This is a genomic window from Aliivibrio fischeri (genome assembly GCF_009727955.1).
Classification (GTDB): domain Bacteria; phylum Pseudomonadota; class Gammaproteobacteria; order Enterobacterales; family Vibrionaceae; genus Aliivibrio; species Aliivibrio fischeri_A.
Window position 1 is genome coordinate 1 of record NZ_WOBR01000004.1, and the last position, 57,671, is coordinate 57,671.

General features: G+C 39.5%; 58 protein-coding genes (1 of these 58 running past the window's edge). 51 read left to right on the forward strand and 7 right to left on the reverse strand.

Annotated elements, in window-relative coordinates; all coding sequences use genetic code 11:
• Positions 1-332 precede the first annotated feature (332 nt).
• The gene (gene gltX, locus GNP81_RS03470; protein ID WP_146866786.1) at positions 333-1,757 is read left to right on the forward strand and encodes a glutamate--tRNA ligase; all 1,425 of its coding nucleotides are present in this window, start codon (positions 333-335) and stop codon (positions 1,755-1,757) included.
• 112 nt (positions 1,758-1,869) lie between these two features.
• On the opposite strand, the gene GNP81_RS03475 is transcribed toward gltX, so the two are convergent.
• The 3 genes from GNP81_RS03475 to GNP81_RS03485 all read right to left on the reverse strand — a co-directional run bounded on the left by GNP81_RS03475 (position 1,870) and on the right by GNP81_RS03485 (position 4,857).
• Positions 1,870-2,043 carry a hypothetical protein gene (locus GNP81_RS03475; protein WP_065624096.1) on the reverse strand — a complete coding sequence of 58 codons (174 nt, stop codon included), beginning with the start codon at positions 2,041-2,043 and terminating at the stop codon, positions 1,870-1,872.
• Between the two features lie 83 nt (positions 2,044-2,126).
• Positions 2,127-3,503, reverse strand: coding sequence for a tetratricopeptide repeat protein (locus tag GNP81_RS03480; protein WP_236798236.1), 1,377 nt, complete (start codon positions 3,501-3,503; stop codon positions 2,127-2,129).
• Between the two features lie 217 nt (positions 3,504-3,720).
• On the reverse strand, positions 3,721-4,857 hold the full coding sequence (locus tag GNP81_RS03485) for a flagellar assembly protein FlgT (RefSeq protein WP_155670676.1): 1,137 nt from the start codon (positions 4,855-4,857) through the stop codon (positions 3,721-3,723).
• 171 nt (positions 4,858-5,028) lie between these two features.
• Between GNP81_RS03485 and GNP81_RS03490 the strand changes: the two genes are divergently transcribed.
• Positions 5,029-5,664, forward strand: coding sequence for a FlgO family outer membrane protein (locus tag GNP81_RS03490; RefSeq protein ID WP_005420414.1), 636 nt, complete (start codon positions 5,029-5,031; stop codon positions 5,662-5,664).
• Positions 5,665-5,675: 11 nt separating this feature from the next.
• Positions 5,676-6,107 (forward strand): LPP20 family lipoprotein, encoded by a 432-nt coding sequence (locus GNP81_RS03495; protein WP_005420413.1) that lies wholly within the window; start codon positions 5,676-5,678, stop codon positions 6,105-6,107.
• 320 nt (positions 6,108-6,427) lie between these two features.
• Here GNP81_RS03495 and GNP81_RS03500 read toward each other — a convergent pair whose 3' ends face one another.
• The 3 genes from GNP81_RS03500 to flgA form a co-directional block, all read right to left on the reverse strand.
• Complete coding sequence (locus tag GNP81_RS03500) at positions 6,428-6,856, reverse strand: flagella synthesis protein FlgN (RefSeq protein ID WP_005420411.1); 429 nt, start codon at positions 6,854-6,856, stop codon at positions 6,428-6,430.
• A 46-nt stretch (positions 6,857-6,902) separates the two neighbouring features.
• Positions 6,903-7,214 carry a flagellar biosynthesis anti-sigma factor FlgM gene (gene flgM / locus GNP81_RS03505; RefSeq protein WP_005420410.1) on the reverse strand — a complete coding sequence of 104 codons (312 nt, stop codon included), beginning with the start codon at positions 7,212-7,214 and terminating at the stop codon, positions 6,903-6,905.
• Positions 7,215-7,429: 215 nt separating this feature from the next.
• Positions 7,430-8,176: a flagellar basal body P-ring formation chaperone FlgA gene (flgA, locus tag GNP81_RS03510; RefSeq protein ID WP_196587342.1), complete on the reverse strand. Its 747-nt coding sequence runs from the start codon at positions 8,174-8,176 to the stop codon at positions 7,430-7,432.
• A 77-nt stretch (positions 8,177-8,253) separates the two neighbouring features.
• On the opposite strand from flgA, the gene GNP81_RS03515 reads away from it, so the two are divergent.
• The 41 genes from GNP81_RS03515 to flhB all read left to right on the forward strand — a co-directional run bounded on the left by GNP81_RS03515 (position 8,254) and on the right by flhB (position 49,961).
• Positions 8,254-9,174 (forward strand): chemotaxis protein CheV, encoded by a 921-nt coding sequence (locus GNP81_RS03515; protein ID WP_155670675.1) that lies wholly within the window; start codon positions 8,254-8,256, stop codon positions 9,172-9,174.
• An 83-nt stretch (positions 9,175-9,257) separates the two neighbouring features.
• Positions 9,258-10,085, forward strand: coding sequence for a CheR family methyltransferase (locus GNP81_RS03520; RefSeq protein WP_005420407.1), 828 nt, complete (start codon positions 9,258-9,260; stop codon positions 10,083-10,085).
• A 195-nt stretch (positions 10,086-10,280) separates the two neighbouring features.
• Positions 10,281-10,676 (forward strand): flagellar basal body rod protein FlgB, encoded by a 396-nt coding sequence (flgB, locus tag GNP81_RS03525; RefSeq protein WP_005420406.1) that lies wholly within the window; start codon positions 10,281-10,283, stop codon positions 10,674-10,676.
• A gap of 2 nt (positions 10,677-10,678) precedes the next feature.
• Positions 10,679-11,095 (forward strand): flagellar basal body rod protein FlgC, encoded by a 417-nt coding sequence (gene flgC / locus GNP81_RS03530; RefSeq protein WP_005420405.1) that lies wholly within the window; start codon positions 10,679-10,681, stop codon positions 11,093-11,095.
• Positions 11,096-11,110: 15 nt separating this feature from the next.
• Complete coding sequence (gene flgD / locus GNP81_RS03535; protein ID WP_005420404.1) at positions 11,111-11,821, forward strand: flagellar hook assembly protein FlgD; 711 nt, start codon at positions 11,111-11,113, stop codon at positions 11,819-11,821.
• Between the two features lie 160 nt (positions 11,822-11,981).
• Positions 11,982-13,280 carry a flagellar hook protein FlgE gene (gene flgE, locus GNP81_RS03540; protein ID WP_155673572.1) on the forward strand — a complete coding sequence of 433 codons (1,299 nt, stop codon included), beginning with the start codon at positions 11,982-11,984 and terminating at the stop codon, positions 13,278-13,280.
• 213 nt (positions 13,281-13,493) lie between these two features.
• A complete protein-coding gene (locus GNP81_RS03545) occupies positions 13,494-14,243 on the forward strand; it encodes a flagellar basal body rod protein FlgF (protein WP_005420397.1) in 750 nt (249 codons plus the stop codon).
• 54 nt (positions 14,244-14,297) lie between these two features.
• Positions 14,298-15,086, forward strand: coding sequence for a flagellar basal-body rod protein FlgG (gene flgG / locus GNP81_RS03550; protein ID WP_005420395.1), 789 nt, complete (start codon positions 14,298-14,300; stop codon positions 15,084-15,086).
• Between the two features lie 12 nt (positions 15,087-15,098).
• Positions 15,099-15,890, forward strand: coding sequence for a flagellar basal body L-ring protein FlgH (flgH, locus tag GNP81_RS03555; protein ID WP_011262373.1), 792 nt, complete (start codon positions 15,099-15,101; stop codon positions 15,888-15,890).
• A gap of 2 nt (positions 15,891-15,892) precedes the next feature.
• Positions 15,893-17,014 (forward strand): flagellar basal body P-ring protein FlgI, encoded by a 1,122-nt coding sequence (locus GNP81_RS03560; RefSeq protein WP_011262372.1) that lies wholly within the window; start codon positions 15,893-15,895, stop codon positions 17,012-17,014.
• 107 nt (positions 17,015-17,121) lie between these two features.
• Positions 17,122-18,126, forward strand: coding sequence for a flagellar assembly peptidoglycan hydrolase FlgJ (flgJ, locus tag GNP81_RS03565; protein ID WP_005420389.1), 1,005 nt, complete (start codon positions 17,122-17,124; stop codon positions 18,124-18,126).
• A 269-nt stretch (positions 18,127-18,395) separates the two neighbouring features.
• Positions 18,396-20,276, forward strand: a complete 1,881-nt coding sequence (flgK, locus tag GNP81_RS03570) for a flagellar hook-associated protein FlgK (RefSeq protein WP_005420386.1) — start codon at positions 18,396-18,398, stop codon at positions 20,274-20,276.
• 17 nt (positions 20,277-20,293) lie between these two features.
• Positions 20,294-21,487 carry a flagellar hook-associated protein FlgL gene (gene flgL, locus GNP81_RS03575; RefSeq protein WP_012533878.1) on the forward strand — a complete coding sequence of 398 codons (1,194 nt, stop codon included), beginning with the start codon at positions 20,294-20,296 and terminating at the stop codon, positions 21,485-21,487.
• A gap of 607 nt (positions 21,488-22,094) precedes the next feature.
• Positions 22,095-23,234 (forward strand): flagellin, encoded by a 1,140-nt coding sequence (locus tag GNP81_RS03580; RefSeq protein WP_005420381.1) that lies wholly within the window; start codon positions 22,095-22,097, stop codon positions 23,232-23,234.
• Between the two features lie 252 nt (positions 23,235-23,486).
• The gene (locus tag GNP81_RS03585; RefSeq protein ID WP_155673573.1) at positions 23,487-23,864 is read left to right on the forward strand and encodes a hypothetical protein; all 378 of its coding nucleotides are present in this window, start codon (positions 23,487-23,489) and stop codon (positions 23,862-23,864) included.
• A gap of 57 nt (positions 23,865-23,921) precedes the next feature.
• A complete protein-coding gene (locus GNP81_RS03590) occupies positions 23,922-25,055 on the forward strand; it encodes a flagellin (RefSeq protein ID WP_155673574.1) in 1,134 nt (377 codons plus the stop codon).
• A gap of 398 nt (positions 25,056-25,453) precedes the next feature.
• Positions 25,454-26,587 carry a flagellin gene (locus GNP81_RS03595; protein WP_005420375.1) on the forward strand — a complete coding sequence of 378 codons (1,134 nt, stop codon included), beginning with the start codon at positions 25,454-25,456 and terminating at the stop codon, positions 26,585-26,587.
• A gap of 395 nt (positions 26,588-26,982) precedes the next feature.
• Complete coding sequence (locus GNP81_RS03600) at positions 26,983-28,110, forward strand: flagellin (RefSeq protein WP_011262367.1); 1,128 nt, start codon at positions 26,983-26,985, stop codon at positions 28,108-28,110.
• Between the two features lie 244 nt (positions 28,111-28,354).
• A complete protein-coding gene (locus tag GNP81_RS03605) occupies positions 28,355-29,491 on the forward strand; it encodes a flagellin (RefSeq protein WP_005420373.1) in 1,137 nt (378 codons plus the stop codon).
• Positions 29,492-29,614: 123 nt separating this feature from the next.
• Positions 29,615-30,034 (forward strand): flagellar protein FlaG, encoded by a 420-nt coding sequence (gene flaG, locus GNP81_RS03610; protein ID WP_155673575.1) that lies wholly within the window; start codon positions 29,615-29,617, stop codon positions 30,032-30,034.
• A 24-nt stretch (positions 30,035-30,058) separates the two neighbouring features.
• Entirely contained in the window at positions 30,059-32,029 is a 1,971-nt protein-coding gene (gene fliD / locus GNP81_RS03615; protein WP_011262365.1) for a flagellar filament capping protein FliD, read from the forward strand.
• 31 nt (positions 32,030-32,060) lie between these two features.
• Positions 32,061-32,351: a hypothetical protein gene (locus tag GNP81_RS03620; RefSeq protein ID WP_155670667.1), complete on the forward strand. Its 291-nt coding sequence runs from the start codon at positions 32,061-32,063 to the stop codon at positions 32,349-32,351.
• Between the two features lie 15 nt (positions 32,352-32,366).
• Complete coding sequence (gene fliS / locus GNP81_RS03625) at positions 32,367-32,777, forward strand: flagellar export chaperone FliS (RefSeq protein WP_005420369.1); 411 nt, start codon at positions 32,367-32,369, stop codon at positions 32,775-32,777.
• A gap of 188 nt (positions 32,778-32,965) precedes the next feature.
• The gene (locus GNP81_RS03630; RefSeq protein WP_011262363.1) at positions 32,966-34,447 is read left to right on the forward strand and encodes a sigma-54 interaction domain-containing protein; all 1,482 of its coding nucleotides are present in this window, start codon (positions 32,966-32,968) and stop codon (positions 34,445-34,447) included.
• A gap of 158 nt (positions 34,448-34,605) precedes the next feature.
• Positions 34,606-35,667 (forward strand): sensor histidine kinase, encoded by a 1,062-nt coding sequence (locus tag GNP81_RS03635; protein WP_155673576.1) that lies wholly within the window; start codon positions 34,606-34,608, stop codon positions 35,665-35,667.
• A gap of 3 nt (positions 35,668-35,670) precedes the next feature.
• The gene (locus GNP81_RS03640) at positions 35,671-37,104 is read left to right on the forward strand and encodes a sigma-54-dependent transcriptional regulator (protein WP_012533820.1); all 1,434 of its coding nucleotides are present in this window, start codon (positions 35,671-35,673) and stop codon (positions 37,102-37,104) included.
• A gap of 100 nt (positions 37,105-37,204) precedes the next feature.
• Positions 37,205-37,516 (forward strand): flagellar hook-basal body complex protein FliE, encoded by a 312-nt coding sequence (gene fliE, locus GNP81_RS03645; RefSeq protein WP_005420363.1) that lies wholly within the window; start codon positions 37,205-37,207, stop codon positions 37,514-37,516.
• A gap of 17 nt (positions 37,517-37,533) precedes the next feature.
• Positions 37,534-39,267 carry a flagellar basal-body MS-ring/collar protein FliF gene (gene fliF / locus GNP81_RS03650; protein ID WP_336495433.1) on the forward strand — a complete coding sequence of 578 codons (1,734 nt, stop codon included), beginning with the start codon at positions 37,534-37,536 and terminating at the stop codon, positions 39,265-39,267.
• Positions 39,260-40,312: a flagellar motor switch protein FliG gene (fliG, locus tag GNP81_RS03655; protein ID WP_005420359.1), complete on the forward strand. Its 1,053-nt coding sequence runs from the start codon at positions 39,260-39,262 to the stop codon at positions 40,310-40,312. Before fliF ends, fliG begins: the two co-directional genes overlap by 8 nt.
• A gap of 104 nt (positions 40,313-40,416) precedes the next feature.
• Positions 40,417-41,214: a flagellar assembly protein FliH gene (gene fliH, locus GNP81_RS03660; RefSeq protein ID WP_017020039.1), complete on the forward strand. Its 798-nt coding sequence runs from the start codon at positions 40,417-40,419 to the stop codon at positions 41,212-41,214.
• Positions 41,214-42,533, forward strand: a complete 1,320-nt coding sequence (fliI, locus tag GNP81_RS03665; protein WP_155673577.1) for a flagellar protein export ATPase FliI — start codon at positions 41,214-41,216, stop codon at positions 42,531-42,533. The genes fliH and fliI overlap by 1 nt, the downstream gene beginning before the upstream one ends.
• A gap of 10 nt (positions 42,534-42,543) precedes the next feature.
• Entirely contained in the window at positions 42,544-42,987 is a 444-nt protein-coding gene (gene fliJ / locus GNP81_RS03670) for a flagellar export protein FliJ (RefSeq protein ID WP_005420354.1), read from the forward strand.
• Between the two features lie 180 nt (positions 42,988-43,167).
• The gene (locus GNP81_RS03675) at positions 43,168-44,418 is read left to right on the forward strand and encodes a flagellar hook-length control protein FliK (protein WP_155673578.1); all 1,251 of its coding nucleotides are present in this window, start codon (positions 43,168-43,170) and stop codon (positions 44,416-44,418) included.
• A 63-nt stretch (positions 44,419-44,481) separates the two neighbouring features.
• Positions 44,482-44,967: a flagellar basal body-associated protein FliL gene (fliL, locus tag GNP81_RS03680; RefSeq protein WP_005420348.1), complete on the forward strand. Its 486-nt coding sequence runs from the start codon at positions 44,482-44,484 to the stop codon at positions 44,965-44,967.
• Between the two features lie 7 nt (positions 44,968-44,974).
• On the forward strand, positions 44,975-46,009 hold the full coding sequence (gene fliM / locus GNP81_RS03685) for a flagellar motor switch protein FliM (protein ID WP_005420346.1): 1,035 nt from the start codon (positions 44,975-44,977) through the stop codon (positions 46,007-46,009).
• Positions 46,010-46,031: 22 nt separating this feature from the next.
• Complete coding sequence (fliN, locus tag GNP81_RS03690; RefSeq protein ID WP_005420344.1) at positions 46,032-46,421, forward strand: flagellar motor switch protein FliN; 390 nt, start codon at positions 46,032-46,034, stop codon at positions 46,419-46,421.
• 23 nt (positions 46,422-46,444) lie between these two features.
• The gene (gene fliO, locus GNP81_RS03695) at positions 46,445-46,831 is read left to right on the forward strand and encodes a flagellar biosynthetic protein FliO (protein WP_005420341.1); all 387 of its coding nucleotides are present in this window, start codon (positions 46,445-46,447) and stop codon (positions 46,829-46,831) included.
• Positions 46,818-47,687 (forward strand): flagellar type III secretion system pore protein FliP, encoded by an 870-nt coding sequence (gene fliP, locus GNP81_RS03700; protein WP_155670659.1) that lies wholly within the window; start codon positions 46,818-46,820, stop codon positions 47,685-47,687. The genes fliO and fliP overlap by 14 nt, the downstream gene beginning before the upstream one ends.
• A gap of 9 nt (positions 47,688-47,696) precedes the next feature.
• Positions 47,697-47,966: a flagellar biosynthesis protein FliQ gene (gene fliQ, locus GNP81_RS03705; protein ID WP_005420339.1), complete on the forward strand. Its 270-nt coding sequence runs from the start codon at positions 47,697-47,699 to the stop codon at positions 47,964-47,966.
• 36 nt (positions 47,967-48,002) lie between these two features.
• Positions 48,003-48,785: a flagellar biosynthetic protein FliR gene (fliR, locus tag GNP81_RS03710; RefSeq protein ID WP_005420338.1), complete on the forward strand. Its 783-nt coding sequence runs from the start codon at positions 48,003-48,005 to the stop codon at positions 48,783-48,785.
• A gap of 45 nt (positions 48,786-48,830) precedes the next feature.
• On the forward strand, positions 48,831-49,961 hold the full coding sequence (gene flhB, locus GNP81_RS03715) for a flagellar biosynthesis protein FlhB (protein ID WP_005420337.1): 1,131 nt from the start codon (positions 48,831-48,833) through the stop codon (positions 49,959-49,961).
• 13 nt (positions 49,962-49,974) lie between these two features.
• Here flhB and GNP81_RS03720 read toward each other — a convergent pair whose 3' ends face one another.
• The gene (locus GNP81_RS03720; RefSeq protein ID WP_155670653.1) at positions 49,975-50,652 is read right to left on the reverse strand and encodes a flagellar brake protein; all 678 of its coding nucleotides are present in this window, start codon (positions 50,650-50,652) and stop codon (positions 49,975-49,977) included.
• Positions 50,653-50,913: 261 nt separating this feature from the next.
• On the opposite strand from GNP81_RS03720, the gene flhA reads away from it, so the two are divergent.
• The 7 genes in view from flhA to GNP81_RS03755 are tightly spaced (at most 48 nt apart) and all read left to right on the forward strand, a layout consistent with a single transcriptional unit that may run on beyond the window.
• Positions 50,914-53,007, forward strand: a complete 2,094-nt coding sequence (gene flhA, locus GNP81_RS03725; RefSeq protein ID WP_012533024.1) for a flagellar biosynthesis protein FlhA — start codon at positions 50,914-50,916, stop codon at positions 53,005-53,007.
• A gap of 33 nt (positions 53,008-53,040) precedes the next feature.
• Entirely contained in the window at positions 53,041-54,516 is a 1,476-nt protein-coding gene (gene flhF / locus GNP81_RS03730) for a flagellar biosynthesis GTPase FlhF (RefSeq protein WP_155670651.1), read from the forward strand.
• Complete coding sequence (locus GNP81_RS03735) at positions 54,513-55,403, forward strand: MinD/ParA family protein (protein ID WP_005420320.1); 891 nt, start codon at positions 54,513-54,515, stop codon at positions 55,401-55,403. The genes flhF and GNP81_RS03735 overlap by 4 nt, the downstream gene beginning before the upstream one ends.
• Positions 55,396-56,127: an RNA polymerase sigma factor FliA gene (locus GNP81_RS03740; protein ID WP_005420318.1), complete on the forward strand. Its 732-nt coding sequence runs from the start codon at positions 55,396-55,398 to the stop codon at positions 56,125-56,127. Before GNP81_RS03735 ends, GNP81_RS03740 begins: the two co-directional genes overlap by 8 nt.
• A gap of 48 nt (positions 56,128-56,175) precedes the next feature.
• A complete protein-coding gene (gene cheY / locus GNP81_RS03745) occupies positions 56,176-56,544 on the forward strand; it encodes a chemotaxis response regulator CheY (protein ID WP_011262352.1) in 369 nt (122 codons plus the stop codon).
• A gap of 31 nt (positions 56,545-56,575) precedes the next feature.
• A complete protein-coding gene (locus GNP81_RS03750; RefSeq protein WP_155670649.1) occupies positions 56,576-57,292 on the forward strand; it encodes a protein phosphatase CheZ in 717 nt (238 codons plus the stop codon).
• Positions 57,293-57,301: 9 nt separating this feature from the next.
• Positions 57,302-57,671 carry the 5' end (the start) of a chemotaxis protein CheA gene (locus GNP81_RS03755; protein WP_155673579.1) on the forward strand. Its footprint extends 1,832 nt past the window's final position, so 370 of the gene's 2,202 nt are visible here — the first part of the coding sequence; its start codon is at positions 57,302-57,304; its stop codon lies beyond the right edge, outside the window.

Genomic DNA, 57,671 nt, shown 5'->3' on the forward strand with positions numbered 1-57,671 from the left:
TGCAGAACAAGAGCAATTTACTGAGTGGGCGTTTGCAAATAGAAAATCAATCAGTACACAATTAAAATCTGATTCTAAATCAGTAGAAATGTTGAGCTACTGGTATGAAAAAGCCTCTACTGAAGATAGAGCTCAAATCTTAACTTGGTTGTTAAATAAATAATTTTTGAATTTTAAAAGTGGTTGAGCGATTCGCTTAACCACTTTTTCTATTTTTTAAATTAGACACAGTCCCTCTTTCCCATTGTAGAATTACCTTATAGTGCTAAAATAGCGCACAAATTATGTGGTGCTGACAGATTCAGCTCAACCTCTTCAAAAAGGTAATAACAATGACGGTTAAAACTCGTTTTGCTCCAAGCCCAACAGGCTATCTTCACGTTGGTGGTGCTCGTACAGCACTTTACTCATGGCTTTTTGCTAAAAACCAAGGTGGCGAATTTGTTCTACGTATCGAAGATACGGATCTAGAGCGTAACTCTCAAGAAGCGGTAGACGCTATCATTGAAGGTATGCACTGGATGGGTATGGAATGGGATGAAGGTCCATATTACCAATCTAAGCGTTTTGACCGTTACAATGAAGTTGTTGACCAACTGCTTGCTGAAGATAAAGCATACAAATGTTATGCATCAAAAGAACTGCTAGATGAAATTCGTGCAGAGCAAGAAGCAAACAAAGAAATGGCTCGTTACGATGCAAACCATCCTAAAATTGTTGCTGCGAATGCGGCAGCAAAAGAAGGTGATGCATGTGTAATTCGCTTCCGTAACCCTAAAGAAGGTTCGGTAGTATTTGATGACCAGATCCGTGGCCGTATTGAAATCTCAAACAGCCAACTGGATGACTTAATCATTCGTCGTACTGATGGTGCTCCAACATACAACTTCGTAGTAGTGGTTGATGACTGGGATATGGGTATTACTCAAGTTATTCGTGGTGAAGACCATATCAATAACACGCCTCGTCAAATCAATATCTATGAAGCATTAGGTGCTCCAGTACCAATGTTTGCACACTGTGCAATGATCCTTGGCGATGATGGTGCAAAACTGTCTAAGCGTCATGGTGCGGTATCAGTAATGCAATACCGTGATGAAGGTTACCTTCCAAATGCACTGAACAACTACTTAGTACGTCTAGGTTGGTCTCATGGTGACCAAGAGATCTTCTCTCAAGAAGAGATGATTAACTTATTTAGTTTAAATGCAGTAAGTAAATCAGCATCAGCATTCAACACTGATAAATTGTTATGGTTAAACAACCACTACATTAAATCATCAGAGCCTGAGTATGTTGCAAAATACCTACAATGGCACCTAGATCAAAAAGAAATTTCTTTAGAAAATGGTCCAGCAATTACTGATGTGATTAAACTGGTTGGTGAGCGCTGTAATACACTGATTGAATTAGCGGAGCAATCTCGCTACTTCTACCAAGATTTCGAAGAGTTCGAAGCTGGTGCAGCGAAGAAACACTTACGTGGTGTAGCTAAAGGTCCGCTAGAGCTTGCTTTAGCTAAAGTGGAAGCGCTAGAAGAGTGGACTACTGAAAATCTTCACAATGTGATTGAAGAAGTGTGTGCTGAGTTAGAGATCGGCATGGGCAAAATTGGTATGCCTCTACGTGTTGCAGTAACTGGCGGTGGTCAATCACCATCTGTAGATGCTGTTATGCAATTAGTTGGTAAAGAGCGTGTTGTTGCTCGTATCAAGATGGCATTAGCATTTATCGCAGAGCGTGAAGCTAACGCATAATTCTGTTTTTATATTTTAGATAAAAACCGCTGTTATTCAGCGGTTTTTTTATGCTTGGAGCTTTTACTTTTTTTAGTAACTACATAGTCATTACTACTGGTTGATGCCTTCTTTAATCAGCTTTAACAGTACCGCCGTTACCTTTACATAATAGTAAATAAGTTTCTGACACTGTTCCATCTGGCAGCTCACAGGATACTTTTGGACCAACTTCAGTTGCGCCGCCATATGCAAGTACATTAAATGAAGATATAGATAAAAGAATAGCTAACAATGTGTACTTCATCGCTTAGACCTCAATAATATGATTGATTTTTCCTTACGATTTTTAGGTGCCGCATATCCATTGCTATATTTAAATATAGAGCATTAATTGAAATTATGCTTAGGATTCAATTTTAAACGTAATACTAAATAAACGATTAAAACTAAAATAATAATCATAATTTGAAAGAGCAATTTATGCTGTTTCTCTGTATTTATCGCTGATAATTGCTGATGCTTTTCTTTTAAATTATGTAACTTTTCTTTTTCTTTCTCTATGAGAAGATTACGTAACTCTAATGTGATATCTCTATTGTTATCATTTAGAGCATGAATTTTTTTTATGACATTTTCATATAGCTTGCGAGTAATAAGAGCTGCTTTTATATCACCAGTAAATTCTTCTATATCTAACTTTATGAGATATGAATTTGCTAATGCTTGTTGGTTCTGGGATTGTTGAGATTTATCAATAGCAATTGATATGTAGTCTAATGCTTTATTTGAGTTTTCATGTTTTAAATAAGCACTGCTAAGTAGCTGATAAGTATTGATAAGTAAGTCGGAATTTGAATTGTTGTCTAATTGTTTTAATGCGAGTAGTAGATATTCAATAGCTTCATCATAATAACTTTGTTTATTTAGAACTGCTGCTAATGTTAAGTATGCTCGACTAAGAGTTTGCGCATTAGCTGTATTGTCATTAAGTTGTGCTATAGCGAAATTTGCACACGATTTCGCGTGAACGTATTGCGATGATTTTAAATATATCTGTGCGAGAACAATATGTGATTGTGCAATTTTTTGGCTAATTTTACGCTTCTCTCTTATTTTTAGTGCTTTTTTCGCATATTTCTCTGCTTCTTTTAATTGTCCCATCTGTAGTAATAACGAGCTAATATTATTATAAATAGTATCGTTTAATTCATAACTTTTGCTTAGAGATAAGGCTTTTTCATTGGCTTTTAATGCGGATTTAAAATCACTTACGCCTTGGTAGCTTAAAGCTAATAAGCGGTACGCCCATTTGATATCGATATAATGATCTTTTGTTTTTTCTAAATGCTTTATTGCCGATTGGCAATAAAATTCAGCGAGGTAATAATTGCCTAAAGCTAAGTTTGAACGACATTGTTTAATAGATAACAAGCTATTTAAATCTAAGTCATTTAAATTTTTTGATTTTAACTGAGCTTTTTTAATTTGCTGAAGAGCTTGTTTATAATCTCCATTATCTTCCAAGTCCATAGATAATAAGATCAATGATTCAATGTGATCATAAATATTGGTTGTATTATTTTTTAGCGGGGAGGTATATTCGTTACCACGGCGAGTAACAAAGCCATGGATTCTTGTTGCAGTAAAGATACGTTCAGCACTTGGTGGTAGTGATGAATACACATTGTTTAGCATTGAGAGTGCTTTGTTTGGATTCTCAATACGGTTTAAATGATATTCTTCTTGCCAAGATTCTGAGGACATGACTGAAGTTGCAGACGAATTAAAGCTTATCAGTAAGAAAAAACAACCGATAATAAAGTGAAAATAACCTAGCATTGCATTCTGATTTGAAAATTGAATTTGAATTATTGACTAAGAATACAATAACTAAGGAAGTAAAACGTTGGTAAGAGTCATAAAATAATGAGAAACAACACACTAGGCACTGTTTCTCATTACTTAAAGGTTGAAAATTGGTTTATTCAGCGATGTTTTTATGCATAACATCGCCAATTTGAATGCTATTAATTAACTGTGGTTGATCAATAACAAGATCCGCATTTTGTTCATACACTCGATCTACGGTTAACGTAATACTTGTCTTCGTCACTTTATTACGTGGTAAACCATTTTGATCAATAAAAGAACCTGTATGCCAAAGATCTAATTTATCGCCTTTCTTAACACCGTGAATACGACCAAGATCCATTGTGATACGGTTATTATTGATATTTACAACCTGTGGAAGTGTCATTTTACAAGCAAATTGATTTTCAAGATCAAGCATGATGTCACGGTTAACTCTTAACACCATTTCGCCATAAGCTGAAGTCCAAAAACGTGCGCTCTGTGTATCTACTTCACTGGTTTTAGGAAAGTTCCATAACGCAACTTCACGGTAGTTGTTGTTGTAAATTGTTTGACCTGTCTTACCATCTAGTACCGCAACTTCGATAGCAAATTGACGGTTAATGGTATCTTTCTTTAGTAAATTTTGTTCAATCGTGGCACTTAAATCTGTAATGCTTCCTGAGAATATGTACTGCGCACCATGATCTTCCGCTATCATTTTAGCGACTTCTGGTTGACGTTTATCAATACGAATATGAGAAGTACCTACTGATACAAAGCTTTGTGACTCTTTATCTAATTGACGTGAAAATATCGTACTTAAGTCTTCACCTAAATGATATACCTTACCCATTACTGCTTGTTGTGGTGAATCAATAGTGATTTCACTCGTCATAAATGTCTTTTTATATTGCCCTATATGGCAACTGTTTGCCGAAGGATAGATATCAATACGAGCGGTAATATAAATTTTGTCGTTTTTCTTCTTTTCTTTAACCACTTCGATACTGCGAATTTCACTACCGCTAAATTGATAACGTTTATTATCATTCTCTAAAAAGATCTTAAGATCCTTTAGGCGGCTAATATCGGCCCCAGAAAACAGCATTGCTTGATAAGCGGCATCTTCTAGTGCATTAGCTCTTGCCGCATCTTTACTGGTTAAGACACTTGCTGAACCTGTTACCTCAAACCACTCAGCATGCGCTGGTGTAATGTAACTCATTGTTAATATAGAGGTAATTAAATAAATTATTTTTTTCATTACTGTTATCTGCCAAGTGGGTATGGAATTTGCTAACTAATATTTGTTGATTGATAAAAGTACTTACAAATTGCGTTTCCTTAACTATAGCAAGTTTTGTTCCTAGTTTAAGTTTGACGCTTAAATTGAAGAATTAGTAAGTATATTAAAACATTATCTGGAGATAATAGAATGAGAGCATTGGTTGTAATTTTACTGTCTATGGTGATGAGTGCATGTGCATATTCACCTATTTATAATGGTAAAGAACCATATAACGGTAGCCCATTTATGTTGGCTGATACCCCACGCCATACAATGGATTACTTCATTGAAAGCTTAACTGAACAGTTAGTAACATCAAATACGACGTTATCTGCTCGTTCACCAATTGCCATTACTTCTTTTGTAGATCTACAACAAATGGATCAAACAAACTGGTTAGGTAATTCGGTGACAGAAAGCTTTATTTTCCAACTTCAACGTCGTGGCTTTAAAGTTATTGACTATAAAACAACGGGTAATATCAGAGTAACTCAGCAAGGGGACTTTGCGTTTAGTCGTGATTGGAAAGAATTGGTTCAAGAGCAGCAAGTTGATTACGTACTAACAGGTACAATGCTTCGCCAAGATGGTGGTGTGTTAATTAATGCTCGTGTTATTGGTATGCAAACTCGTGTTGTTGTTGCATCGGCACAAGGTTTCCTACCAGCGGATCGAATTGGCCGTGATTTAGACACACTAAATACAATGCGTATGGAAGATGGTGTGATTATTCGTTCTGATGTTCAAAAAGCAGAACGTAACACAATTATCCTTCGTCCATAGGAGAAGCGAATATGAAACATTGGTTTTTATTAGCCCTATTAGTATTAGTTGGATGTCAGCCAATCGGAGTTATGCGCGAAAGCGATAACCTTACCGCTGTTGGATACGCAAGTATTAGTGAGCAAGCAGGTAAGAACATCGATGAAAAACGCATTAGAGCAATGCGAGCATCTAAAGTTGATGCTTATCGTGAGCTTGCTGAACAGGTTTATGGTATGCGTATCAGTGGTAAAGTTGAGATGAATGACCAGCAGCTTGGTGAAGAAAGTACGAGTGCTGGTGTAGATGGTATTATTCGTGGCGCAGAAGTAGTTAGAACTTATCCTGTTGGAGATAGCTACGTTACTGAATTAAAGCTTAACTTGAAAAAGATGGAACGTATGAAAAACCAAGGTCAGGTTTACGATGTACCATCGACACAAAGAAAAACAACGTTATTCTAATTGATGCTTTTAGATAGGATTAGTTAGAAGCTCTCATTCGACATAATGCTATTGCCCTCGGTACTTGGTGCCGAGGGCTTTTTTGTTTTTGTAAGATAGGGAGAGTAAGAGTAGGGGCGAGGTTTTAGGGACGAGTTAGGGAAGTAAGAGTAGGGGCTAGGTTTTAGGGACGGGTAAGAGAAGTAAGAGCGAGAGCGAGAGCTAGGTTTAGGGATGAGTAAGGGAAGTAAGAGTAGGAGTTCGGTGTGAAAAGACAGAAAAAAACCGTGTTAGGAATACAACACGGTTGGATAAGAAATCGATGATCGTGAGAAGGCTACTTAAGCTTTTACGTTAGTGCCTAATGTCGTCACATTACGTGTTTGGCCTTCAGCAGTATACGTCATGCCATTTTTGCCTCGGCTTTGCTGCATGAGATTGTTTAGCTTGTTGAAGCTAAGTTGAGCACGTTGCAGTGCTTCACCATTGACTTCATTTTCTTGCTTACAATCATGAATAATCGATTTAATTTCCGATACTTTTTCATTAAGTGCATTATCTTCAGACAGCAGTTGACGTTCCGCATGACTTCCTAATAGCTGATCATACTGACGTAATTGATTAAGTAAGCCTAGTTTATCATGGGCAATACTTTCCATTTCCGTCGGCTTTCTACTTGCGATAGCGACTTTCTCTCGACTTAATACCGTAGAAAGAGAGAGCGCAACGCTGCGTTGTAGATCAAGCAGTTCAGTAAGTGTCTGAGCCATATGTTCCTAATGTAAATAAAACAGTGAGAGTCTTAACCAGCCTAGGTTATAGGCCGGCTAATTCGTCTTCAAATTTAATCATATTGTCTGCTAAACGTTCAGGGTCAACTGTGTATGATCCATTTGCAATAGCAGCTTTGATTGCAGCAACTTTATCTTCATTAAAAGAAGGTTCTGTTGCTAATTGTTGGTGCATTTGGCCAATTTCTTTACCTTGATTGCTTAAAGAAACCGCATCTGATTTTGCAGACAATGCAGGTGCTTGAGTTTCTGGGGCTTTATCACCAGAATCTACACGAGCCTGATTGCGTAAAGACGCCATTGCCTGGCTAGCACGTAATTGGTCAATACTTGTCATATATTCAAGCCTTTTAGCCGGTTAATACATTCTTCTAATCTATCTATCGGCTGTCAAAAAAATAACTTTAGTAAATAATGAAAATTTTTGACGCTTTTTTCATTATTTTAAACTGTAGTAAAACTAAGCATAAATGATGCCATGATCAATTTATCGGCAATCGAGTAAGATAGTTTAGTAAAAAATAAAAATTTTATTCGATATTAATTAATATCTTAAAAACGGATGCTTATTTCACCGACTGAGGTGACAATCCCATTTACTATTCGATTGGATTTATCATTTTTAACGTTAACTTTATCACCAAGAGCTCCGTCACCAAGTGCGGTTCCTTTTGTGATAATACTTAATTCACCTTTTACTGCTTTAATTATAACACTGTCGTTGCGACATACCATGCAGATGTCGTTTTTTTCTACAGTTTCACCGGCTCTAACACTACGCTTAATACGAGCTCCTACGAGATCATCAATATTAATGTAGCCGCCACGTTGGTAAGTTCGACTGTTAACCATGGTTAATGTTAAATCACTGCTTGAAATAGTGTGCCCTCTTGATAATGAAGCGATAGCGGTGACCAAAGGCATCATTAATTCTGCTTTTACAGGGACATATACTTTCCAATCATCAGGCTGACATTCAACTAGGATCGATGTATTGCCACTTGAATTAAGGCGGCCAGGCAAAGAGGCAATTAATGGTACAGGGCAGTCTGTTGCTTGTATTCTGTTATCAATACGGGCAGCTTCAATATATAAAGTACCATTTTGAGGCACTTCAATTTGGGATTGTAGAAAACTTTCTGCTGCGTGTTTGATTGCGTTTAATTGTTCATCTGTGGCAGCATACACATTCGAGCTAAAGAAACTTATAAATAGGCCGATAACGCTTATAAGTCGATAAAAAGTGGTTCTGTAATCACGTTTTTTTATTATCATCATATTTTCAATATAAAATGCCATGTTGTATATCGTGTTCTTCATAGGGTTATGTTAGGCTCGCGGTTTAATTACATAGTGGCACAAGATGGAGTCATATAATGACAGGTATACTGGATTCGGTGAATCAGCGCACACAACTTGTAGGGCAGAACCGTTTAGAACTGCTTACTTTTCGTCTTATGGGACGTCAACGTTATGGTATTAACGTTTTTAAAGTAAAAGAAGTATTACAGTGTCCGAAGTTGACTTCAATGCCAAATTTAAATCCTTTAGTAAAAGGTATCGCGCATATTCGTGGTCAAACTATCTCTGTTATTGATTTAAGTCTTGCTACTGGCGGCCGTCCAACCACTGAAATTGATAAATGTTTTATTATTATTTCTGAATTTAACCGTACAATTCAAGGTTTCTTAGTAAAATCGGTAGAGCGTATTGTTAATATGCACTGGGAGGCAATTTTGCCACCGCCACAAGGTACCGGTCGTGCAAACTACCTAACAGCAGTAACAAATATTGATGAAGAGCTAGTTGAGATTTTGGATGTTGAAAAAATCTTAGCTGAAATTGCACCTATCGATGAAACAATGAACGAAGAACTGGTTGAAGAGATGACAACGATGAGCCAAGAAGTTGTTCGTAAAGTACTTATTGCTGATGACTCGAGTGTTGCTCGTAAACAAGTACAACGTGCTGTTGAATCTATTGGTTTTGAAACCATTATGGTAAAAGATGGCAAAGAAGCGCTGAACAAGCTAGTTGAAATGGCAAATGCTGGTAGCGTATACGAGCAAATTGGTTTAGTTATTTCTGATGTTGAAATGCCAGAGATGGATGGTTACACATTAACTGCTGAAATTCGTCGTGAGCCAGCACTAAAAGATCTGCACGTTATATTGCATACTTCACTAAGTGGCGTATTCAACCAAGCAATGGTAGAACGTGTTGGTGCAAACCAATTCATTGCTAAATTTAATCCTGATGAGTTAGGTGCGGCCGTGAAGAAGGCTGTTGAAAAATAAACAGCATAAAGTAATAAGCTAAATCCTATTGTCGTAGTAATATAAAACGGCAATTCATTTTTTATTTGGAAGTTAAACCGTTAATGACAACTATAACTATCAACGAACAAGAGTATCGTGACTTCAGCCGTTTTCTAGAATCTCAATGTGGTATTGTCCTAGGGGACAGTAAGCAATATTTAGTTAGAAGCCGACTGAGTCCTTTAGTTGCTAAGTTTTCATTAGCTTCATTATCCGATCTATTACAACAAGTGATTTCAGGGCGTAATCGAGAGCTGCGTGTTGCCGCTGTTGATGCAATGACAACTAATGAAACATTGTGGTTTAGAGATGGTTATCCGTTTACTGTATTAGCAGACAAATTGTTGCCAGAGTTAGCGGCAAACCGTCGCCCATTAAAAATTTGGTCGGCGGCAAGCTCATCAGGTCAAGAACCTTATTCAATGGGTATGATCATTTCTGAAATCCAAGCACGTAAACCTGGTTTTCTTCCTAATATCAGCATTACAGCAACCGATATTTCACCATCAATGCTTGAAACCTGTAAAGCAGGTGTTTATGACAACTTAGCGTTAAGTCGTGGTTTATCTCCTGAACGTCGCCGTGCTTTCTTTGAAGATGCGGGTGATGGCAAGATGAAAATCAACGATAAAATTAAACGTATGGTGAATTTCCGTCCACAAAACCTTATGGACAGTTATAGCTTATTAGGTAAGTTTGACATTATTTTTTGTCGTAACGTATTGATTTATTTCTCACCTGAAATGAAATCTCAAGTGTTAAATCAAATGGCGGCAAGTCTTAACCCTGGTGGTTATTTATTGTTAGGTGCATCGGAATCGTTAACTGGACTAACAGATAAATTTGAGATGGTGCGTTGTAATCCAGGCATTATTTATAAATTAAAATAATCATGGCTGAATGATTATTGAACAAAAAGCGACTTAGGTCGCTTTTTTTGTGCCTGTAATCTATAGTTGGCTCAGATATTGCTAAATAAATATCGGTAGTATCGTCAATCTGCTCTGTGAATTGAAAAAGTTGGCATACAGGTTGCAATATAGAAATTATATATACTGCTAGTCAGTTCTTGTGGAGGGTTTGAAATGGCAATTTCTTTTGATAAAGCATTGGGTATTCATCAGTATACGGTTGGAGTTCGCTCTGAACGTGCTGAAATGTTAGCGACAAACATCGCTCAAGCGAATACTCCTGGCTATAAAGCAAAAGGAATGGATTTTCAAAAAGCATTACAGTCGGCAACATCGAAAGCAAGTATGGGCTTAAGCCGTACTGATGGTCGGCACATTAATGCCTCAACACGAATGGCTGGGGAAATTCAATACCGTCTTCCTACTCAACCTGATACAGGTGATGGCAATACGGTAGATGTGGATTTGGAGCGTAACTTGTTTATGCAAAACCAACTTCGTCATCAAGCATCATTAGACTTTTTAGGTAGCAAGTTCAAAAACCTAACCAAAGCAATTAAAGGGGAATAGAGATGAGCTTATTTAATGTTTTTAACGTTACAGGTTCTGCAATGAGTGCAGAGTCAGTTCGTCTTAACACCACTTCAAGTAATATGGCAAACGCAGACAGTGTAAGTAGCTCAGCTGCTGAAACTTATAAAGCACGCCAGGCTGTTTTTGGTGCGGAATTGAGCAAAGCAAAATACAAACAAGATCATACAGTTCCTGTAAAAGTTCTTGGTATTGTTGAAAGCCAAAAGCCTCTACGTGCAGAATATAACCCAGACCATCCTATGGCAAATGACGATGGTTATATCTTTAAGCCAAACGTTAATGTGATGGAAGAAATGGCAAACATGATTTCTGCTTCTCGTTCATACCAAACGAATGTTCAAGTTGCAGATGCGAGTAAACAAATGTTGCAGAGTACTCTGCGAATGGGTCAATAAGGATAGGAGGTAGCTATGACTGGAATCAATAACGTTGGTCAAAACGGCTTGTCCTACATCGACCAGTTAAAGAGTCTTCAAGAGGCGAACAAAACTGAAAAAACAACGGGCGGCAAAAATGAACTGAAGCAAGAAGACTTCCTTTCATTGCTAACCAAGCAGTTGTCTCAACAAGACCCATTTAAACCGGTTGAAAACGACCAGATGATTGCGCAAATGGCTTCATTTGCAACTGTCGATGGTATTGGCAAGATGAATACACAGTTTGATAGCTTGAATTCATCAATGACATCTAACCAAGCATTACAAGCGTCTTCGCTTGTTGGTCGTGATGTTCTAGTACCTGGCGCTAAAGGCTTAAAAGAAGCAGATAAAGGTATGGCGGCAATGGTTAAATTGCCTCAAGCAATTAATAACCTAATGGTTCGTGTTGAAAACGAACAAGGTCAATTAATTCGTACTTTAGATGTGGGCGCTAAACCTGCTGGCGACACTCGAGTAGAGTGGGACGGCAAAGATGATAAAGGCAATGCAATGCCTGCTGGTCGCTACAATATTAAAGCTGCTGGCGTGCTTGATGGAGAAAACAAAGAGTTTGGTGTATCTACATACGCAAACGTAAATAGTGTTCTTCTGGGCAAAGGTGATGGCAATGTTCTGCTAAATCTTGCTGGTTTTGCTTCACCTATTAAACTGGCAGAAGTGCTAGAAGTAGGTAAGGCATAAAAGGGCGAATATTCAGTGCAGCAACTTATCGCTGCCTGAATACTCCCATTTTCATCATTTAATTATTCATAAAGCTATGCCAATTCCATTAACACTCTTCCTTAACTTTGATCGTTAATGGAATTGGAAAACATATGCGTAGCTAGATAGGAGATATCAAATGTCATACGTAGCATTAAGTGGTCTAGCCGCTGCTCAAAAAGACTTAAATACAACATCGAATAACTTAGCCAATGCGAATACATATGGCTTTAAAGAATCTCGTGCAGAGTTTGGTGATGTGTATTCATCATCACTATTCTCGAATGCAAAAACCACAACAGGTGGTGGTGCACAAACAACTAAAGTGGCACAACAGTTCCACGAAGGTTCAAGTATTTACACCAATAACCCAATGGATTTACGTATTTCGGGTCAAGGTTTCTTCGCTGTGGCAAAAGATCGCCTACAACCAGCGACAAATGAATTAAGCCGTAATGGTGCATTCCACCTAGATAATGAAAACTACGTAACGACATCAAACGATGAATTCCTATTAGGTTATGAAGTTGACCCTGAATCTGGCAACGTATCGTCTTATGAGCCAAAAGCACTTAAGATCCCAGATCAATTTGGTAAGCCAAAACCAACTGAAAATGTTGAAATTGGTATGAACTTACCAGCAACTGAAGTACCAAAAGATCCTGCTCTTTTTGATATGAATGATCCTGACACTTATAACAAGTCAACTTCGGTTACGACGTATGACTCTTTAGGTCAGCCATATAAAATGACGACGTACTATGTTAAAGATGCAACACAGCCAAACCGTTGGAATGTGTTCTACTCTTCAACGGATACTGATGGTGAAAAACCAGTAAACATCAACGGTGGTGATTCAACGAATGCCGCGGGTCAAATTGGTCACTCTATTATCTTTAATAATGATGGTACAACTCAAAGCATTAATGCGGGTCAATCGGTTGCAACAACAACCTTAGGTGAGAATGGTTTAAACTTAAATGGTGCTGATCCTTCTCAGACATTAACCATGAAGTTTGATAACCCAACACAATTCTCAGCACCGTTTGAAATGCGTCGCTTTAGTGAAGATGGTGCAACAACAGGTTACTTATCAAAAGTTGATATTGATAAGAGCGGTAACATTGTAGGTTCATACTCAAACGGTAAAGATGTAACGCTTGGTCGTGTAGCTATGGTTCGTGTTACTAACCAGCAAGGTCTTGCACAAAATGGTGGTACTCAGTGGTCTACAACACAAGCATCTGGTGCGGCTATTTGGGGTGAAGCAAACCAAGGTTCATTTGGTGATATTCAAAGTGGTACTTTGGAGCAATCAAATATCGATATGACACAAGAATTGGTTGATTTGATTTCTGCACAACGTAACTTCCAAGCGAACTCACGTTCATTGGATGTACATAACCAGTTGCAACAAAATATTTTACAAATTCGATAATAATTTCATTATTTAATTCTTAAAATTGCCGTCTCATGTGACGGCAATTTTTTACCCAGAACTCTTGCCTCTTACTTCCTTTCTTTTTCCTCTTTAAATATCTCACAGTAATTAAATAACGCCCTTATTAATCTAATATATTGAAATTTATACAAAATAAAAGTTGGCACACTGATTGCTATTATAACTTCAGATAGATTATTGGAGTTCATTATGGATCGCGCATTATTTTTAGCCATGAGTGGCGCAAAGCAAAACATGCAAGCTATGCAATTGCGTTCAAACAACCTTGCAAACGTAAGTACAACGGGTTTCCGTGCTGATTTAGAGCAAGCTCGTTCAATGCAAGCGTACGGTGAAGGTTTACCTACTCGTGTATTTAATATGACAGAGCGTCCGGGAAGCAGCTTTTCTCAAGGTTCAGTGATCACAACAGGTCGTGATCTTGATTTAACTATTGAAGGTGATGGCTGGATTTCAGTAATGGATAACACGGGCCGTGAAGGTTTAACTCGTGCTGGTAATCTAAAAATTGATGAAACGGGTTTACTAATGAATGGCAGCGGTCATTTAGTATTAGGTGAGAACGATGCACCTATTACGCTACCGCTACCGATTGCAAAAATTCAAATTGCTAAAGACGGCACTATCTCCGTTCTTGAACAAGGTGCACCAGCAGAAGCGATGGCTGAAGTTGATCGTATCAAATTAGTGAAAACCGATAATCGTGACTTATTTAAAGATACCAATGGCTTATTTCGTTCAAAGAACCCAGGTGCAACATTTGATGCTGATGCAAATATCACATTATTAAGTGGTGCGCTAGAAGGAAGTAACGTTAACGCCGTTGGTGAAATGACAAATTTAATTGATTTGCAGCGTCAGTTTGAAATGCAAGTCAAGATGATGAGTACAGCTGAAGAGATGGATAAAGCTTCAGACTCATTATTACGTATGGGTTAATTGAATAATTAACTTGATTAACTTAATACATTAAAGATTTTAGAGGAATACACAATGAATCCAGCATTATGGGTAAGTAAAACAGGTTTAGACGCACAACAAACAAACATTGCGACTATCTCAAACAACTTGGCTAACGCCTCAACGGTTGGTTTTAAAAAGAGCCGTGCCGTATTTGAAGATCTGTTTTACCAAAACGTAAACCAAGCCGGTGCACAATCAACTCAGAATACTGAATTACCAACTGGTTTAATGCTAGGTTCTGGTTCTAAAGTGGTAGCAACTCAAAAAGTATTTACTAACGGTAACGCTCAAACCACGTCAAACGGCATGGATATGATGATTGAAGGTAAAGGCTTTTTCCAAGTAACCATGCCTGATGGCAACATTGGTTATACACGTAATGGTCAATTTACTCTTAATGATGAAGGCGCGATTGTAACCACTGGTGCAGGCTACCGTTTAGAGCCTGAAATTGTTGTTCCTGAAGATGCGATTAACGTAACTGTTGGTACTGATGGTGAAGTATCTGTTCGTCTACGTGGTCAGCAAGATAACCAAGTTATTGGTCAAATTAATACTGTTGATTTCATTAACCCTGGCGGTTTAGAGCCTGTAGGTCAAAACTTATACTTGCCTACAGGTGCAAGTGGTGACCCACAAGAAGGTACACCAGGTTTAGAAGGTTTCGGTGCCGTTCGTCAATCAATGCTTGAAGCATCAAACGTAAACGTAACTGAAGAATTGGTAAATATGATCGAAGCGCAACGTGTTTACGAAATGAACTCTAAAGTTATTTCTGCTGTTGATAAGATGGCAAGCTTTGTTAACCAACAACTGTAATTGGTGATTAGGATGAAACGTCTTCTTTGTTTACTGCTATTAACAACATTAACTGGTTGTGAAACGCTGTTAATTAAAAATCCGAGCGCACAAGAGAGCGAGGTGACTTCTGCTACAACAAATGTTGATGCAGTTGAAGGTGATAAAGCCAAAGAAGAAGACTCAGGTATCATCGATACACTACGTGGTCGTAATGATCCTATTGCAGGGGATCCTGCGTGGGCGCCGATTCATCCTAAAGAAAAACCAGAGCATTATGCGGCTGCTACCGGTTCTCTATTTAATGTTGACCACGCACAAGACATGTACGATGACACTAAGCCTCGTGGGTTAGGTGATATCGTAACCGTTATGCTAGCTGAAAATACAAAAGCGGCAAAAAGTGCAGATGCTGAGTTATCTAAATCAAATGATTCAAGCATGGACCCATTGCAAGTCGGTGGACAAGAGCTGCAAATGGGTGGCCAATATAACTTTTCTTATGAGTTATCAAATGACAACAACTTCACCGGTAACACATCGGCTAACCAAAGTAATAGCTTAAGTGGTTCAATTACTGTGGAAGTAATCGAAGTATTATCAAATGGTAACTTACTGATCCGTGGAGAGAAATGGTTAACGCTAAATACGGGTGATGAATACATTCGACTAAGCGGCACCATTCGCCCAGATGATATTAATTTTGATAACACGATTGATTCGACACGAATCTCAAATGCTCGTATTCAATATTCAGGTACGGGTGATCAACAAGATATGCAAGAACCTGGATTCTTGGCACGATTCTTTAATGTAGCACTATAATAATGACGAATCGTTGGAGTTTTGACGTGAATAAAAATCTAGTTACTGTACTTTTTACTTGGTTATGCCTAAGTATATCTACAGCACACGCTGCTCGTATTAAAGACGTAGCAGAAGTTGCTGGGGTTCGTAGTAACCAATTAATTGGCTATGGTCTAGTTTCTGGTTTACCAGGTACTGGTGAGTCAACCCCGTTTACCGATCAAAGTTTCAATGCCATGCTGCAAAACTTTGGTATTCAATTACCACCGGGTACAAAACCAAAGACTAAAAACGTAGCGGCAGTAATGGTAACTGCAACCTTGCCACCGTTTTCTAAACAAGGCCAAGTGGTTGATGTAACAGTTTCATCAGTAGGTTCAGCAAAAAGCTTACGTGGTGGTACGTTATTACAAACTTTCTTAAAAGGTCTAGATGGTAAAACGTACGCGATTGCACAAGGTAACTTAATTGTAAGTGGTTTTAGTGCAACTGGTGCCGATGGTTCTAAAATTGTAGGTAATAACCCAACTGTTGGTCGTATCTCTGGTGGTGCGATGGTTGAACGTGAAGTTCCATCTCCATTTGGTCGTGGTGACTTTATTACCTTTAACCTTTTAGAATCAGATTTTACTACAGCGCAGCGTATGGCTGATGCGGTAAATAATTTCTTAGGTCCAAACATGGCTTCAGCTGTGGATGCAACGTCAGTACGAGTTCGTGCTCCTCGTGATATTAGTCAACGTGTTGCTTTCTTATCTGCAGTAGAGAATGTGGATTTTGACCCAGCAGATGGTTCTGCAAAAATCATTGTTAACTCTCGTACTGGTACTATTGTTGTTGGTAAACACGTGAAGTTAAAACCAGCTGCGGTAACCCATGGTGGTATGACGGTTGCAATTAAAGAGAATTTACAGGTTAGCCAGCCGGGTCCATTTAGTGATGGGCAAACGGTAGTCACACCAGACTCTGATATCGAAGTGACTGAAGAGCAAGGTAAAATGTTTAAATTTGAACCGGGCTTAACATTAGATGATTTAGTAAGAGCTGTGAATGAAGTAGGTGCTGCACCATCAGATTTAATGGCTATTTTACAAGCATTAAAACAAGCTGGTGCAATTGAAGGTCAATTGATCATTATCTAATCGCTGCTTGCTTTATAAAGACAATAAACGCACCTCTAGTAGGTGCGTTTTTTTTGGCATCAAATTTGCTGTAGTTATATTAGTGTTAGTTAATGCAAAGTGTGAAGATGAATAATTCGGTAAATATGACAGATGTGGGATTTATCCACGACGTAGGCGGTCTTGATAAATTACGTAAAAGTGCCGTTAGTGGCGATCAAGATAGTCAAGATAAAGCATTGCGTGCAGCAGCAGAGCAGTTTGAATCAATCTTCACACAAATGCTTTTTAAATCAATGCGTAATGCAAATGACTCTTTTAAATCAGATATGATGAGCAGTGATAATCAGCAGTTCTTCGAACAAATGCGTGATGATCAAATGGCCACAGAGTTATCGAAAAAAGGCTCATTAGGTTTAGCTGATATGATTGTTGCTCAATTAGGCGCATCAATGAACCAAGCCGCACCTGTACAAAGCGGCAATAACTTAGAGCAAGATGCAAGAATGGCAATGCGTAAAGCGGCAACCGATGAAACATTGCGCCTGCCAGCTGATTATTCGTATCCTCACGCATCTCAAGCAAAACAAGAATCTCAAACAGAAGCGCCAGAGATTGCACAAATTGATAAAATGTTAGCAGCGAGAAAAGTTCAACCTGCTGATAAATTTGAAACACCTCAAGATTTTGTTAACACCATGAAACCGTACGCAGAAAAAGCAGCAAAAGCATTAGGTGTTGATTCTAATCTTCTTATTGCACAAGCGGCACTAGAAACCGGTTGGGGTAAAAAGGTCATTAAGAACTCGGTAGATTCAAGTCATAACTTATTTAATATTAAAGCAGATAGAAGTTGGCAAGGAGATAAGATCTCTAAGAATACGCTTGAGTATCACGATAACATTGCAGTGACAGAAAATGCAGCGTTCCGTTCATACGATAACTACGAAGAGAGTTTCAGTGATTTTGTTCGCTTCTTAAATCAAAACCCACGTTATGAACGAGCACTACAACAAACGGATAGCTCAGAAAGTTTCATTAAAGGTATTCATAGTGCGGGTTATGCTACGGATCCAAATTATTCAAATAAAGTAATGAGTGTAATGAGAAAAGTAGAAAGCTTATTAAAGTAATACGCACGCATTAAATACAAACACTAACATTAAATCCTGTCTCTTGAAAAAGCGGCAGGATTTTTTGTTTTTGGTTGCCGCATAAAATGAAAAGAGGCAAAGAAGAGGCAAGAAAAATGTATTCGATCAGGAATGTTATTAAAGTAAATATCAATAGTGCGAATTAAGTCGTTGAAAATTATATAAATAAAAGTTGGCATGCTGATTGCTATATTAGATTCGTTAGGAAATATTATCGCATCATTTTATAGAGTTTTTTTGGAGGCAACATGGGACTTGATCTGCTAAATCTAGGTACACAAGGTGTGCTTACGGCGCAGCGTCAACTGAATACGACCAGTCACAATATTAACAACGTTAATACTGAAGGCTTTAGTCGTCAATCGGTTGTTCAAGATACTAATATGCCTCATTGGGTGTCAGGTGCAAACTTCGGCGCAGGCGTGCATGTAGCCGCTGTGCGACGTTCGTTTGATCAGTTCGCTACAAATGAACTGAACCTTTCGACAACCAACTTAAACTACTCTATGGATACAGAAGCGAATCTTGATGTATTAACGAATATGATGTCATCAATTGGTGCTAAGCGTATTCCTGAAAACATCAATGATTGGTTTGATGCAGTAAAAACACTTGCCGACAGCCCTAACGAAATCGGTGCGCGTAAGGTAGTACTTGAAAAATCACGCCTTGTTTCACAAAGCTTAAATGATTTTTACGAAAATGTGCGTCAGCAAAATGCAGATGTAAATAAAAAGATGGATCTAACCGTAGAGCGTATGAATGCCATTGCTCTTGAGTTAAAAGACATTAACAAAATGATGGTTAAGACCCCAGGTCCGCACAATGACCTAATGGACCGTCATGAAAAGTTAATTAAAGAGCTATCTCAATACACAAAAGTAACGATCACTAAGCGTGACAACGAGAATTCATTCAATGTATTAATTGGTGGTGGACATATGCTTGTGTCTGGCACAAATGCAAGTGAATTGAAAATGATCGCAGGTACTCCAGACCCATTACAGCGTCGACTAGCAATGGTTGAAGGTAAAGGCATGAAAGCGATTCAGCATGACAGCATTGGCGGTAAATTATCGGCACTGTTCGAATTACGTGATAGCACTATCCCAACAATCATGGATGAATTAGGCCGTGTAGCAGTAGGCTTCAGCAGTGAAGTTAACCGTTTACAAAGCCAAGCGATTGATTTGCGTGGCCAGATCGGTGCAAACATTTTCTCTGATGTGAATTCAGAACAAGCAGCACGTAGCCGTGCCATTGTACAAGGTGGTTCTTCTGCTGAAGTAGGCGTATTTATTGATGATATCAGCTTACTAAAAGCAGGCGATTACGCACTAAAATACGATGGTAGCCAATATACAGTGACCCGACCAACAGGTGAAGTACAACGCTTAGACCCAACCGGTAACCCATCGACCTTTTTCTTAGACGGTATGCGAGTTGAAATTCGTGAACCACTAAGTGCCGGTGAGCGTGTATTACTTCGCCCAACTCGTATTGCGGCTGGTGAAATTAAGCTTGAGATGAATGAAGCAGAGAAAATTGCCGCACAAAGCTATGCAAGTTCTGCAACATTTGCAACTGGTAATGCAAAATTTAAAGTTCTGCAATCAGGTGCATTAAAAGAATTCCAAGTAGTTATCTCTCCTGCAGCAAATCAGTTTGCTGTATTAGATATGAAAGGAAAAATGTTACTTGAACCTCAAACATACCCACCAAAAGGCCCAGTAACTGTTGGTGGAACTACGTTTGAATTAACAGGTGGTGCTGCAGCAAATGATAAATTTGCAGCGAACCTAGTTCCATCTGAAGGTGATAACGGTAACTTGTTGCTAATGCAAGGCTTACAGACACGTAAAGTAATGGACGAAGGCCGTTCTACGGTGATTGACCTATACGAAAACGTAAATACTGAAATCGGCCTGAAAAAAGCAACAGCGTCTCGTTTATCTGAAGTATCTCGTGTAGAGAATGAAGCAGCTCAAAGTCGTGTTGCTTCAGTTTCTGGTGTGAACTTAGATGAAGAAGCGGCAAACATGATGAAGTTCCAACAAGCGTACATGGCATCTTCACGCATCATGAAAGCAGCGGATGAAACGTTCAACTCAATTTTACAATTGTCGTAATTAAGGAGCTGTAGAGTATGTTAAATCGTATTTCAAGCTTTCATAATTACCAAGCGGTGCAAAATGATATTTCGCGCCAAGAGGCGAAAGTGCATCACACTAGTGCACAATTAGCATCAGGTAAAAAGCTATTAACAGCAGGAGACGACCCCGTTGCTGCGTTATATGCCCAAAACCTAACTCAAAAGAAAGAAGAGTTACGCCAATATACAGATACTATTACATTGGCACGTAACCGTTTAGAGCGTCATGAAGTTGCGATTGCGAATGCTGAGCAATTTGCTGATGATGCAAAACGTAGCGTAATGGAAATGATCAATGGTTCATTAGCACCAGAAGATCGTTACGCTCACGCGCAAGATTTAAAAGGTATCGCAAGTAACTTCTTGAATCTGACTAACATGTTAGATGAATCAGGAAACTACTTATTTTCTGGTACGAAACCGAAAACACAGCCATTTTTTAAATCTAATGATGGTACCGTTGCTTATGCGGGTGATGAATATCAACGTAAGTTAAAGGTATCAGGTTCAATTGAAGTTGCGGTAAATGACGCTGGTAGCAAACTGTTCACTGAAATTAAAAATCCATTTGGTGATTATGATCCTCAGTATGCTTTGCAAGAAGGGTCTGAATTGTTGTTATCACAAGCAACGAATACAAATTATACCGATCCTGCTACGTACGAAGTAAGCTTCAGTGCTTCGGCAAATGGCCAATATAATTACCAATTATCAAAAGATGGTAGTGTGGTTAAAAATGCTCAATTTGATCCATCAGAAGGGATTAAATATGAAGGTGTTGATATTCAGATCCGTGGCCAGTTAAAGTCAGGTGATGTGATCACTCTAGAGCCAAAGAAAACCATTAGCATTTTTGATTCATTTAAAAAAGCATCTGAATTAGCGTTAAATGATGTTGCTGACGCATCAACAACAGCAGAGCTTCAACAAGTAACTGATGAATTTCATGCTGCATTTATTCACTTAAGCCAAGCACGAGCAGAAGTGGGTACAAGACAAAATACCTTAGATCAACAAGAACAGCAGCATCAAGATTTTGATTTAACCTTGTCGAAATCATTAAGTTCAATTGAAGATTTAGATTACGCACAAGCAGTAATTGAATTTAATGAAAATACACGAGCACTCCAAGCGTCTCAACAAGCGTTTGGTAAAGTAAAAGACATTACTTTATTTAATTACGTGTAAATACCACCATTAAATAAAATAAAGAGCCTAGCAGTAATGTTAGGCTTTTTTATTTCTATAACTAATTGAATTATCAATACATTGCATGGGAAATGCCTTGCCGCTCCGTTTGCTTTTTTGCCGCTTTTTAGTCGTAGGTAAATAGTCGTTTATTTATTGAGGCAAAGAGAAAAAAAGCGGCAAGCCCTATTGTTCATTAAGCGGCAAAAATATTTTTTATTCTTATTTTTTCTATAAAAAGCGGAAAAATAAAGAATATGGTTATTTTGTAAGTTGTTGTTATTTAGTGTTTTTAATTTATTTTTGCTTATATAAAAGCATTTATTTAAAAAACTGGCACACCTTATGCTAATTAATAACTATGACTGAGAAGCTCACAGTTTGCCAATGGTAAATAGTGGCATAGCAGTTGCAGAGTAGAGTTGAAGGCTTTGCTTTTGTATGTCAGTCATTAATGTGCATGTTTTTCTCATCTTGGCATGAGATTTGATATGTAAATTACATGACACTGAATAACTATTGGCTAATTGTGGCTGATATAAATTTAAATATTTCTGAATAGAGCAGAAATGAGTTTTCGTGAAAGCGAAGCCAAAGGAGAGCAACGATGGCTGTAAATGTAAATACTAACGTATCTGCGATGACTGCGCAGCGTTACCTAAACAACGCAACAAATGACCTAAACAACTCAATGGAGCGTTTATCGTCAGGTACTAAAATCAACAGCGCAAAAGATGACGCTGCTGGTCTACAAATTTCTAACCGCTTAACAGCTCAGACTCGTGGTCTTGATGTTGCTATGCGTAACGCGAACGATGGTATTTCTATCGCTCAAACAGCTGAAGGTGCGATGAATGAATCGACTAACATCCTTCAACGTATGCGTGACTTATCACTACAAGCGGCAAACGGTTCTAACTCAGACCAAGATCGTGCTTCTATCCAAGAAGAAGTTCACGCACTATCTGATGAACTAAACCGTATCGCAGAGACAACATCATTCGGTGGTCGTCGTCTACTTAATGGTCAATTCGGTGAGTCAGCATTCCAAATCGGTGCTAACGCTGGTGAAGCAATCCTAATCAAGTTACCGTCAGTTCGTGCTGATGATGACAGCATGGGTGGTCAACGTTTCGTTTCTGAAAACGGCAAGAGTGCATCTTGGAACGTAGAACCTGGTAAGAATGACATGAAACTAGAATTCACGACTAAAAAAGGTGAAGCAGTTTCTATCGATATCAGTGCTAAAGCTGGTGACGACATCGAAGAATTAGCAACATACATCAACGGTCAATCAGACAAGATCTCAGCATCTGTAGGTGATGAAGGTAAACTTCAACTGTTTGTTGCTGAACCATCAATCGAAGGTGAGTTATCAATCACTGGTAACCTTGCAACTGAACTTGGCCTAGAAAGCGGTCTTGGTTCTAAAGCGACAGTTGATAAACTAGACGTAACGTCTGTAGGTGATGCACAAGTGTCTATCGGTGTTATCGATTCAGCTCTTGCTTACATCGACCGTGAGCGTGCTGATTTAGGTGCTAAACAAAACCGTTTAGGTCACAGCATCAACAACTTGTCAAACATTCAAGAGAATGTATCTGCTTCTAACAGCCGAATCAAAGATACTGATTTTGCTAAAGAAACAACAAACATGACAAAAGCACAAATCCTTCAGCAGTCTAGTACTTCTATTCTTGCTCAAGCGAAACAGTTACCAAACGCTGCACTAACTTTACTGCAGTAATTGAGTAACTAACAACAGTCATATGAATGAACAAGAGGTGCTCTCATCTCTCATCAACCTCTTGTTCACTTGATTGTTGTGCAAGCTTTAGGTAACTGGTTTTTTGTGTTCTTCTCACAGATCTCCTCATAAAAAACCAGCCTAGCTTTATGCCCCTTAATTGGGGCTACCCTTCCAAAAATACTCTTTTTAATCCAGAAAATCTGATTTCGGTCGATGACTTACTGTCTATTCTATAAGTAAGGTCATGTCATGAATTCATTCTTACGTTTTTTATTGTTTATTTTCTTTTCAACTTCAGTACACAGTGTGCCGTTTACTCTTACTCAATTATCGAGCATGAGAGAACATTCAATGATTGCCGCTAATAATTGCATCGATCCTGTATTACAGCACTACTTTGAAGATGAAGGGATAACACCTGAAAATAGCCACATTAAAGGTTATGGGGCATGTTTTAATGCCAATAAACATAAAGTGAAACGCCAGCCTAAGAAGCATTTAAAAGACTATTTAGGTACTGAGTGTTCAGATCCTGCATTTATTAAGTTATTGAAAGATGAAGGTATAAATCCTAATGAATATGATATTCAAAGTAGTGACCGTTGTGGGCATCAAAATATCAGTTAAGCTTTCAGTATTTATGCCGTTATAACTATTAAGATGAAAATAAATTAAGAGATTGTTATGTCTGTAACGGTAAACACCAATGTGTCTGCAATGACGGCACAGCGATATTTAAATCAAGCAACAGAACACTTAAACCAATCAATGGAACGCCTTTCGTCAGGTAAAAGAATTAATAGTGCGAAAGATGATGCGGCTGGTTTGCAAATATCAAATCGTTTGAAATCTCAAATGAGTGGTTTGGATGTGGCGGTTCGTAATGCGAATGACGGTATTTCAATTGCACAAACAGCAGAAGGTGCAATGAATGAAAGTACTAATATTTTGCAACGTATGCGCGATTTAGCACTACAGTCTTCTAATGGTTCTAATACGTTACAGGACAGACAAGCAATTCAAGAAGAAGCGGATGCACTTAACGATGAATTAAATCGTATTGCAGAAACCACTTCTTTTGGTGGCCGACGTTTGTTGAATGGTCAGTTTGGTACATCGACCTTTCAGATTGGTGCCAATGCGGGTGAAGCGGTTCAACTTACTTTAGGTAGTATGCGTTCAGATACACTAGCGATGGGTGGGTTTCATTACACATCTCAAAACCAATTAAACAAAGGTTGGACAGTACCAGAAGGTGGTCAAACGCTTACCATGTCATTTAATGATGAAAATGGTAAAACTCAAGAAATCACGATTGAAGCGAAAGCGGGTGATGATATTGAGGAATTGGCAACGTATATCAATGGGCAGAACGATACTGTTCAAGCTTCTGTTGATGAGAATGGCCAATTACAGTTATTTACCGCAGGTGATTTAGTCTCAAGTGCGGTGACATTTGGAGGATCACTCTCTGCTGAATTAGCCATTGGTGGTGCTGTATTTGATACTGTTAATGATTTAGACCTAACGAGTGTTGGTGGCTCACAACGTGCTATTGCAACTTTAGATGCAGCAATGGGGTTTGTTGATAAAGAACGAGCAACGTTAGGCGCTTTCCAAAACCGCTTTGACCATGCTATCAATAACTTGAATAATATTCATGAAAATGTTGCTGCGTCAAACAGTCGTATTGAAGACACAGATTTTGCTAAAGAAACGGTTGAGATGATGAAAGCTCAAATCTTACAGCAAGTAAGCTCAACGGTACTAGCACAAGCAAAACAAGCACCAGATATTGCTTTAAAACTGCTTGGTTAACTTATACCAATCGACATAACTATTTTTTAAACCAGCAATCATTGCTGGTTTTTTTTCGTCTAAAGAAAATAAAGTAGCTAAAGCGAAATAAATAAAGAAATAAGGAGCTAAATCTAAAGGAAGAGGTGGCTAAATCCCTTTTGCATCAAGGTTCTGGCTAATACTTGGTCAAAAGCAAAAAAACTTTAGCTATTTTTTAGTCAATTGTAAAAAACTTTGAAGCACGATCATAGTTCATAAAGTAATCATCTATTTTATAAATAAATCGATAAAGGTTTATTTTTAACCGTCGTTAAGTTAAGTATCAGGCACTAATAGCAATCAATTTAGTGTCGAATAATAAAGCTCAGTTTTCCGAACTACGGAAAACAATCGGAAAACTAAACGGAGATACCACTATGTCGATTACAGTAAATACTAACGTATCAGCAATGACAGCTCAGCGTTACTTGAACAATGCAACGGATGGCGTGAATCAATCAATGGAACGTCTATCTTCTGGCTTTAAGATTAACAGTGCAAAAGATGATGCTGCTGGCCTACAGATTTCAAACCGTTTGACGTCACAATCTCGTGGTTTAGATGTAGCTGTACGCAATGCAAACGATGGTATTTCAATTGCACAAACTGCTGAAGGTGCAATGAATGAGTCAACAAACATCTTACAACGTATGCGTGACTTATCACTACAATCTGCAAACGGTTCAAATACAACTTCTGATCGTGAAGCGATTCAACAAGAAGTTGGTGCGCTTAATGATGAGCTGAACCGTATTGCTGAAACAACCTCTTTCGGTGGTTCTCGTCTTCTTAATGGTCAATTTGGTACTAAATCATTCCAAATCGGTGCTGATTCAGGTGAAGCGGTAATGCTTAGCCTTAACAACATGCGTTCAGACTCTGCATCAATGGGCGGAACAAGCTATAAAGCAGAAACGGCACTGGGTGGTGATTGGGCTGTAAATGCTGAGAAATCAGAATTGACTGTTTCTTATGTAAACCGTGCAGGTGAAGAGAAAGAGTTAACGATTAATGCTAAGTCTGGTGATGATATTGAGCAAGTAGCGACTTACATCAATGGTCAAACAGATGCGGTTAATGCGTCAGTATCAGAAAATGGTGAGCTACAAATTGTAACCTCTAACGATAAAGTTCAAGGTGAAGTTAAATTTGGTGGTTCATTAGCTGGTGAACTGAATATGGGTGCAGCGCAAGCTGAGACGGTTAAGAGCATCGACGTAACTACGGTAGGTGGTTCTCAGAAGGCTGTGGCTATTCTTGATGCAGCAATGCAATTTGTTGATTCAAATCGTGCTGACTTAGGTGCATTCCAAAACCGCTTTAGCCATGCGATAAACAACTTAGATAACATTAATGAAAATGTTTCTGCATCTAATAGCCGAATTAAAGATGTAGATTTTGCTAAAGAAACAACAGAGATGACGAAATCTCAGATTCTTCAACAAGCAAGTTCTTCTATTTTAGCTCAAGCTAAGCAAGCACCTAACGCTGCTCTTGGTCTATTACGCTAATTTATTAGGCGATTTAAATAACTTCTAAGGTAATAGTGCTCTCACACTATGCCAAAGCCGGGGCTTGCCTCGGCTTTTTTTGTTTATAAAACCATCAATAAATATCTATTTCTCTCTAAATTAGGTGATTTTCCTCACGTTTTATCTGGGATTTAAATTATTTTCGTTTTTTTTGCATTTTTCTCTAAAGAGTTTCCGATTGCGAGCGATAACTTAATTACAAGGCACAGTGACTAAGAAAAAGCTTAAAAATTCTTAAAAAAGAAAAGCTTAAAAAATTAAAAGTTTTTCTAAAGTAATTTGAAAGTAGGTCGCTAAGTTAAGTATCAACGATGAACAATACGGTTACCGGTCCAGGAGCGGAGTGATTCGGAACCAAAGTGGAGAAATAAATTATGTCTATCAATGTAAACACAAACGTATCAGCAATGACAGCACAGCGTTACCTAAGCAACGCAACTAACGACCTAAACAGCTCAATGGAGCGTTTGTCTTCAGGTCTTAAAATTAACAGTGCTAAAGATGATGCAGCGGGTCTACAAATTTCAAACCGTTTAACATCTCAAACTCGTGGTTTAGATGTTGCAGTTCGAAATGCAAATGATGGTATCTCAATGGCGCAAACTGCTGAAGGTGCGATGAACGAAACAACGAACATCCTTCAACGTATGCGTGATTTATCACTTCAATCAGCTAACGGTTCAAATACACATGCAGACCGTACAGCGATTCAAGAAGAAGTGGTTGCTTTGAATGACGAATTAAACCGTATTGCAGAAACAACATCGTTCGGTGGCTCACGCCTACTTAACGGCCAGTTCGGTACTAAATCTTTCCAAATCGGTTCAGATTCAGGTGAAGCGGTAATGCTTACTCTGAACAACATGCGCTCTGATACAACAGCGATGGGTGGTTCTACTTACTCAGCGACTGAAGGTAAAGATTCAAACTGGAAAGTGGGTGCTGAAAATACAGAATTAACAATGAACTTTGTTGATAGCAAAGGTGAAGAACAAAACATCACTATCAATGCAAAAGCTGGTGACGACATTGAAGAAGTAGCAACTTACATCAATGGTCAAAGCGATGCAGTAAATGCTTCTGTAACTGAAGACGGCAAATTACAAATTTTTGCAGCAGCAGATGCAACTGATATTGAATTCAGTGGTTCATTAAGCAATGAACTGGGTATGGGTAATAAAGTATCTGACACAGTTAAGAGCATCGATGTAACAACCGTTGGTGGTTCACAAAAAGCAGTAGCAATTCTTGATTCAGCAATGCAATACGTTGATTCAAACCGTGCTGATTTAGGTGCTTTCCAAAACCGTTTCAACCACGCTATTAACAACTTAGAAAACATTAACGAGAACGTGAATGCGTCTAACAGCCAAATCAAAGATGTTGATTTTGCTAAAGAAACGACAGCAATGACGAAATCTCAAATCCTGCAACAAGCGAGCTCGTCTATTCTTGCTCAAGCTAAGCAGGCACCAAATGCAGCATTAGGCCTGTTGGGCTAATCAGCATAGTAAACACTTGTGAGAATGTGAGCTTATGCCATCTGCAAAGTTCAATCCCAACAGGTTATAAGTGAGTCTGACTTACTTTATAAAAATTAAACTTAGGCTATCTCGCGATGTATTTTGTAGAGGTGAGAGTCTACAAAGTATATAGAGATACGCTTTTAAATATATGTGAGAAACAATGGCTGGGGCGGAGGATGAGACCAAACCACCATTGCACTTTCCCTTAGGAGATCTATTTATGTCTATTACAGTAAATACTAACGTATCAGCAATGACTGCACAGCGTTACTTAAACAGCGCAACTGATGGCGTTAACCAATCTATGGAACGTCTATCATCTGGTAGCAAAATCAACAGTGCTAAAGATGACGCAGCTGGTCTACAAATCTCTAACCGTCTAAACACGCAAACTCGTGGTCTAGACGTAGCGGTTCGTAACGCAAACGACGGCATCTCTATGATGCAAACTGCTGAAGGCGCAATGAAAGAGACTTCAAACATCCTTTCTCGTGTACGTGACCTAGCACTGCAATCGTCAAATGGTTCAAACACTGACGCTGACCGTCAAGCGATCCAACAAGAAGTTACGGCTCTTTCTGACGAAATGAACCGTATCGCTGAAACAACTTCTTTCGGTGGCACACGTCTACTTAACGGTAACTTCGGTACTAAATCTTTCCAAGTTGGTGCTGATTCAGGTGAAGCAGTAATGCTTACTCTAAACAACCTACGTGCAGACGAAGCAAACATGGGTGGTAAAACATTCACAGCTTCTGAAGGTGTTGCTGCTGGTTGGACTGCTGGTAAAGATGCAAACATGACTATCACAATCGCTGATAAGAATGGTGAAGAGCAAGCTATCGAAATCAACGCTAAAGCTGGCGACGATATCGAAGAAGTTGCAACATACATCAACGGTCAAACTGACAAAGTTAGCGCTTCTGTTGGCGAAGATGGCAAACTACAAGTATTCGCAGCTAAAGACGTTGCAGAAGGCGAAATCAGCTTCTCTGGTGCTCTAGCTAAAGAAACTGGTATGGCTGATGCTGAAGTTGCAAACAAAACTGTTGGCAACATCGACGTAACTACAGTTGCTGGTTCTCAAAACGCAGTAGCAGTTGTTGACGCAGCAATGAAATTTGTTGATAGTCACCGTTCTGAACTAGGTGCTGCTCAAAACCGTATGGGTCACACAATCAGCAACTTAGACAACATTAACGAAAACGTTTCTGCTTCTAAGAGCCAAATCAAAGACGTTGATTTCGCGAAAGAAACAACTGAAATGACTAAGTCTCAAATCCTACAGCAAGCAAGTTCTTCTATCCTTGCTCAAGCTAAGCAAGCGCCAAACGCTGCTCTAGGTCTATTACGTTAATCGTTGATTAATTGATAATACTAAAATAGGTAGGTGGGCGGCTTCATCGTCTACCCACTTACTGAAATATGACAGCAGGACCGCTCCTCTTGCTGTCTTTTTTCGTATTAGGAGGAAAATACTATGGATTCATCATTTGTATCTTCAACAATCCACTCCACACCCCCTTCAAATAACGGCACGCAAATTGCTAGTTCTAATGTGCAACCAGCATCATCTGTTTATGTAGATAACAAAGCATCGCTTATCGAAGGTACAGAACCTTTAACCGCTAGCGAAGCCATTGTTGCAGAAGCAGAACAAAAGCTTGAAACGAAAAAGAAAGAAGCACTTCATAAAGCAGTAGAAGAGCTTAATGAATACGTTAAAAGCATGGATCGAGGACTATCGTTTCGCCTAGATGAAGAGTCAGGGCGGCAGGTTATTACCGTTTTTGAAGTCAGCAGCGGTGATATCATTCGACAAATTCCCGATGAAAAGATGTTGGAAGTTGCTAGAGATTTAGCTGCCAGTGCATCTGGATTGATAGCTGAGAGGATTTAAACCGTTAATTGAGGAAAGCGATTCATGAGTGTTAGCCCGATGGGGATGGGTGGTGGCCTAGATATTAATTCTATGGTGAGCAAAATAGTTGAAAGCGAGCGCTTACCTAAGCAGCAGCGCATCGACCGTGAACGTTCAGACATAGATACTAATATTAGTGGTTACGGCCGTCTGCAAGAATCATTAGATACCATGAAGAATCTTATGACGACTTTCCGTCAAGACGACACATTTGCATCGAGAACTATCTCAAGTAGTGATGAAGATGTAGTTAGTGCTACGGCGAGCCCTGATGCACTTGCGGGTCGTTATACTATTGACGTTTTACAACTTGCTCAAGCTCAAAAGCTAGCATCGTCTCCTATTCGTGATGATGCTAAATTTGGCCCGGGTAAATTAGAAATATCGCTAGGTAAGAAATCATTTACCATCGATGTTGTCGGCCAAAATAATAAAATTACTGACATTTTAAAACAGATTAACAGTGCACCTTCAAATCCAGGTGTGCAAGCTTCTATCGTAAAAGACGATGGTGGCTCTCGTTTAATTCTCGCATCTGATAAGCCAGGCGAAAGTAATAAAGTTAAAATTGAAGTTGATGCAAAATACAATAACCAATTGCATCGATTTGCGTTTAACCCTGACTTTGATCCAACGGTATCAACGAAGTTTGATATTCCAACATTGCTTCAATATCAGCAAGTGCCTGAAGTTGCCGCTCAACAAGTTCGTGAGCCAATTACAGAGCAAGAAGTACCAGAGCTGAGTGACGAAGAAAAATACGCTTACTTTAAACCTTTAATTGATTATGCCAATCGTGAATTAGCTCGTGAAGAAAAAGCAGCTAAAGAAATCATGATGCAGCAAGAAGCAACAGCGGCATTAGCGACGTTAGAAGATCCAACCGATCCAACATCTGGCATGTCAGGATGGAGTGAGCGAACTGCAGGAACACTGCAAGCGGCACTTCCAAATGAAGATGAAAAGATTGAATTAGCTAAAGCGGCAAAGCAAGGCGATCAAGATGCAGCTGAAGCACTTGCAGAAATTGGACAAACGCCAGATACAGTTTTCCAAGCTGCGGGCATTACTTATGAAGCGCCTCAGAAAGAAGCACCGAAAAAAGAAATTGTTGATATAGCAAAAGAAAAAGTAGAAAAACTGCCGCCAACAATTAAAGAAATAGCAAAAGAAAAATTAGAACCGATTGAAAAGGTTGTAGAGACCATTAAACCAGAAGGTCCACGCAAACCTTTATATTCTGGTCTTCAAGAAGTTCAATCGGCAAGCAGTGCAAAAGTGGTCTTGGATGGCGTTGCAAGAATAAGCAGTGACACCAATGTTATTCAAGATGCGGTTCAAGGTGTTGATATCACTTTAAAAGGTACAACAGCTGAAGCAAGTAAGCGTATCGATTTAGATGTGCAGTTTGATAGAGATACTGTAAAAGCTGCTATCGAACAATTTGTTAATACTTACAATCAGTTCTATGAAACCACTAAAGCATTGAGTGGTTTTGATCCGGCAACAGGTCAAAGTGGTCCTCTTGCGGGAGACAGTGTCGTGCGTTCGGCTGAGTCTCGTTTAAAATCTGTGTTTGTCGCGCCAGTCGAATCAGCGCCTACAGGGATAAAAACTCTGATAGAGCTTGGTATTTCAACAACTCGACAAGGCACACTTGAAATAAATCAGTCAATGTTAGATCGTCAATTGAATGAAAATTTCAGTCAATTGCATACCTTCTTTGGTGGCTCAAAAGGTTTTGCAAAAAAGGTTGAAGACGTTATTCAAAGTATGACAGGGGTGAGTGGTCCAATTCGTACGCGAATGAATACGATGCGAGATCAAAACTATCGTCTTAATGATCAGCAGGTTGATTTAGATCGCCGAATGGAAAGTCTTCAAGAACGTACGCGTAATAAATTTGCCAATATGCAAGATGTAACCGGAAAAATGAAAGCGCAGTTATCAGGTATGATGAATGCGTTGGGTTAATGCTGCCTTGTTATTGGTATAGAGGTTACCGATGGAATTATTAAAGCAATTAGAAGCGTTAGATCAAGAGTTACAAAACCAATATCGTAGTGAAGATATTAATTTTGAACAATTGGCTACTTTTTTAGCAAATCGGGAACAACTCTTGCATGCATGTATGCAAGCGTCAGAAATAGTGGCATCCACTGAATGGCAACTCGCAATTGCACGAACCCAACTTATTGTTAAAGAGATGACAGAGTTAGGGCAGCAATTTGCACTTGATTATCAAAAACTGAATCATGCGAAGAAATCGGTTCAGTTGTATAGAAAATTTCAATAAAACTGAGGAAATACGATGAGAGGTTCACTACAGGCATATAAAAAGGTATCAATTGATAGCCAATTAAGTGCTGCATCACCTCATAAGGTAATTCAAATGCTAATGGCTGGAGCTATTGAGCGTTTAATCCAAGGTAAAGCTGCCATGGAACAAGGCAATACACCAGTTAAAGGCGAGCGTCTTGGCAAGGCATTAGACATCGTGATCAGTCTACGTTCGTGTCTATCAATGGACGATGGTGGTGAAATTGCTAGTAACCTAGATTCTTTATACGATTTTATGATCCGCCAAATTTCACACGCTAACCAAAATAATGATGGTCAGGCTATTGATGATGTTGTAGAAATGCTACGTGAAATCAAATCAGCTTGGGATCAAATTCCTGCAGAATTTCATAATCTTACCGCAGATCAAGTTGGTATCTAATTAAACCGATTTTATAAATCAAATTTATTTTTCGATTTTTATACTAACCTCTCATTTACAACATGACTGTCGATAAGTAGACAGTCATAGTTGCCTTATTTTTCTTATGCTATAATATGTTGGCAATATTTCGTTGCTGTTCAATGAATAGACCACATAAATCAAAGAATTAAGGCATATCCACATCTATGCAAGGTTTAGCAAAGACTCTTATTATTGAAGATGATGCTCAGAGCCGTCATAATCTTAAGGTGATCCTTGAGTTTATCGGTGAACATTGTCATGCCATTTCAGCTTCAGAATTGTCTACTTTTGAGTGGAGTGAGCCATGGAGTGCTTGTTTTTTAGGTCAAGTTTCTGACCAAGCGCTGAAAGATATAATCAAAAGTTCATTAGTTGTACATAATCATATTCCAGTCATTATGCTTGCGGGGGCTATGCATGATGTTGAGGAATTGACAAACTATGTTGGTGAACTGAATCAACCAGTTAATTATCCTCAATTAACCGATGCATTACGTCATTGCCAAGAATTTATGGGTCGTCGTGGGTTAGAAGTACCTCACCTAGGCCGTAAAAATACCTTATTCCGTAGTATGGTTGGACAAAGTACCGCTATTAGTACTGTTCGCCATTTAATTGAACAAGTTTCAGGTACAGAAGCAAGCGTATTAGTTCTTGGTGAATCGGGCACAGGTAAAGAAGTAGTTGCACGTAACTTGCACTATCATTCGCCACGCCGTAAAGGACCATTTGTTCCGGTTAACTGTGGTGCAATTCCACCAGATCTTCTAGAAAGTGAACTGTTTGGCCATGAGAAAGGGGCGTTTACCGGTGCAATTACTGCACGTAAAGGTCGCTTTGAATTGGCACAAGGCGGTACGTTATTTTTAGATGAAATTGGTGATATGCCAATGCCGATGCAGGTGAAATTACTTCGTGTTCTTCAAGAGCGTTGTTTTGAGCGTGTAGGTGGTAATCAGAGTATTCGTGCTGATGTTCGTATTGTTGCTGCGACGCACCGTAATTTAGATGAGATGATAGAGAAAGGCACATTCCGTGAAGATCTGTATTATCGTTTAAATGTTTTCCCAATTGAAATGCCGGCATTACGTGAGCGTAAGCAAGATATTCCTTTGTTGCTGCAAGAGTTATTAGCAAGAATGGAAGCTGAAGGCAGCACACGCGTACGACTAACTCCTCGTGCCGTTAACTCGTTAATGGAACACCATTGGCCTGGTAACGTACGTGAATTAGCAAACTTAATAGAGCGTTTGATGATCTTATTCCCAGGGGAATCGGTGGACGTAAATCACTTACCAACGAAGTATCGTTATAGTGATATTCCAGAGTTTCAACCTGAAAATTACAATCAGCAATCAATTGAAGAGCAAGAACAAGCGGCATTAGCTGACATGTTTGCTAACTTTAGTGATGGTGGTATTCCTCAACAAGGAATGCAAAACGCAGGACCAACATCGAATGATTTACCAGAAGATGGTTTAAATCTGAAAGAGATGTTAGCCGAAGTTGAAGTTAATATGATATGCCAGGCACTTGAAGCGCAAAATGGTGTTGTTGCACGAGCAGCAGACATGCTAGGTATGCGCCGTACTACTCTTGTTGAGAAAATGCGTAAATATAATTTAAATAAAGATGATATGCGTTAATACTCTTTAGTCAAAAAGAGATAACGTTTCACTAATTTAAATGACAAAAATTTGACCGTCAAGCTTACATGTGTAGTGTAAGTTGTTGATAATAAATACCAAAAGGGCTGGCATGTAAAATGCATCAGCCCTTTTGTTGTTTTGGCGGGAATAAAATTATGCAGGGTAATTCTGAGAGTGACTTAAACTCACCTCTTGGCACAGTAGAAGAGCAAAATACACGGTATAAACAGGTTTTAGATGTTATGCCAGCTGGGGTTATTTTACTTGATACACAAGGTATGGTGTGTGAAGTCAACCCAGAGGCAATTAAGCTTTTAGGTTTACCTTTATTGGGAGAGCGTTGGTTTGAAGTCATTCAACGATCGTTTGATCCAAGAGAAGATGATGGTCATGAGATCTCGTTACGTAATGGACGCAAAGTTCGATTAGCAATTTCGGCATCAGAAACAGGTCAATTAATACTAATAACTGATCTGACTGAAACGCGTTTATTGCAATCGCGTGTGAGTGATCTTCAGCGATTATCATCATTAGGTAAGATGGTTGCCTCTCTTGCTCACCAAGTAAGAACGCCGTTATCGAGTGCAATGCTGTACGCTTCAAACTTAGGATCACCAAATTTACCTGCCGCAACGCATAAACGTTTTCAAACTAAATTGGTTGATCGCCTTCATGATTTAGAGAAGCAAGTGAATGACATGCTGCTCTTTGCTAAAGGCGGTGATAATAAAGTTGTTAAGCCATTCACTATTGGTGATTTGGTCGCTGAATATCGTCCAATGGTTGAAACGGCTCTGCAATCAAATCAAGTCGATTATTTCCTAGAAGTCGAACATGAAGACACTGTGCTAATGGGGAACGCCAATGCCATTGCCAGTGCCATTAGTAATTTGATCATGAATGCCATTCAAGTGATAGGGAAAGGGTGTCAAATCGACGTCTTTTTCAGACCTGTGAATGGGTTTTTAAAAATATCGGTGCAAGATAATGGCCCCGGTATACCACTAGAGTTACAAGACAAAATAATGGAACCATTTTTTACTACTCGCTCTCAAGGCACAGGCCTTGGTCTTGCCGTTGTACAAATGGTTTGTCGAGCTCATAAAGGACAACTTGAATTGTATTCAGAACCGGATGATGGCGCATGTTTTACCATGTCAATTCCACTATCAGCAACCCAAACAGACAACCTAGCTCAAACAGAATCTGGAGAATAAATCATGGCACAAAGCAAAGTATTAATTGTCGAGGATGATGAAGGTTTACGTGAAGCCTTGATCGACACGCTAGAGTTAGCTGGTTACGAATGGGTAGAAGCCGATAGCGCAGAAACAGCATTACTTATTTTGAAGAAAGAACCTGTTGATATTGTTGTTTCTGATGTTCAAATGGCTGGCATGGGTGGATTGGCCTTATTGCGCAGTATTAAATTAAATTGGCCGAATCTTCCGGTTCTTTTAATGACGGCTTACGCCAATATTGAAGATGCGGTTTCTGCAATGAAAGATGGTGCTATTGATTACATGGCTAAGCCATTTGCACCTGAAGTATTACTGAATATGGTTAGCCGTTATGCTCCAGTGAAAACGGAGCAAACGGGTGATGCTATCGTTGCTGATGAAAAGAGTCTTAAGCTACTTAAATTAGCTGATAAAGTCGCACGTACAGACGCTAACGTGATGGTGCTTGGTCCTAGTGGTTCAGGTAAAGAAGTCATGTCACGTTATATTCATAACAATTCACAACGAAGTGAAGGCCCATTTGTTGCCATTAACTGTGCCGCTATTCCTGACAATATGTTAGAAGCAACGTTATTTGGTTATGAAAAAGGTGCCTTTACGGGGGCCGTTCAAGCGTGCCCAGGTAAATTTGAACAAGCTCAAGGTGGTACTATTTTACTGGATGAGATCAGTGAAATGGATCTTAATCTACAAGCTAAGTTATTGCGTGTATTACAAGAACGTGAAGTTGAGCGTTTAGGTGGTCGTAAGAGCATTAAGTTAGATGTACGTATCTTAGCAACCAGTAACCGTGATCTGAAAAAGTACGTAGAAGAAGGTAATTTCCGTGAAGATTTATATTACCGCTTAAACGTATTCCCAATTGCATGGCCGCCATTAAAAGATCGTAAAGGTGATATTGCACCAATAGCTCAACACTTAGTAGAGCGTCACTGTCAAAAACAAGGTTTACCAGTTCCTAGTTTTAGTGCAGAAGCCACTCAAAAACTAGAAGCGTACCCATGGCCGGGTAACGTTCGTGAACTAGATAACGTAGTTCAACGTGCGCTTATTCTTGCTGAAGAACATACGATCACTGCGGATGATGTTTTATTAGAAGGGGTTGATTGGGCGGATGCGGATGGCTTACAACAAGTGGTAAGTGGTGAAGCGCCAACAATTAGACCTGAGCAACAAGTACCGTCAATAAATGAGACAGCAGCACCAGCAACGTCTGAAGAAAGTGAGGTTTTGGTTGCATCTAGTGGCTTAGGTGGTGAACTTAGAGAACAAGAATTTATCATTATCCTTGAAACCATAAAAGCCTGTGATGGTAAACGAAAAGATGTCGCTGAAAAACTAGGTATTAGCCCAAGAACACTACGTTACAAGTTAGCGAAGATGCGTGATGCTGGAATAGATATCCCAAGTTAAAACAATGAGTTATCGTTATTGATATATTGGTATGTAAATTGCTTCATATACTTCGGGTCGTAAAATTAAGTCAAGAAGTTGACTGGGTCGGAGAATAGAAATGAAAATCGGTGGTTTACAGGACGAGATGCAAGCAATGATGCTTGATGCGTCAAATACAACGCGTCAAGTAACAGGAAAAGAAGTCGGTGCGGACTTCAGTGCAATGTTTGCGAAAGCCGTCAATAACGTAAATGGATTACAAAAGGCATCAAGTGATTTAGCCGTGCGTTTTGACAGAGGTGATGAAGGGGTTTCATTATCAGACGTTATGATTGCACGAAATAAATCAAGCGTTGCATTTGATGCCACAATTCAAGTGCGCAATAAGCTAGTTGATGCTTATAAAGCACTGATGAATATGCCAGTCTAATTTCTAGGAATTAAAGCGTGTCGGAAGAGAACAAAAACACGAACTTAGCCGTATCGGATGATATGCCAACAGGCGGTGCTATGGCACTGGATAGCTCTGTTGATGTACAAAATCCAGATGTTGATGAGCAAAGTTCTTCAAAATTAGATTCAGCTTTAGGTAATCTTGACTTATTGCGTCAGGTTATCCTCGTATTATCTGTTTCTATTTGTGTGGCGTTAATTGTCATGCTTTTCTTTTGGGTTCAAGAACCAGAGATGCGTCCACTTGGGGTTTATGAAACAGATGAACTTATCCAAGTGCTTGATCATCTTGATGCTCAAAAAGCAGAATACAAACTAGATGGTAATACCATTTTAGTTCCTGCCTCTGAATTCAGTAAAATGAATCTAGATCTGTCTCGTGCAGGCTTAAATAAAGCCGTAGGTGAGGGAGATGATATCTTATTACAAGATATGGGCTTTGGGGTTTCACAGCGTTTAGAACAAGAGCGTTTAAAACTAAGTCGTGAGCGCCAATTAGCAAGTACATTTGAGCAAATGAGACCAATTCGTAAAGCTCAAGTATTACTCGCAATGCCAAAACAAAGTGTATTTGTTCGTCATAATCAAGAAGCATCGGCAACGGTATTCTTGACCATGCGAATGGGTGCAATGCTAAAACAAGAAGAAGTAGATTCAATTGTTGATATGGTTGCAAGTGCGGTTCCAGGAATGAAACCAACACGCGTTACCGTAACGGATCAGCATGGTCGCCTTTTAAGCTCTGGTACGCAAGATCCGATGGCAATGGCTCATCGAAAAGAGCAAGAGCTAGAGCGTAAACAAGAGCAATCTTTACGAGATAAAATTGACGCAATCCTTATTCCTATTTTGGGTTTAGGTAACTATACCGCTCAAGTGGATGTGTCTATGGATTTCAGTGCTATTGAGCAAACTCGTAAGCAATTTGATCCGCAAACTCCATCTACTCGAAGTGAATACACGTTAGAAGATTATAACAACGGTAATGTGATTGCAGGCGTTCCAGGTGCGCTAAGTAACCAACCGCCAGTTGATTCCGCTATCCCTCAAGATATCGCAGAATTAAAAGATGGTTCGGTATTAGGCCAAGGTTCAGTTCATAAAGAAGCAACACGAAACTTTGAACTTGATACAACAATCAGTCATGAGCGCAAGCAGACGGGTACCGTTGCACGTCAAACCGTATCGGTTGCGATTAAAGAACGTCAAAGCGTTAATCCTGAAACAGGTGAAGTAACATATACACCAATTTCAGCAGCAGAATTAGATAAGATCCGTCAAATTATTATTGGTAGTGTTGGTCTAAATGAACAGCGTGGTGATTTACTGAATGTACTGAGCGTGAAGTTTGCTATTGAAGAGCAACCAATTGCGATTGATGTACCAATTTGGGAAAACCCTAACTTTAATGATTGGGTTAAGTGGCTTGCTGGTGCCTTGGTTATTATCGCTGTTATTCTTGTTCTTGTTCGTCCAGCAATGAATAAATTACTGTTCCCTAACCAAGCTGAAGATGAAGCATTGGCAAATGCAGAGCGTAATGCTGAAGGTGAGATGGGCTTAATTGGCAGTGATTTAGATGGAGATGGATTCGAGTTTGGCTCGGGCATCGATCTTCCTAATTTGCATAAAGACGAAGATTTATTGAAAGCGGTTCGTGCACTGGTTGCAAATGAACCGGAATTAGCAGCACAAGTAGTTCGAAACTGGGTATCTGAAAATGGCTAATGAAATTGTAGAAGCAGGAAATAAAGAAGAAGAAACACCAGAATTTGATCTTTCTTCATTATCAGGCTCAGAGCGTGCAGCGATTTTATTGCTAAGTTTAAGTGAAGAAGATGCGGCAAGTATTATTCGTCACTTAGAACCAAAGCAAGTTCAAAAAGTAGGTGCAGCAATGGCAACCGTATCTGACTTAAATCAGATCAAAGTGTCAGCGATTCACCGTGCGTTCTTAGAAGATATTCAGAAATACACCAGCATTGGTATGGGCAGCGAAGACTTTATGCGTAACGCATTAGTTGCTGCTCTTGGTGAAGATAAAGCGAATAACCTAGTAGATCAAATTCTACTAGGTAGCGGTTCTAAAGGCTTGGATTCATTGAAATGGATGGATCCTCGTCAAGTGGCAAGCATCATTATGAATGAGCACCCGCAGATCCAAACCATCGTATTATCTTACTTAGATCCAGACCAATCAGCGGAGATTTTATCTCAATTCCCTGAACGTGTTCGTCTTGATCTAATGATGCGTATTGCGCACCTTGAAGAAGTTCAACCATCAGCTCTAGCTGAATTGAACGAAATCATGGAGAAACAATTCGCAGGTCAATCTGGTGCTCAAGCTGCGAAAATTGGCGGCCTGAAAGCAGCGGCAGAAATCATGAACTACCTAGATAACAGCATTGAAGGTATGTTGATGGATCAAATCCGTGACCAAGATGAAGAGACCGCAACTCAGATTCAAGATCTTATGTTTGTATTTGAAAACCTTATCGATGTTCAAGATCAAGGCATTCAAATGCTATTGCGTGATGTTCCACAAGAAGTTCTGCAGAAAGCACTTAAAGGTGCAGATGATGCACTTAAAGAGAAAATGTTTAAGTGTATGTCGAAACGTGCAGCGGAACTTATGCGTGATGATCTTGAAGCTATGGGTCCAGTCCGTGTTGCAGACGTTGAAGCCGCTCAGAAAGAAATTCTGGCAGTGGCACGTCGAATGGCAGATTCTGGCGATCTAATGCTTTCTGGCGGTGCGGATGAATTCGTATAATACGTTTTCATTTCATTGAGTTATAATTAAACGGCTATTTCATAATACGATTGAAATAGCCGTTATTCTTTCTAATCTTCTTCTTCTTTGTACGGGTTATCATCATGAGTATCAGCAAAAAACGTGGCTTTATTCGCATTACCGATGAGAGTGAACTACAAAAAACGAATATTTGGGAATCCCCAGATTACTCTGATCCAAATAAACCTGCTCGTGAAACCGCTTTTAATTACGATCCTAGTTGGACTCCATCGCTTCCAAAAGAAGAAGAACCGGAAGAATTTGTTTTAACAGAAGAAATCATTGAACAAATTAAGCAAGGTGCTTACAACGAAGGCTTAATGGAAGGCCAAGAGTTTGGCTACAAAGAAGGTTTAGAAAAAGGTCAAGCAGAAGGGTTTGAAGCTGGGAAACCTGAAGGTTATCAAGTTGGTTATGATGAAGGAATTGCGGCAGGCCAAGCTGAAATTCAAGAACGTATCCAGCAATTAATTGCCATGGCAGACAAATTTGCAGAGCCATTAGCATTGCTTGATTCTCAAGTCGAAAAACAGCTGATAGATATGGTGTTAGCACTGACTAAAGAAGTGGTTCATGTAGAAGTAAAAACAAACCCTCAAGTTATTTTAGATACGGTTCGAGAGTCTGTAGAAACACTGCCTGTTACTGAGCGTGAAATTAAAATTGCGTTAAATCCAGAAGATCACCAACGAGTTATTGAAGCGTATGGTGAAGAAGCGTTAACTCAAAAGCAGTGGACATTAACCGCAGAGCCGTCGATGAACTTAGGTGATATAAATATTCAAGCCTCTGATTCAAAAGTAAGTTATTTGCTAGAAGAGCGAATTAAGAGCGTACTAAACAAGTTCTGTGGTGTGAATCGTCATCAAGGAAATCAGTAATGTTGTCATTATCTGAACGTTTATCTCAATATAAAACCACAGGCTTAACCACTCGCGCTATTGCCTCAGGTAAATTAGTGCGTGTTGTTGGTCTAACGCTTGAAGCAACAGGTTGTCGAGCACCTATTGGTAGTTCCTGTTTGGTTGAAACCGTAAATGGTGAGATCGAAGCCGAGGTTGTTGGCTTTTCAGGTGAAAACTTATTTTTAATGCCAAGCGAACAAGTTTCAGGTGTTTTACCTGGCGCTAAAGTTACTCCAATCGCCGATGGTAGTGGTATTCCTGTTGGTATGGAACTGCTTGGGCGTGTGGTGGATGGGGTCGGTAACCCTATTGATGGTCTTGGTGAACTCTATACTGAGCATACCGCATCATTTACTTCTGAGCCAATTAACCCATTATCCAGAAAGCCGATTTCAGAACCACTTGATGTTGGTTTAAAAGCAATTAATGGTTTACTTACTGTCGGTAAAGGTCAACGTTTAGGATTATTTGCAGGTTCGGGTGTTGGTAAATCGGTAACACTAGGCATGATGACTCGAGGTACAACTGCGCAAGTGGTAGTTGTAGGTCTAATTGGTGAGCGTGGACGCGAAGTAAAAGAATTCATCGAAGAAATTTTAGGCCCTGAAGGTCGTCAGCGCTCGGTTGTAGTCGCTGCTCCTGCCGATGCATCTGCATTGATGCGACTAAAAGGGTGCCAAACCGCATTAACCATTGCTGAGTATTTTCGTGATCAAGGCTTAGATGTTTTACTGTTAATGGATTCATTAACTCGTTTTGCTCAAGCACAACGTGAAATTGCCTTATCCGTTGGTGAACCACCAGCAACCAAAGGTTATCCGCCTTCTGTATTTGCAAAATTACCGGCATTGGTTGAACGAGCGGGTAATGGTAATGAAAACCAAGGTTCTATTACGGCATTCTTTACTGTATTAACGGAAGGGGATGATTTACAAGACCCAATCGCCGATGCTTCACGTGCGATTTTGGATGGACACATTGTATTGTCTCGTGAAATGGCTGATGCAGGTCATTATCCAGCGATTGATGTTGAGAAATCTGTCAGCCGTGTTATGCCACAAATTACCGACGAAGAACATATGCTTATGTCTAAAGCGGTGAGACAAGTGTTGTCTACTTGCCGTAAAAACCAAGACTTGGTATCGATAGGTGCGTATAAGCCGGGTACTGATCCTGCTATTGACCAAGCATTCACGTTAAAACCAAGATTAGACGAATATCTACAACAGCGTATGAAAGAAAGTGTTCCATACGATATGTGTAAAAACATGCTTAAAATGTTGCTTAGTGGCTAAGGCATAGTAAATGACAAGTACTTTTGATTTCTTATTAGAGCAAGCCCAAGAAAGAGAAAACCAAGCGGTGATGGCATTGAATAAAGCCAAAGCTGAATTGGAAGACTTTTATGAGCAAGTAAAGCAGATTGAAAAATACCGTCTTGATTATTGTAATCAACTATTGCAGCGTGGTCAGCAAGGGTTAACTGCAAGCCAATATGGTCATTTAAATAAATTTTTGGTTCAGTTAGATGAAACATTAACCAAGCAAAAAAGTGCAGAATCCCATTTCACATCACAAGTGGATAATTGCCAAACTTATTGGCAAGAGACTCGTAAGCAGCGACGATCTTATGAGTGGATGATGGACAAGAAAAAAGCAGAGCGACAAAAAATGTTGGATAAGCAAGAGCAAAAAATGATGGATGAGTTCTCAACCCTTCAATTTGCTCGCCGAAGTAAAACTGAATAATCATATTGAGTGATTGATTCAAGGTTTTTTAATTCATCAGTATTTTCCCTTCATAATCTTTCAAATTACCCCTCGCTGAGGTTAAGTGATAAAAGTGGCTTAATATTTGCTTTAAAATAAGCAAAGCAGAGCCACTATCGCGCTCGTCAAAAAATCCACACTCAATGTAGAGAACATACTATGAGCAGTCATGACTTATCATTAAACGGTATTAATAAAACCGCGCCTGTAAAGCCAGATACTAAAACGGCTGCTGTAGATAAACCAGAATCTGAAGGCTTTATTGAAGAGCTAAAAGAGGTAATGGGATTAAAGGAAAAAGACGACGCCAAAAAAACAACGGTTGATGAGAAAGGCGATGTTGAAAAAGGCGAAGCGAGCGAAAAATCGAAAGAGTCTGAATCTGTTGAAGCGAAAGAAGAAACAACAGAGGACAAAGTAAGCCAAGGTTCTGAATTATTATCTCGTCTTGATCAAGCTAATAGCACATTAGTTGATAAAAAAGACGAAGCGAAAAAAGCCTCAGATGAAGAAGAATCATCTGACGAAGCCGAATCCTCAGATTCAAGTGATGCTGAAATGTTGCTTACTCAAGCAAGTATTGCCGCTGAAGGTGAGAAAAACAGCAGCAAAACCGTAGCTGAAAAAACAGATCCATTAAAAGAAATTCAATGGGGAAGTACTGCTAAATCGTCAACTCAAGTAGAGGGCGAAACGCAAAGCAAAGGTGAAGCCGCTGGTAATAAAGAATCAACGAAAGAATTATTAACTTCTACTGCACTTATTGGTAAGGCAGAAGCTGAAGCTGGAAAGTTAGCAGAGGCGAAAAAAGCAAAAATGGATATCTCAGCACTTGGTATGACTCAAGTTGCTAATGGTGAAGCGGTTAATTTAACTGAATCTAAAACCACAGATACCTTTGCACAGCAACTAGCACATGCGTCAGGTACGACAGCAACTCAACAAGCGGCAGCCGTTCAAGCGCAACGAGCAGACCCAATGAATGTGCCTTTAAATATTCGTCAAGAAATGGTGAGTGATGAAGTCGCTGAGCGCATCAATATGATGATGGCGAAAAACCTCAAGCATGTTGATATTCGTTTAGATCCACCTGAAATGGGGCGTATGCACATTCGTCTGAATATGGGTGCAGATAGCGCAGGTGTGCAGTTTACTGTTTCAAACCAACACGCAAGAGATGCGATTGAACAAACATTGCCGCGTTTACGTGAAATGTTTGCTCAACAAGGGATCCAATTGGCCGATACATCAGTACAACAACAAAGTTCGGGTGATTCTTCACAATATGCTTACCAAAAAGAAGAGCATAGCAACCATGGTTCGGGTTTTAGTGAAGAGTCTTCAGAAGAGCACGAAATCAGTGTTCAAGTATCATCAAAACCGAATGATGGCATCAGTTTTTACGCGTAAACACAATAATATAAATTAGCGACATTAGAATAAAAATTAATAGTTATTTAAAGAGGAATGAGAATGGCTGAACAAGGTGATGTGCCTAAAGGTAAGAAGAAACTAATGATCATTATTGCATTAGTTGCTTTATTACTGATTGGTGGAGGCGTTGCTGCTTGGTTCTTTATGTCAAGCGAGCCAGCACCAGAACCAACAGAGCAAGATATTGCCGCTTTGGAAGCGAATATGCCTGCACTGTATTTAAATTTGCCTCAGCCATTTATCTTTAATGTGACCGGCGATAAACGTGACCGCTTAGTTCAATTAAAAGTACAGGTCATGATGCGTGGTGCTGATAATGAAGCCGTTGCTAAACAGCATACACCACTTATTGAGAGTGCTTTATTATCGACATTTGCTGCTGCAACCGTTGAACAACTAAGAGAGCCTCGTGGCCGAATTGAGCTACGTGAGCAAGCGACACGTGATATCCAAGATGCCTTTACTAAAATTACAGCTAAGCCTGTAGTTGAAAAAGTATTATTTACCGACTTTGTAATGCAATAGGTTTAATGTGACAGATCTACTATCCCAAGACGAAATTGATGCTCTACTCCACGGTGTAGATGATGTAGAAGATGATGTTGTCGGTAATGATGACAATGTAGGCTCAATGAAGAGCTTTGATTTCTCATCACAAGACCGAATCGTTCGTGGTCGAATGCCAACACTGGAATTGATTAACGAACGTTTTGCACGCCATATGCGTATTAGCTTATTTAATATGTTAAGAAAAACTGCTGAAGTATCGATTAACGGTGTTTCAATGGTGAAATTTGGTGAGTATCAAAATACGTTATACGTACCAACCAGTTTAAACATGGTGCGCTTCCGCCCACTTAAAGGCACAGCCTTAGTAACAATGGAAGCTCGACTCGTCTTTATTTTGGTAGAGAACTTCTTTGGTGGTGACGGTCGTTTCCACGCTAAGATCGAAGGTCGTGAATTTACCCCAACTGAACGTCGTATTATTCAATTGTTGCTAAAAGTGATTTTTGAAGATTACAAAGAAGCTTGGTCGCCAGTAATGGGCGTTGAGTTTGAATACCTTGATTCAGAAGTAAACCCAACGATGGCAAACATCGTGAGCCCGACAGAGGTTATCGTTGTTAGCTCATTCCATATTGAAGTGGACGGTGGCGGTGGTGATTTCCACGTTGTTTTCCCATATTCAATGGTTGAACCTATTCGTGAATTGCTTGATGCCGGTGTGCAAAGTGACAAGATGGACACTGATGTTCGTTGGAGCAAAGCACTACGCGATGAAATCATGGATGTTCCGGTAGAGATGAAAGTTAACCTATTAGAGAGCCAAATTTCATTGCGCGATCTAATGGAGCTAGAAGCTGGCGATATCATTCCAGTGGAAATGCCAGAAGCAGCAACCGTATTTGTAGAAGACCTACCAACTTACCGCGGTAAAGTCGGTCAATCTAACGATAAATTAGCAATACAGATTACTGAGAAGATCAAGCGCCCAGATATGGTGAAAACGGACTTAGCCTTCCTAGGCAAAGACGTATTGTTTGATTTAGATGATGAAGAATAAGAAACAGAGAAGGTAGTGGATCATGGATTCAAATGAACAACAAATGGCTGACGAATGGGCAGCAGCATTAAGTGAAAGTGCAGAAGCTCAAGCAGTAACCGCACCTTTAGAAGATCTAGAAGAAAAAGCACCAGAGTTCAACGAAGATGAACGTCGCAAGCTTGATACGATTCTAGATATTCCTGTAACGATTTCTATGGAAGTAGGTCGTTCACACATTAGCATTCGTAACTTACTGCAACTAAACCAAGGTTCTGTTGTTGAACTTGACCGAATTGCTGGTGAGTCTTTAGATGTAATGGTTAATGGCACACTTATCGCTCACGGTGAAGTGGTTGTCGTGAATGACAAGTTTGGTATTCGTTTAACAGACGTTATTAGCCAAACTGAACGCATCAAAAAACTTCGTTAATTGAACACGAATAGGGATTGGGTATGAAAAAGCTATGGTTATTGGCATTAGTGCCTTTTCCTCTATTTGCAGCTGAAAAGGCTAATGTTGATTTAGCGGCAACATTAGGTTCGCTGATTTTTGTTATTGCATTAATCCTCTTTTTTGCATGGTTATTAAAGAGAATGCGATTTCCTGGCGTAACAGGAACATCAGGCAGTGCGATGAGCATTGTTAAGCAACTGCCTGTTGGAACAAAAGAGCGAATCGCGGTCGTTCAAGTTGGAGAGGAGCAATTCTTAATCGGGATCACCTCTCAAAATATCAATATGCTAAGTAAGCTAGATAAGCCGTTAGAGGTAAATGAAAATACCATGACGCCTTTCTCTTCTCAACTTAGCCAACTGATGAAAAAAAATGCTAAAAACTAATTTTATTGCCGCCGTCTTGGCGGCATTTTCACTCTTCTGTATGGCATCTCCTGCTTGGGCAGTAGATGATCTCGCTTCCTCTATTCCTCAAACTGCTGCTAGTGCTGAAGGCATGACAGTTACTGCGATGGAAAAAGAGGCAGGAGCAGCAAAAACCATAGCAAAAGGCAGCAGTTCTGGTAGTGGTATTCCAGCATTTACCATGACAACCAATGCCAATGGCGGTGAAGATTACTCTGTAAACTTACAGATTTTAGGTTTAATGACCATGCTTGGCTTCTTGCCTGCAATGGTTATTTTAATGACCTCTTTTACCCGTATTGTCGTTGTGATGTCGATTTTGCGTCAGGCCATGGGTTTACAACAAACACCGTCAAACCAAGTCATTATTGGTATTGCGATGTTTTTAACGTTTTTCATCATGGCTCCGGTGTTTGATAAAGTAAATAACACGGCGATTCAGCCTTATATCAATGAAGAAATTACGGCTCGTGAAGCGTTTGATGTAGCGCAAGTTCCGATGAAAGAGTTCATGTTGGCTCAAACACGAGTAAAAGATTTAGAAACCTTTGTAAATATGTCAGGCGTTGAAGCCCAAAACCCAGAAGATGTACCAATTACCGTGGTTATTCCTGCGTTTATTACTTCAGAGTTAAAGACCGCTTTCCAAATCGGTTTCATGCTTTTCTTGCCGTTCTTGATCATTGACTTGGTGGTGGCATCGGTATTAATGGCAATGGGTATGATGATGCTTTCTCCAATGATCGTATCATTACCGTTTAAGTTAATGTTGTTTGTATTAGTGGATGGTTGGAATTTGATCCTGTCCACCCTCGCAGGCAGTTTTGCAACTTAAGGAGCAATCATGACCCCTGAAATGGCGATAGATTTATTCCGTGGTGCGCTTTACATGGTGCTTATCATGGTATGTGCCATCATTATTCCAAGCTTGTTAATTGGTTTAGTTGTTGCGGTATTCCAAGCGGCAACCTCGATCAACGAACAAACATTAAGTTTCTTACCGCGTCTTATTGTTACTTTGCTTGCTTTGATGCTGTTTGGGCATTGGATGACGCGTATGTTAATGGAATACTTTTATGAACTTATCGCTCGAATGCCAACGGTACTCTATTGACGTGTGCAGCTGAATTGATGCACATGAGCTAATGTTATGGAATATCCAACTCAAATAGTTTTAGATTTTATAGCTACGTATTTCTGGCCTTATACACGTATTTCAGCCATGTTAATGGTGATGTCGGTATTTGGGGCTCGTTTTGTGTCGCCTCGAATTCGACTCTATCTTGGTTTGAGCATTACTTTTGCTGTTATGCCTGCTATTCCTGCCATGCCACCTGAAATCCAATTGGTCTCTTTTCAAGGTTTTATGACCACAGCAGAGCAGATCATTATTGGTGTAGCCATGGGTATGGTTACTGTATTTGTTACTCAAACCTTTGTTCTTTTAGGGCAAATTTTGGGTATGCAATCGAGCTTGGGTTTTGCCTCTATGGTTGACCCCGCTAATGGTCAGAACACGCCACTCCTTGGTCAATTATTTATGTTTTTATCGATTCTGTTTTTTTTAGGAACTGATGGACATTTAAAAATGATTAACTTTGTGGTGATGAGTTTTACAACGTTACCTGTTGGGGTAGGCAAGCTCACCAGTGTAGATTATCAATCCATGGCAAGTTGGCTTGGTATTATGATGAAAGCTGGGTTAAGTATGTCGCTATCAGGCATTATTGCCTTACTGACGGTTAACCTTTCTTTTGGTGTAATGACGCGTGCTGCACCGCAATTAAACATCTTCTCGTTAGGTTTTGCTTTTGCTTTATTAGTTGGCCTATTACTGACTTCTTATATTATTTTGGGCTTGTTTAATCACTATGATCTGCATTGGCTGCGAGCTGAAGAGCAGATATGTAGCATGATCCGATTAGATTGTTGATTATGAAACTTTTATTAATTAACACGACCGTGGAGGTCATTACATATGGCTGAGAGTGACGGTCAAGAACGTACCGAAGACGCCACGTCCAAACGCTTGCAACAGGCCAAAGATAAAGGGCAGGTTGCAAGGTCAAAAGAGCTCGCCTCTGTTTCTGTTTTGGTATGTGGTGCTGTTGCATTAATGTGGTTTGGGGAAGATGTCGCAAGAGCACTATTTTCTGTAATGGAACGCTTTTTTTCTATATCCAGAGAAGAAATTTATGACACCAATAAATTGCTTGAAATCGTTGGTGGTGCATTGATTGCATTGGTTTTTCCTGTCTTTCTTATTTTGATCACTTTGTTTGTTGCAGCACTGGCTGGCGCTGCGGGTCTTGGTGGGATCAGCTTTTCATCTGAAGCGGCGATGCCAAAGTTTTCAAAAATGAACCCTATGTCGGGTATTAAACGTATGTTTGGTATGCAGAGTTGGGTTGAGCTTTTAAAGTCTATTTTAAAGGTATCTCTTGTCGGGGGAATGGCTTTTTATTTAATCGAAGGCAGTAAGGAAGATCTGTTCCAATTAAGCTTGGATACGTATCCCGCTAATATTTTTCACTCTCTAGACATATTATTAAATTTCATACTCTTAATCAGTTGTACTTTACTGATTGTTGTCGCTATTGATATTCCCTTTCAAATTTGGCAACACGCGAATCAGTTGAAAATGACGAAACAAGAAGTAAAAGATGAATATAAAGAAACAGAAGGTAAGCCTGAAGTAAAAGGGCGTATCCGTATGCTTCAACGTGAAATGACTCAACGTCGTATGATGGCTGATGTGCCGTCTGCTGATGTTGTCGTTACTAACCCTGAACACTACTCTGTGGCTTTACGATATGATCAAAGTAAAGATGCTGCACCGATCGTAGTTGCTAAAGGGGTCGATCATGTGGCGATGAAGATCCGTGAGATTGCACGTGAGCACAATATTGATATTTTACCTGCTCCACCATTGGCTCGTGCGTTATATCATTCAACTGAATTAGAACAGCAGATCCCTGATGGCTTATTTGCTGCGGTTGCACAGATTCTGGCGTATATATTCCAGATGAAGCAGTATAAGAAGAAAGGTGGTACTAAGCCTGAATTAGATGAAAGTACGCTGACTATTCCAGATGAATTGAAAAAATAGACAATAACCTAGTTTATTGTTTATCCCAGCCTTTAAGAACGCATTGGTGATGAAGAGTTTGTAACTCAGATTCACTGATGCCATCACTATCAAACATCACTCCAATTTTCGATTGTGACTCTTTTACATCAATATTTTTAATTTCACCACGAACAGAAATCGGTTCAAGACTTTCGATCTCTATTGTGAGTGCAACTTTTTTATTTAGTAAGCTATCAGGGCTGAGTTTTGATGGTAATGCAACGGCACATCCACCGAAAGAAAAGTCTCTCATTACCCCTGTTAGATTTTGTTCATTTACGGATAAATTACACGAAAATTTACTTTCAATGCGTCGGTGAGTTCGGATTGGTTTCATCGTAATGCTACTTGGTGCATGCAGACAAATCATTTCCATTGGACGATAAATTACAGAATGAATTGTGGTTTTAAATGCGATGACATCACAATGTGTTGTGTTCGTAATTGCACGAAAAGTAACGTCAGCACCTTCTAAATAGATTTTATTAAATTCAAGGGGAGGAGAGGATGGGTATTCAATAAAAACGTAATGTCCTTTTTTGAAGCCTATCAACTGTGAATTTGCTTGTGCTGACTGACCGTTTGGACATGTAATTTCGATGATGACGCGACCACCAATATCCATTTTATTAAGTACATTTTGATTTGTACTAAGCGATACACTAGACATAGCAGCACCAAGAGATAAATAAAGGAGGAATTATACAAATTACAAAACCTTTTTCAATTGCGATTCTTATTTTTCTTTTAAAATTAATGAGTTAATCTTGCTTTTGTGACTCTACTTCAATCTGTCAGAAAACTGGAAATTGTCAGCCAAAAAAGTGACATTAATCTGGCTCGAAACTTGCTTTAGTAGCTAAGTAATCACGCTATTAGTCACTTATTATTTGTTTCGTAAGAAATACGAGTTTAGAAGAAGTAGAAGTTAATGAAATTTCAAATTCCGCTGCCGAATAAATTATCAGCTCTACAAGGGCGAGGTATACCACCAATAGGTGTGCCAGTATTAGTTCTGTCCACTCTGGCAATGGTAATTTTACCGATTCCTGCCTTCTTACTCGATTTAATGTTTACCTTTAACATCGCCTTAGCCATGGTGGTGTTACTTGTGACTATCTATACACGTCGTCCGTTGGATTTTGCAGCGTTCCCGACAATCCTTCTGGTTTCAACATTATTACGTCTTGCGTTGAACGTTGCATCAACTCGTGTGGTACTTTTGCATGGTCATGAAGGTCCAGGCGCTGCGGGTCACGTTATCGACGCTTTTGGTAACGTGGTTATTGGCGGTAACTACGCAGTTGGTTTAATTGTATTCATCATCTTAATGATCATTAACTTCATGGTTGTAACCAAAGGTGCGGGCCGTATTTCTGAAGTAAGTGCACGTTTTACCTTGGATGCATTACCTGGTAAGCAAATGGCTATCGATGCCGATTTAAATGCTGGTTTGATTGACCAAGAGCAAGCACGTACTCGTCGTTTTGAAGTAACAAAAGAAGCGGACTTTTACGGTTCAATGGACGGTGCTTCTAAATTCGTAAAAGGGGATGCCATCGCTGGTATCCTTATCCTATTTATTAACATTATCGGTGGTCTTGCCATCGGTATGGCGCAATTTAACCTTGGGTTTGGTGAAGCGGTTCAAATCTATACATTGCTTACTATTGGTGATGGCTTAGTTGCTCAAATTCCATCACTTCTTTTATCGATTGGCGCAGCTATCATGGTTACTCGCCAAAACACCGATGAAGATATGGGTGAACAACTGGTTTTCCAATTGGTTGATAATCCAAAAGCATTAATGGTAACGGCTGGTATCATGTTTGTTATGGGTATCGTTCCTGGCATGCCTCATTTTCCATTCATCTTATTGGCATTATTAGCCGGTGGTTGGTCTTATTATTTAACTAAGAAAAAAGATCAAGAAACAGAAGAAAAGAAAGCTGCACCACCAATGGAGTTGTCTTCTTCTCAACCTAAAGAGCTGTCATGGGATGACGTTCAACCTGTTGATGTTATTGGTTTAGAAGTGGGTTATCGCTTAATCCCTATGGTAGATAAAGAGCAAGGTGGAGAGTTGCTTGATCGTGTGAAAGGGGTTCGTAAAAAGTTATCTCAAGATTTTGGTTTCTTAGTCCCTGCTGTTCATATTCGAGATAATTTAGAATTACCGCCAAACGTATACCGAATTACTTTAATGGGCGTTGCTGGCGGTGAAGCTGAAATTCGCCCAGATAAAGAGTTAGCGATTAACCCAGGTCAGGTTTATGGCTCTATTGAGGGGGAACCAACCTTCGATCCTGCGTTTGGTTTAGAAGCGGTTTGGATCAATGAAGAGCAAAGAGAGCACGCCCAAGCATTAGGCTATACTGTAGTAGATGCAGCAACAGTACTTGCAACGCACTTAAGCCAGCTATTAACGAATAATGCCGCTCAGCTGTTAGGTCACGAAGAAGTTCAGAACTTACTTGAGCTGTTGGCACAAAGTTCACCTAAGTTAGTTGAGGGATTGGTTCCTGATCAATTACCTCTGGGTGCGGTTGTAAAAGTGCTTCAGAATTTATTGAATGAAGCAATTCCAATTCGCGATATTCGAACCATTGTCCAAACTTTGTCTGAATATGCGCCAAAAAGTCAAGAACCTGACATTTTGACGGCTGCTGTTCGAATTTCGTTAAAACGATTAATTGTTCAGGAAATCAATGGGATAGAGGCTGAAATGCCAGTTATTACTCTAATTCCTGAGTTGGAACAAATCTTGCATCAAACTATGCAGGCATCTGGTGGTGAGACCACTGGTATTGAGCCAGGGTTAGCAGAACGTCTGCAAGCATCATTAACTCAAGCGACTCAAGAGCAAGAGTTAAAAGGCGAAGCAGCAGTGCTGTTAACATCAGGGGTATTACGTTCGACATTAGCTAAGTTTGTGAAGAACACGATTCCAAACTTACGAGTTCTCTCTTACCAAGAGATCCCTGATGAGAAACAAATTAGAATTGTTCAAGCTGTTGGTAACTAACCGCGTCAACTTATTTAACGCAGGAATACGATATTGAAAATTAAACGATTTTTTGCAAAAGACATGCGTTCTGCTCTGGTTCAAGTAAAAGAAGAGCTAGGTGTTGACGCTGTCATTATGTCAAATAAAAAAGTAACCGGTGGTATTGAAATTGTTGCGGCTATTGATCCAGGTGCGCAATCTCAATCATTCCCAGCAGTATCACAACGTCAAGTTGAAGAAGACAAGGTGAGTGTTGGCAAAGGTTCAATGACGCGTCGTTTTGCAAATATGATCAAGCAATATGGTTCGCATGGCAGTACACCAACACAAGAGCCAGAAAAAGCTGAGCGTGAAGAGGATAGTTTAGCAGCGCTATTACAACGTCAGTCTAAATTTCAGACTCAATCAACCAACTCGTATTCAAATTCAGCGTCTACTCCAAGATTAGATACTTCAGAAATGACTCGTGCGATTCAAAATAATCCAAAATTAGCGCACCTTATTTCTGATGAACCAGTTCGTCACTCAACGGAGCGCGCACAACCGAAATTAGATCCATCTCGTTATGAGAAAGGTCGTCGCTCCCATCAAGAGTCGAACGAAGAATTAGAAAACATGCGTTCTGAAATGTCATCTATTCGTCGTTTATTAGAGCATCAAGTTTCTGGCCTTATGTGGCAAGAAGTAGAGCGTCGCGAACCTCTACGAGCAATGCTGATTAAACGTTTAGAAAAAATGGGATTATCAGAAGAGCTTGCTGATCAACTTGCTTGTTATATTCCAGAAGATGTTCCAGCAAAAGATGCATGGCCTGCATTATTAAAATTACTAGCAGAGCAAATCCCAACTTCAAAAGTGGATACGCTATCTCGTGGCGGTATTATTGCATTATTGGGTCCAACTGGTGTGGGTAAAACAACCACGATTGCTAAGTTAGCCGCTCGCGCTGCAATGGAATATGGTCCTGACCAAGTAGCATTAGTTACAACAGATACCTTCCGTATTGGTGCTCAAGAACAATTGGCTATTTATGGCCGAATTATGGGCTGTCCGGTACGAATTGCTAAAGATGCTGATGAATTAGCATCGGTTCTGTATCAATTACGTAATCGTCGTTTAGTGCTTGTGGATACTGCAGGTATGGGGCAACGTGATGTACGTTTAACAGAACAGCTAGATACGATTATGGAAAACAGTGGATCACAAATTAATAGCTATCTTGTGATGCCAGCAACGGCACAACGCCGAGTACTGCAAGAAACCATTGATCACTTCAAACGCATTCCATTATCTGGTTGTATTTTAAGTAAAATCGATGAATCTCTAAGTTTAGGTGAATTAATTAGTGTAACTATAGAGAATGGTCTTCCAATCTCTTATATTGCAAATGGGCAACGTGTTCCTGAGGACATTGTTTTAGCTCAACCAAAATACTTAGTTGCAAAGGCAAATGAATTACTAGAAAAAGCGACGGAAAAGGACCCTCATTTCTGGAATAGTGATATGCCAGAGGCGGACAATTTATGATTGATAATAATATATACGATCAGGCTAGTGGATTACGACGCTTAACCAAACCAACATTGACCAAAGTGGTTGCTGTAACGGGTGGTAAAGGTGGCGTAGGTAAAACAAACGTAACATTAAATTTAGCATTGTCACTTGCACAGCAAGGGAAAAAAGTGATGGTGTTAGATGGCGATTTAGGCTTAGCAAATATTGATATTATGCTGGGTGTTCGTGCACATAAAAACCTAGGACATGTTTTAGATGGTGAATGCGAATTAGCAGACATTATCGTTGAAGGTCCATATGGTGTGAGACTAATTCCTGCAACGTCAGGAACCAAATCTATGGCAGAACTGACACCAGCACAACATGCAGGATTAATTCGAGCATTCAGCAGTTTAGAAGAAGAAGTAGATATTCTTTTAATCGATACTGCTGCTGGCATCTCTGATATGGTGACCAGTTTTTCTCGTGCGGCTCAAGATGTTTTAGTTGTGGTGTGTGATGAACCAACGTCAATCACCGATGCATATGCATTAATAAAACTTTTAAGTCGTGAGCATAATGTTCAACGATTCAAAATTGTTGCCAACATGGTAAGAAGTTACCGTGAAGGTCGTGAATTATTTGCGAAACTAACGCTAGTAACGGATCGCTTTTTATCTGCAAATATGGAATTAGTGGCTTGTATTCCATTAGATGAAAAAGTGCGTCTGTCAGTTAGAAAACAAAAAGTCGTTGTGGATGCATATCCACGCTCTCCAGCAGCGTTAGCAATGAAATCTCTAGCAAACAAAGTGGTAACTTGGCCTGTACCTAAGGCACCAAGTGGTCATTTAGAGTTTTTCGTAGAAAAGCTATTACGCAATGAAAAAACAAGTGAAATTGAGGACGATTATGTCTGATGGCTTAACTTATGATCATAAAGGCAATGTAAACAGTCAGAAGGCGTTTTTAGAACGTTATTCTGATCTGGTTAAACGTATTGCTCATCATTTAATGGCGAGATTGCCAGCAAGTGTATTAGTAGATGATCTGATTCAAGCTGGCATGATTGGTTTATTAGAAGCCCAGCAAAATTATGATGGCAGTAAAGGCGCAAGTTTTGAAACCTATGCTGGGATTCGAATTAGAGGCTCTATGTTGGATGAAATTCGACGTGGAGATTGGGTTCCTCGCTCAGTACATAAGAACAGTCGGATGATTAATTCGGCAATTAGAGAACTTGAAGCTAAACTTTCTCGCGATCCGACCGATAAAGAGATAGCAGACTATCTAGAATTACCGTTAGATCAATATTATCAGATACTTAATGATGTAAATTGCGGTAAACTAGTTGGTATGGAAGATTTAGGCGTTTCTGATGATGTGATCGCAACTGAAGAACAAGCTGATGATAATCTTCCGTTTCAAGGTGTTGCCGATGAACACTTTCGAGTAGCTCTTGTGGAAGCAATTAAAACGCTTCCTGAAAGAGAAGCTTTGGTTTTGTCTCTTTATTACGATGAAGAACTTAACCTAAAAGAGATTGGCGCGGTAATTGGTGTAAGCGAATCTCGCGTTAGCCAAATACATAGCCAATCGATGCAACGACTACGGGCCAAGCTATCATCTTGGACAGTAGAATAATTAAATCCCGTTACTTTGCCCTCACTGGAGGCGATTTTGAATAAAAACATGAAGATCCTTATTGTTGATGACTTTTCAACAATGCGCCGTATTGTAAAAAACTTATTACGTGACTTAGGTTTTAATAACACCCAAGAAGCGGATGATGGTTTAACAGCACTGCCACTGCTTAAAAAAGGTGGTTTCGATTTTGTAGTAACAGATTGGAACATGCCAGGGATGCAAGGGATCGACTTGCTAAAGACAATTCGTGCCGATGACGAACTAAAACACTTACCAGTATTAATGATCACAGCTGAAGCAAAGCGTGAACAAATCATTGAAGCTGCTCAAGCTGGTGTAAATGGTTACATTGTTAAGCCTTTCACAGCTGCAACATTAAAAGAAAAATTAGACAAGATTTTTGAACGTTTATAAGTCGATGTTGCGTTGGAAGGATTAGCAAAAGATGATTTCATTAACTGATGCCAAGGAACTTGTCGCTTTATTAGAAGATGGCAAGCAAGAAGAAGCAAATCAATTAGTTGCTTCGTTAGCAATGCCAAGTGAACAACCAATGTTACAAGAAATAGGTTCTTTAACTCGTGATCTTCATGAGTCTTTGAAGAATTTTAAACTTGATCATCGAGTTGTTGCCATTGCTAATGATGAGATTCCAGATGCGCGTGATCGTTTGCAATATGTGATTGATAAAACGGAAATGGCAGCCAATAAAACCATGGATGCTGTTGATCGTTCATTACCTATTGCAGACGAATTGCACGAAGGCTTGCTTCAAGTTCGCCCACAGTGGAACAGTTTAATGAAAGGTCGAATTGAGCTTGCTCAGTTCAAAACCTTATGCCACAACATTGATGGGTTATTAACTCAGGTTGAAGGTAATAGTTCAGAACTTCGTAATGAACTAACCACTATCTTAATGGCACAAGACTTCCAAGACCTTACTGGTCAAATTATTAAACGAGTAATTACGTTAGTTCAAGAAGTTGAAGACCGATTGGTTGATATCTTGACGTTGTTTAAAGTGGAAGAGCGGTTAGATGCAGCAGAAAAATCGAAGAAACCTGCTGTTGCTGAAGGACCAATTATCAACCCGCATGAACGCGAAGACGCTGTAGCATCTCAAGATGATGTTGATGACCTATTAGCCAGTCTAGGATTTTAGAGGAATACTATGAGCTTTGAAATGGATGAAGACATCCTGCAAGATTTCTTAATTGAAGCAGGAGAAATTCTCGAGCTACTTTCTGAACAATTAGTTGAATTAGAGCAGCGCCCTGATGATGCTGATTTATTAAATGCTATTTTCCGTGGTTTTCATACCGTTAAAGGCGGTGCAGGCTTTTTATCATTAACTGAATTAGTTGATGCTTGTCATGGTGCGGAAAACGTATTTGATATTCTTAGAACAGGTAAACGTAAAGTTACTTCTGAGCTAATGGATACCATCTTACAAGCACTTGATACCGTGAATGTTATGTTCAGTTCAGTGCAAAATGGTGAAGCTTTAGAGCCAGCAGAACAAAGCTTACTTGATGAACTAC

Coding starts and splice junctions, on each gene's coding strand:
- gltX (WP_146866786.1), top strand. CDS start 333: ATGACGGTTAAAACTCGTTTTGCTCCAAGCCCAACAGGCTATCTTCAC.
- GNP81_RS03475 (WP_065624096.1), bottom strand. CDS start 2,043: ATGAAGTACACATTGTTAGCTATTCTTTTATCTATATCTTCATTTAAT.
- GNP81_RS03480 (WP_236798236.1), bottom strand. CDS start 3,503: ATGTCCTCAGAATCTTGGCAAGAAGAATATCATTTAAACCGTATTGAG.
- GNP81_RS03485 (WP_155670676.1), bottom strand. CDS start 4,857: ATGAAAAAAATAATTTATTTAATTACCTCTATATTAACAATGAGTTAC.
- GNP81_RS03490 (WP_005420414.1), top strand. CDS start 5,029: ATGAGAGCATTGGTTGTAATTTTACTGTCTATGGTGATGAGTGCATGT.
- GNP81_RS03495 (WP_005420413.1), top strand. CDS start 5,676: ATGAAACATTGGTTTTTATTAGCCCTATTAGTATTAGTTGGATGTCAG.
- GNP81_RS03500 (WP_005420411.1), bottom strand. CDS start 6,856: ATGGCTCAGACACTTACTGAACTGCTTGATCTACAACGCAGCGTTGCG.
- flgM (WP_005420410.1), bottom strand. CDS start 7,214: ATGACAAGTATTGACCAATTACGTGCTAGCCAGGCAATGGCGTCTTTA.
- flgA (WP_196587342.1), bottom strand. CDS start 8,176: ATGGCATTTTATATTGAAAATATGATGATAATAAAAAAACGTGATTAC.
- GNP81_RS03515 (WP_155670675.1), top strand. CDS start 8,254: ATGACAGGTATACTGGATTCGGTGAATCAGCGCACACAACTTGTAGGG.
- GNP81_RS03520 (WP_005420407.1), top strand. CDS start 9,258: ATGACAACTATAACTATCAACGAACAAGAGTATCGTGACTTCAGCCGT.
- flgB (WP_005420406.1), top strand. CDS start 10,281: ATGGCAATTTCTTTTGATAAAGCATTGGGTATTCATCAGTATACGGTT.
- flgC (WP_005420405.1), top strand. CDS start 10,679: ATGAGCTTATTTAATGTTTTTAACGTTACAGGTTCTGCAATGAGTGCA.
- flgD (WP_005420404.1), top strand. CDS start 11,111: ATGACTGGAATCAATAACGTTGGTCAAAACGGCTTGTCCTACATCGAC.
- flgE (WP_155673572.1), top strand. CDS start 11,982: ATGTCATACGTAGCATTAAGTGGTCTAGCCGCTGCTCAAAAAGACTTA.
- GNP81_RS03545 (WP_005420397.1), top strand. CDS start 13,494: ATGGATCGCGCATTATTTTTAGCCATGAGTGGCGCAAAGCAAAACATG.
- flgG (WP_005420395.1), top strand. CDS start 14,298: ATGAATCCAGCATTATGGGTAAGTAAAACAGGTTTAGACGCACAACAA.
- flgH (WP_011262373.1), top strand. CDS start 15,099: ATGAAACGTCTTCTTTGTTTACTGCTATTAACAACATTAACTGGTTGT.
- GNP81_RS03560 (WP_011262372.1), top strand. CDS start 15,893: ATGACGAATCGTTGGAGTTTTGACGTGAATAAAAATCTAGTTACTGTA.
- flgJ (WP_005420389.1), top strand. CDS start 17,122: ATGAATAATTCGGTAAATATGACAGATGTGGGATTTATCCACGACGTA.
- flgK (WP_005420386.1), top strand. CDS start 18,396: ATGGGACTTGATCTGCTAAATCTAGGTACACAAGGTGTGCTTACGGCG.
- flgL (WP_012533878.1), top strand. CDS start 20,294: ATGTTAAATCGTATTTCAAGCTTTCATAATTACCAAGCGGTGCAAAAT.
- GNP81_RS03580 (WP_005420381.1), top strand. CDS start 22,095: ATGGCTGTAAATGTAAATACTAACGTATCTGCGATGACTGCGCAGCGT.
- GNP81_RS03585 (WP_155673573.1), top strand. CDS start 23,487: ATGAATTCATTCTTACGTTTTTTATTGTTTATTTTCTTTTCAACTTCA.
- GNP81_RS03590 (WP_155673574.1), top strand. CDS start 23,922: ATGTCTGTAACGGTAAACACCAATGTGTCTGCAATGACGGCACAGCGA.
- GNP81_RS03595 (WP_005420375.1), top strand. CDS start 25,454: ATGTCGATTACAGTAAATACTAACGTATCAGCAATGACAGCTCAGCGT.
- GNP81_RS03600 (WP_011262367.1), top strand. CDS start 26,983: ATGTCTATCAATGTAAACACAAACGTATCAGCAATGACAGCACAGCGT.
- GNP81_RS03605 (WP_005420373.1), top strand. CDS start 28,355: ATGTCTATTACAGTAAATACTAACGTATCAGCAATGACTGCACAGCGT.
- flaG (WP_155673575.1), top strand. CDS start 29,615: ATGGATTCATCATTTGTATCTTCAACAATCCACTCCACACCCCCTTCA.
- fliD (WP_011262365.1), top strand. CDS start 30,059: ATGAGTGTTAGCCCGATGGGGATGGGTGGTGGCCTAGATATTAATTCT.
- GNP81_RS03620 (WP_155670667.1), top strand. CDS start 32,061: ATGGAATTATTAAAGCAATTAGAAGCGTTAGATCAAGAGTTACAAAAC.
- fliS (WP_005420369.1), top strand. CDS start 32,367: ATGAGAGGTTCACTACAGGCATATAAAAAGGTATCAATTGATAGCCAA.
- GNP81_RS03630 (WP_011262363.1), top strand. CDS start 32,966: ATGCAAGGTTTAGCAAAGACTCTTATTATTGAAGATGATGCTCAGAGC.
- GNP81_RS03635 (WP_155673576.1), top strand. CDS start 34,606: ATGCAGGGTAATTCTGAGAGTGACTTAAACTCACCTCTTGGCACAGTA.
- GNP81_RS03640 (WP_012533820.1), top strand. CDS start 35,671: ATGGCACAAAGCAAAGTATTAATTGTCGAGGATGATGAAGGTTTACGT.
- fliE (WP_005420363.1), top strand. CDS start 37,205: ATGAAAATCGGTGGTTTACAGGACGAGATGCAAGCAATGATGCTTGAT.
- fliG (WP_005420359.1), top strand. CDS start 39,260: ATGGCTAATGAAATTGTAGAAGCAGGAAATAAAGAAGAAGAAACACCA.
- fliH (WP_017020039.1), top strand. CDS start 40,417: ATGAGTATCAGCAAAAAACGTGGCTTTATTCGCATTACCGATGAGAGT.
- fliI (WP_155673577.1), top strand. CDS start 41,214: ATGTTGTCATTATCTGAACGTTTATCTCAATATAAAACCACAGGCTTA.
- fliJ (WP_005420354.1), top strand. CDS start 42,544: ATGACAAGTACTTTTGATTTCTTATTAGAGCAAGCCCAAGAAAGAGAA.
- GNP81_RS03675 (WP_155673578.1), top strand. CDS start 43,168: ATGAGCAGTCATGACTTATCATTAAACGGTATTAATAAAACCGCGCCT.
- fliL (WP_005420348.1), top strand. CDS start 44,482: ATGGCTGAACAAGGTGATGTGCCTAAAGGTAAGAAGAAACTAATGATC.
- fliN (WP_005420344.1), top strand. CDS start 46,032: ATGGATTCAAATGAACAACAAATGGCTGACGAATGGGCAGCAGCATTA.
- fliO (WP_005420341.1), top strand. CDS start 46,445: ATGAAAAAGCTATGGTTATTGGCATTAGTGCCTTTTCCTCTATTTGCA.
- fliP (WP_155670659.1), top strand. CDS start 46,818: ATGCTAAAAACTAATTTTATTGCCGCCGTCTTGGCGGCATTTTCACTC.
- fliQ (WP_005420339.1), top strand. CDS start 47,697: ATGACCCCTGAAATGGCGATAGATTTATTCCGTGGTGCGCTTTACATG.
- fliR (WP_005420338.1), top strand. CDS start 48,003: ATGGAATATCCAACTCAAATAGTTTTAGATTTTATAGCTACGTATTTC.
- flhB (WP_005420337.1), top strand. CDS start 48,831: ATGGCTGAGAGTGACGGTCAAGAACGTACCGAAGACGCCACGTCCAAA.
- GNP81_RS03720 (WP_155670653.1), bottom strand. CDS start 50,652: ATGTCTAGTGTATCGCTTAGTACAAATCAAAATGTACTTAATAAAATG.
- flhA (WP_012533024.1), top strand. CDS start 50,914: ATGAAATTTCAAATTCCGCTGCCGAATAAATTATCAGCTCTACAAGGG.
- GNP81_RS03735 (WP_005420320.1), top strand. CDS start 54,513: ATGATTGATAATAATATATACGATCAGGCTAGTGGATTACGACGCTTA.
- GNP81_RS03740 (WP_005420318.1), top strand. CDS start 55,396: ATGTCTGATGGCTTAACTTATGATCATAAAGGCAATGTAAACAGTCAG.
- cheY (WP_011262352.1), top strand. CDS start 56,176: ATGAAGATCCTTATTGTTGATGACTTTTCAACAATGCGCCGTATTGTA.
- GNP81_RS03750 (WP_155670649.1), top strand. CDS start 56,576: ATGATTTCATTAACTGATGCCAAGGAACTTGTCGCTTTATTAGAAGAT.